Consider the following 57,671-nt stretch of genomic DNA (forward strand, 5'->3'; position numbering starts at 1 on the left):
ACGGCCCCCGGGGCCACGCCCGCGCCCGCACCGGCGCCGCGGGAAGGGGGCGCGGCGGTGGCCGCGCCGAAGAGCACGGCCCCGGTGCCCGCCGGGGACGAGGCACGGCAGAGAGTGGGGGTGGGGCAGGTGGCGGTGCTGTCGGCACTGGTCGCGGGGACTCCGGTGCCCGAGGGCTTCGACGTGCGGCGGATGCGGGTGCAGAGCCGCGCGCTCGCGGGGAAGCGGGCCTCGGTCGTGGCGCGGATCGCGCCCGAGCTCCCGGAGATCCTCGGCGCGGGGTTCCGGCCCGCGTTCCTGGCGTACGCCCGGACCCGGCCCATGCCGGGGAGCTACCGGCGGGACGCGCTGGACTTCGTCGAGTCGCTGCTCCTGGAGGAGCGGCCCGAGCGGCGGGAGCTGACCCGCTGGTGGCGGGAGCGGACCGACAGCCGGCCGGCCGGTCTGGCCGGCCGGGTCGCGCGCGCCGCCCGGCTCGTGTTCGGGGGGCGGTGAACGCCGTGGACCTGCTGCTCCTCGCCTTCTACCTGGCCGGTGCCGCCGCCGTCACCCGGCTGGTGGTGCTCGCCCGCCGCGGTCGCGGCGGGGCCGGCGGTCCGGTCCGGGACGTCTACGAGGCGGCGTTCCTCTGCGGCGGTCCCGGCCGGGTCGCCGACACCGCGCTCGCCGCGATGCACCTGGACGGCCGGATCGTCATCGGCGGTCCCGGCGTGGTCGCCGTCGTCCGCCGGACCGCCCACGACCCGGTGGAGCGGGCGGTGCTCGACCTCCACGCGGCCGCCCCGAGCGGTTCGCTGCGCCTGCTGCGGCTCGGCGTGATGACCCACCCGGCGGTCCAGGAGATCGGCGACGACCTCGCGGCCCGCGGCCTGCTGACCGTGCCGGGGCCGCGTCGCGTCCTGCGGCGCTGGTGCGTCGGCGTGGCGCTGGCGGCGTTCCTGATGATGCCGGTGTCGGCGGTGATCACCGCCGTCGAGTTCTCGTCGCCCGACGGGCCCTCGGTGCCGTTCTTCGTGAAGCTGCTGCCGCTGTTCTTCGTCTGCTTCGTCACGGCGCTGGTCTGCGGCACCACCTCCACCCGCCGGGTGGGTCCGGCGGGGATCGAGGCGCTGGCCGCGTACCGGCGGGCGTACGGACACGGCGGCGTCAACACCGTGGCGCTGGGCGGGATCCGGGCGCTGTCCGACCGGGAGCTGTGGGAGCGGCTGCGGGAGGCGGGCCGCCCGCAGGGGCCCGGGGTGCCGGGCGGCGCCCGTACCTCCTCCTCGTCCTCCTCCGACACGAGCGCGGCCGCGGCCGTGGTGCTGTGGTGCGGGGGCGCGGCGACGGGCGGCGGGGACGGCTGGGGCTCGGACTCCGGGTCCGGGTCCGGGTCGGGGTGCGGTGGGGGCGGGTCTTCCTGCTCGTCCTCGTCGTGCGGCTCGTCGTCGTCCTCGTGCGGTTCCTCGTCGTCCTCGTGCGGCTCGTCGTCGTCCTCCTCCTGCGGCTCCTCCGGCGGTTCGTCCTGCGGGTCCAGCGGCTGAGCCGTTCGGGTGGCGGGGGCGGCGGTCCTGCCGTACAACTCGATCATGGTGTGGATCCCGCTCCTCCTCGTCGCGTGTGCCGTGACCGCCGTCGCCTGCGCCCGGCTCTGCCGGGCGGCGATCGCCGCCGGCGGGCCCGGTGCCGGAGGGGGCGCGGACGCGGAACTGACCCTGGGCGAGGCCGCGTTCCTGGCCGGGGGTCCGGGGCGGGTGACCGATCTGACGCTGGTGTCGATGCACCGGGCGCGGCGGCTGCTGCTCGCGCACACCGGCTGGGCCACCGTCGTGGACGGCTCCGGCGGGGACGAGCTGGAGCGGGCGGTGCTGGGCGCGATCGGGCCGGAGGGCCAGGCGCCGGACGAGGGGCTGCGGGCCGCCGTCGCCGCCGCCGCGTGCGTGCGCAGGATCGAGGAGGGGCTGGTGGCGCGGGGGCTCGCGGTGCCGGCGCCGGGCCGACGGGAGGTCGCGGCGGGGGCGCGGGCGGTGCGGGGGGCGTTCCTGCTGGCGCTGGCGCTGGGGGCGGTCGCGGTACCGCTGGTGCCGACGGCGGAGCGGGCGCAGGTGCTGGCCGGGTTCGCACTGCCGCTGACGGCCTCGGGGCTGTGTCTGCTGCTCGGCCGGGCGGAGTCGTATCCGCGCAGTCCGTGGGCCTCGCACGCCGGTCAGCGGCTGCTCGCGGGGCTGTCGGCGGAGGATCCGCTCACGGCGCTCGCCACCCGGGGGCCGGCGGTGCTGGAGCCGGAGCTGCGGGCCGCGCTGGGGCCGCGCTGAGGAGAAGGACGCCGGTGCGGCGCGCTCGCGCGCGCCGCACCCGGTGCCGGACCCGGTGTCGCTGGAGCGGCGGGCCATGGCGTGGCCGCCGTCTGATCTTCCGGGTCGAGGGGCGAACGCCCCGGCTGGGAGCCGGGGCGCCACCAGGTCGTGGGGCGGCCGTCAGGCCAGGCCCTCCACCAGGTCCGCGACGCTCTTGCGGCGGCCGGTGTAGAAGGGGACCTCCTCGCGGACGTGCATCCGGGCCTCGGAGGCGCGCAGGTGGCGCATGAGGTCGACGATGCGGTGCAGCTCGTCGGCCTCGAAGGCGAGGAGCCACTCGTAGTCGCCGAGCGAGAAGGAGGCGACGGTGTTGGCCCGGACGTCGGGGTAGCCGCGGGCCATCTTGCCGTGGTCGGCGAGCATCCGGCGGCGGTCCTCGTCCGGCAGCAGGTACCAGTCGTAGGAGCGGACGAAGGGGTAGACCGAGACGTAGTCGCGCGGGGTCTCGTCGGCCAGGAAGGCCGGGATGTGCGACTTGTTGAACTCGGCCGGGCGGTGCAGCGCCATGTTCGACCAGACCGGCTCCAGGGCGCGGCCCAGCTTCGTACGGCGGAAGAGGTTGTACGCCGTCTGGAGCTCGTCGCTCGTCTCGGCGTGCCACCAGATCATGACGTCGGCGTCGGCGCGCAGACCGGAGAGGTCGTACGTGCCGCGGACGGTGACGTCCTCCGCCGCCAGCTTGTCGAACAGCTCCTGGACCTCGTCGGCGTAGCCGGTCCGGTCGGCGGGCAGGACGTCGCGCAGCTTGAAGACGGACCACAGGGTGTAGCGGATGACCTCGTTGAGGTCCTTCGCCTTCTTACCGGCGTTCGGGATCTTTTCGGGCGCACTCATACGCCTATTCTCGCCCGTCACGAGGAGTGCCCCGCACCGGGGTGCCCCGTTTCCGACGTGGCGATGATCTCGTCGGCGACGGCGTCGGCCGCGCGGTGGGCCGAGGCGACGCAGGCGGGGATGCCGACGCCGTCGTAGGCGGCGCCCGCGAGGCGCAGTCCGGGCAGGCCGGCGAGGGCGGCGCGGGCCCGGGCGACCCGGTCCAGGTGGCCGACGGGGTACTGCGGCAGGCCGCCGGTCCAGCGGGTGACGGTGGTGGCGACGGGCCGGGCGGCGAGGCCGGTGGCGGCGCCGAGGTCCTTGAGGGAGGCGGCGATCAGGTCCTCGTCGTCGCGGTGGAACTGGGCCTCCTCGCCGTGCCGGCCGACGGAGGTGCGGAGCACGAAGAGCTCGGGGGCGGCCTCGCCGACCCAGCCCCACTTCTGGCTGGAGAAGGTGGACGCCTTGATGGTGTGGCCGTCGACGGGCGGGACGAGGAAGCCGGAGCCGGACAGTTCCGGCAGCTCGGCGCGGCGGAAGGCGAGCGTGACGAGGGCCATGGAGGCGTAGTCGATCCCGCCGAGGAGCGCGGCGGCCTCGGGGGCGTGCCCGCCGAGGAGCCCGGCGGCGACGGGCGCGGGGGTGGCGAGGACGACGGCGTCCGCGTCGAGGGTCCGCTCCCGGGTGACGACCCTCCAGCCGGTGGCGCCGGAGCGGAGCAGCGCGGTGGCGGGGGTGCCGGTGAGGAGGGTGCCGCCGGCGGCGCGGACGGCGTCGGCGACGAGGCCGAGGAGGGTGCCGATGCCGCCGGCGGCGGCGGCGAAGGCGGCTCCGCCGAGGCCGGTGGCGGCTCCCGCGACGTCGGCGGGGACGGCGGCGCCGGAGGCCTGGACGGCGCGGACGGCGGCGGTGAGGCTGGGGTGGCGGCGGGCGGCCTCGAAGAGGGCGGGGACGGCGGCCTTCATCGAGATGCGGTAGGCGTCGCCGGCGTAGACGCCGCCGAGGAGGGGTTCCACGAGCCGGTCGACGACCTCGTGGCCCATCCGGGCGGCGACGTAGGCGCCGATGGCGGTGTCGTCGCCCAGCTCGGTGGGCGGGAGCTCCGGGTCCCGCTCGATCCGGCGCAGGGCCTCCTCGGAGAGGAGTCCGGCGACGGCGTCGGCGGTGCCGGGGACGCCCATGACGTGGCCCTTGGGCATGGGGACGAGCCGGCCGCGGGACCAGACGGAGGCGGTGGTGGTGGCGGGCGACCGGAGCCGGTCGCCGAGGCCGACGCGCTCGGCGAGTGCGACGGCCTCGGGGCGGCGGGCGAGCAGGGACTCGGCGCCGAGGTCCACGGGGGCGCCGGCGATCTCCCCGGCGAGCAGCTTGCCGCCGAACCGGCCGTCGGCCTCCAGGAGGGTGACGCGCGCGCCGGCGGCGAGCAGCCGGAGGGCGGCGGCGAGGCCGGTGATGCCGCCGCCGACGACGACGGCGTGAGGTCCGGCGTGGGGTCCCGTGGTGTCCGCGTTCATGGCACCACTCTCTCAAACCGCCCCCGTCGTCCGTTCCGAGGCCGGAACGTGACCGCATCGCTACCCCGGGAGGCAAACCGGCGGCGGGCGCCGCACGTCCTAGGGACGTCGATTCCTACGGCCCCAGGGGGACGCTGTGCGCAAGACGGTCGGGACGAACGGGCGGAGACGGGCGGGGGCGGCGCTGCTGCTGGCCGCCTCCCTGCTGGCGGCGGGGTGCGCGGGCGGCGCGGACGGGGCCGCCGACTCCAAGGGGGCGGCGGCCGCGGCGGCGACCGCGCCGGACGCCGCCCGGCAGGAGGGGAACACCGGCGGTACGGGCGGTTCCGCGGGCTCGAAGGCGGACGGCCCGCGGCCGGACGCGTCGAAGGCGGACGCCTCGAAGCCGGGCTCGTCGAAGGCGCCGGCCGCGCAGCACCTGATCCGTACGGCCTCGCTCGCGGTGGAGGTCGACCGCGTGGCGCCGGCCGCCGACCGGGTGCGGGCGGTGGTGGCCGCCGCCGGGGGCCGGGTGGAGTCGGAGACGACGGAGCGGGTGGACGACCGGTACGACAGCGCCCACCTGGTGCTGCGGGTGCCGCAGGAGCGGTACGACGGCGTCCTCGCCGGGCTGGCTGGCACCGGGAAGGTGCTGTCCCGCCAGGCGGAGGCGCAGGACGTCACCGACCAGGTCGTCGACGTGGAGAGCCGGATCGCCAGCCAGCGGGCGAGCGTGGCGCGGGTCCGGGCGCTGATGGACCGGGCGGAGCGGCTGGCCGACGTGGTGACCCTGGAGGGGGAGCTGAGCCGGCGGCAGGCGGACCTGGAGGCGCTGCTGGCCCGGCAGGCCTCGCTGGAGGACCGGACCTCGCTGGCGACGATCACCCTGGACCTGCGGGAGAAGGAGCGGGTGACCGTCGAGGACGAGGTGACCGACGACAGCCGTCCGGCCGTCGGCGACGCCTTCGAGGGCGGCTGGGACGCGCTGGTCGCGGTGGTCGCCTGGACCCTGGTGGTTCTCGCGGCGCTCGCGCCGTGGCTGGCGGCGGCGCTGGCCGGGTACGCGGTGTGGCGGTGGGTCCTGCGCCCGCGCCGCGCGGCCCGGCCCGTCACGGCCCCGGTGCCGGCGCCCGTCCCCGCCGCCGTACCGGGGCAGCCGGCGCGGCGGAACGCGGCGGGGCTGCCGCTGCCCGACGGGGAGCCGGACGAGGCGGCCCCGGCGCCGTAGCGTGGGCGCATGAGCGAACGACTGGTGATCATCGGCGGCGACGCGGCGGGCATGTCCGCCGCGTCGCAGGCGCGCAGGCTGAAGGGGGCCGGGGAGCTGGAGATCACGGCCTTCGAGCGGGGCCGGTTCTCCTCCTACTCGGCCTGCGGGATCCCGTACTGGGTCGGCGGCGACGTGGCCGGGCGCGACGAGCTGATCGCCCGCTCCCCCGAGGAGCACCGGGCGCGCGGGATCGGGCTGCGGACGCGGACCGAGGTGACGGAGATCGACCTGGCCGGGCAGCGCGTTCTGGCCAGGGACCTGGCGGCCGGCACGGAGGCGTGGACGGGCTTCGACAAGCTGGTGATCGCGACCGGGGCGCGCCCGGCCCGCCCGGCGGTCCCGGGGATCGACGCGGCGGGCGTGCACGGGGTGCAGACGCTGGAGGACGGACAGGCGCTGCTGGACTCGCTGGCCGGGACGGCGGGGCGGCGGGCGGTGGTGGTCGGCGCCGGGTACATCGGCGTGGAGATGGCCGAGGCGCTGCTGAACCGGGGCTACGAGGTGACGGTCCTCAACCGGAGCGAGCAGCCGATGGCCACGCTCGACCCGGACATGGGCCGGCTGGTGCACGCGGCGATGGACGGGCTGGGGATCCGTACGGTCGGCTCGGCGGCGGTGACGAGGATCCTCACCGACGACGCGGGGCGGGTCCGGGCGGTGGCCACGGACGACGACGAGTACCCGGCGGACGTGGTGGTGCTGGGGACGGGCGTGGTGCCGGAGACCTCGCTGGCGGAGGCGGCGGGGCTGCCGCTCGGGGCGCACGGCGGGCTGCTGACCGACCTGGCGATGCGGGTGCGGGGGCACGGGAACGTGTGGGCCGGCGGCGACTGCGTGGAGGTCCTGGACCTGGTGTCGGGCCGGGAGCGGCACGTGCCGCTGGGCACCCACGCCAACAAGCAGGGCCAGGTCATCGGCTCGAACGTGGGCGGCGACTACGCGACCTTCCCCGGGGTGGTGGGGACGGCGGTGTCGAAGGTCTGCGACCTGGAGATCGCCAGGACCGGGCTGCGCGAGAAGGACGCCCGGGAGGTCGGGCTGCGGTACGTGGCGGTGACCGTGGAGTCGACGAGCCGGGCGGGCTACTACCCGGGGGCGGCGCCGATGACGGTGAAGATGCTGGCCGAGCGGCGGACCGGGCGGCTGCTCGGCGTGCAGATCGTGGGCCGGGAGGGCGCGGCGAAGCGGGTGGACGTCGCGGCGGTGGCGCTGACGGCCCGGATGACGGTCGAGCGGATGACGGCGCTGGACCTGGGCTACGCGCCGCCGTTCTCCCCGGTGTGGGACCCGGTGCTGATCGCGGCCCGGAAGGCGCTGGCGGCGGTACGGGCGGCGGGCTGAGGCCCGCCGCCCGTACCGCGGGGGCGTCAGACCGCCGTGCGCTCGTGCACGTAGGCGACGAGGCGGGTCAGGGCGTCGGGGTCCATGGACGGCATGACGCCGTGGCCCAGGTTGAAGACGTGTCCCTCCAGGTCCTTCGCGGCGGCCAGGACCTCGTCGGCCTTGGCCTCGACGACCTCGGTGGAGGCGAAGAGGACGGCCGGGTCCAGGTTGCCCTGGAGGGCCTTGCCGGGGCCCACGCGGCGGGCGGCCTCGTCGAGCGGGACGCGCCAGTCGACGCCGACGACGTCCGCGCCGGCCTCGCCCATGAGGCCGAGGAGCTCGCCGGTGCCGACGCCGAAGTGGATGCGCGGGACGCCGTAGCCGGCGACCGCGTCGAAGACCTTGGCGGAGGCGGGCAGGATCGAGCGGCGGTAGTCGGCGGGGGCGAGGGCGCCGACCCAGGAGTCGAAGAGCTGGATCGCGGAGGCGCCGGCCTCGATCTGCACCTTGAGGAAGGCGGAGGTGATCTCGGCGAGGCGGTCCAGCAGGTCGGCCCAGAGCTGCGGGTCGCCGTACATGAGCGCCTTGGTGTGCTCGTGGTTGCGGGACGGGCCGCCCTCGACGAGGTAGCTCGCGAGGGTGAAGGGCGCGCCGGCGAAACCGATGAGCGGGGTGTCGCCGAGCTCCTCGGTGAGCATGCCGATGGCCTCGGTGACGTAGTGCACGTCGTCCGGGGTGAGGTCGCGCAGCCGGTCGAGGTCGGCGCGGGTGCGGATCGGGTCGGCGACGACGGGGCCCACGCCGGGCTTGATGTCGAGGTCGACGCCGATGGCCTTGAGGGGGACGACGATGTCGCTGAAGTAGATCGCGGCGTCGACCTGGTGGCGGCGGACGGGCTGGAGCGTGATCTCCTTGACCAGCTCGGGCCGCATGCAGGACTCCAGCATCGGGATGCCCTCGCGGACCTTCAGGTACTCGGGGAGGGAGCGCCCCGCCTGCCGCATGAACCAGACCGGGGTGTGCGGCACGGGCTCGCGCCGGCACGCCTTGAGGAACGCGGAGTCGTACGTCCGCGACTGCTGCTTCGTCTGCTGGCCCGTCGGGCTGTTCATGGCGCTCACGCCCAAATCTTCGCATGTGGCCGGAAGCCGCTCGTGCCGGGCGGGTGTCCCTCCCCGCATGGCGGCCCCGTTCCGCCTACTCTTCCCCGCATGGCTGCGGCTCAGGGACATTTTTCCGATCATTCCGACGGCATTCGAGGGACGGGCGACGAGGCGGACAGTACGGCGGGGACCCCGGTGCCGCCGGCGTTCCGGCGGGCGGTGGACGCCCTGCGGACGGCACGGCTGCGGTCCGAGATGGAGGTCGAGCCGACCCGCCCGCCGCAGCGGCTCGCGCCGTACGCGTACGCGGTGGAGGCGGCGGTCGTCGACGGCGAGGAGGACCTCGCGGACGGGCGGCTCGTGCTGCTGCACGACCCGGCGGGCCACGAGGCCTGGAAGGGCACCTTCCGGCTGGTGACGCTGGTGCGGGCGGAGCTGGAGCCGGAGATGGCGGCGGACCCGCTGCTGCCGGAGGTGTGCTGGTCGTGGCTGACCGGGGCGCTGGAGGCGCGCGGCCTCGCGTACGGGGAGGCGAGCGGGACGGTCACGATGGCGGGCTCGCACTACTTCGGCGGGCTCGCGGAGCGGCGGCCCGCCACCCAGATCGAGATCCGGGCGTCCTGGACGCCCCGGGAGGGCCTGGGCGGGGCGCCGGACACGGCGGCGCACCTGGCGGCCTGGTCCGACCTGCTGTGCCAGATCGCGGGCCTGCCGCCGGCCCCGGCCGACCCGCCGGGCGCGACGGGCCCCGCGGCGGCGACGGACCCGGCGGGGACGCTGTCGGGCGGGGGGGTCGTCTCACTGCCGCAGCGCCGGGGGCCGCAGGGGGCCTGAGCGCGGTGCGGACGGATGTGTGAGAGGGGCCCTCCGGGGCCCCTTCTCGCATTCGTACGGGGTCCCCCGTGGGGGTGAGGGAGCGGGGGCCGCTCGTAGGATGATCGATCGCCCGTCCGAATTGCCCCAATTGTTACTCACTAAATCGTGATCTTTCCCTAAAGGCGGGCGGCCCTGCTGCCGAAGGAGTCAATGACCCCTTCAGAGCACGGGTTCGCCCCCGGCTTCTTCCCCGAGCCGGCTCCGTCCCGCACCTTCCCCCCCAGGAGGCCGAGTGTCCGTTCTGCTCGAGCAGCCCGCAAGCCTGGTCGCCTACCGCCCGAACAAGCCGACGGCCATGGTCGTCGTGGCCGACCCGCGCGTCCGCTCCACCGTCACCCGCCACCTGTGGGCGCTCGGCGTACGGGACGTGATCGAGGCGTCGTCCATCGCGGAGGCCCGTCCCCGCGTCGGCAACCCGCGCGACATCTGCGTGGCCGACGTCCACCTTCCCGACGGCAGCGGCCTCACCCTGCTGTCCGAGACCCGCGCCGCGGGCTGGCCCAACGGCCTCGCCCTCTCGGCCGCCGACGACATCGGCGCGGTGCGCAACGCGCTCGCCGGCGGCGTGAAGGGCTACGTCGTCACCGGCACGCGGACCAATATCGGCCACCCGACGCGCCCCGGCGCCGCGCCCATCGGCGCCGCGGCCGCCCGGCTCGGCCACCGCCGCCCCCCGGGTGCCCCGAGCCACCCGGGCGGCTACCGCGAGCTCTCCGGCCGTGAGGTCGAGGTGCTCCGCCTCGTCGCCGAGGGCCAGTCCAACAAGGCCATCGGCGTCTCCATGGGGCTCTCGGCGCTCACCGTGAAGAGCCACCTCGCCCGGATCGCCCGCAAGCTGGGCACCGGCGACCGGGCCGGCATGGTCGCCGTGGCCCTGCGGACCGGGATCATCCACTGACACCGGCGTGACGCAAGGGCCGCGCCTGCCGACGGAACGTTCCGTCGGCAGGCGCTTGCCGTCGGCGGATACCCTTGACAGGTGACCGACGCCCAAGAGACCGCAGCAGACACCGCACTGCGCACCACCGGGGGCGGCCCCCCGGACGACGACGTCCCTGTAGCTGGGCTTCCGATCCCGTTGCTGGAGCCCAGGGAGGGCATCCCGCCGGTCGTCGCGAGCGACGAGGCCCTGGCGGAGGTGATCGCCGCCTTCGCCGCCGGGCGCGGGCCCGTCGCCGTCGACGCCGAGCGCGCCTCCGGGTACCGCTACGGCCAGCGCGCCTACCTCGTCCAGCTCCGCCGCGAGGGCGCGGGCTCCGCGCTGATCGACCCCGTGGGCTGCCCCGACCTCTCCGGTCTCGGCGAGGCCCTGGACGGCGCCGAGTGGATCCTGCACGCCGCCACCCAGGACCTGCCCTGCCTGCGCGACATAGGCATGCGCCCCTCCTCCCTCTTCGACACCGAGCTGGCCGGCCGGCTCGCCGGCTTCCCGCGCGTCGGCCTCGGCGCGATGGTCGAGTCCGTCCTCGGCTACGCGCTGGAGAAGGGCCACTCGGCGGTCGACTGGTCGACCCGCCCGCTCCCCGACCCGTGGCTGCGCTACGCCGCCCTCGACGTCGAGCTCCTGGTCGACCTGCGCGACGCGCTGGAGGAGGAGCTGGACCGGCAGGGGAAGCTGGGATGGGCCCACGAGGAGTTCGAGGCCATCGCCGCAGCCCCGCCCGCCCCGCCCCGCAAGGACCCCTGGCGCCGCACCTCCGGCATGCACAAGGTGCGCCGCCGCCGGCAGATGGCGGTCGTCCGGGAGCTGTGGACGGCCCGCGACCGGGTCGCGCAGCGGCGTGACGTCTCCCCCGGCAAGGTCCTCAGCGACGCGGCGATCGTCGAGGCCGCGCTCGCCGTGCCGGTGAACGTCGCCGCGCTCACCGCGCTGCCCGGCTTCGGGCACCGGATGGGCCGGCGCCAGCTGGAGCAGTGGCAGGCCGCGATCGACCGGGCCCGGGCGCTGCCCGAGAGCGAGCTGCCGCAGCCGGGCCAGCAGCCGGCCGGGCCTCCCCCGCCGCGCGCCTGGGCCGACAAGGCCCCGGCCGCCGCCGCCCGCCTCGCCGCCGCCCGGACCGGGGTCACCGGCCTCGCGGAGCGGCTGCACCTCCCGCAGGAGAACCTGATCACCCCGGACACCGTCCGGCGCATCTGCTGGGAGCCGCCCGTCCAGGCGGACCCGGACGCCGTCGCCGCCGCCCTCACCGCCCACGGCGCCCGCCGCTGGCAGGTCGGCCTGGTGACCCCGCTCCTGGTGGAGGCCCTGGCGGCGCGGGGCTGAGCCCGTGTCCCGCCCCGTACCGGAAGCCCTCGGCACCCCCTCGGTGCCGGGGGCTTCGGCGTCCCCGGGGATGTGACCTTCGCCGCTTGGCCCCCAGGGGGTGGGCAGCCTGGTTACCCACAAGTAGCATGGAGGAAGCAAGCGCACGCTTAGTGGTGTGCGCCGCAGCAGTGCCGTCCCGCACCTGGAGGAGAGCCATCGTGCCTCGTACCGTCAGGGACGTCGTCTTCGTCGACGGCGTCCGCACCCCGTTCGGCAAGGCGGGCCCGAAGGGCATCTACCACGAGACCCGCGCCGACGACCTCGTCGTGAAGGCCATCCGGGAGCTGCTGCGCCGCAACCCGGCCCTCGACCCGGCGAAGATCGACGAGGTCGCGATCGCCGCGACGACCCAGATCGGCGACCAGGGCCTCACCCTCGGCCGCACCGCCGGCATCCTCGCGGGCCTGCCGCAGTCCGTGCCCGGCTACTCCATCGACCGCATGTGCGCCGGTGCCCTCACCGCCGTCACCTCGGTCGCCGGCTCCATCGCCTTCGGCGCCTACGACGCCGTCATCGCCGGCGGTGTCGAGCACATGGGCCGTCACCCCATGGGCGAGGGCGTGGACCCGAACCCGCGCTTCGTCAGCGAGAAGCTGGTCGACGAGTCCGCCCTCTTCATGGGCATGACCGCCGAGAACCTGCACGACCGCTACCCGAGCATCACCAAGCTGCGCGCCGACGAGTACGCCGTGCGCTCGCAGGAGAAGGCCGCCAAGGCGTACGCCGACGGCAAGATCCAGCAGGACCTGGTGCCGATCTCGGTGCGCCGCACCGACCCGGCGGGCGGCGAGACCGGCTGGGGCCTGGTCACCGCCGACGAGCCGATGCGCCCGGGCACCACCCTGGAGTCGCTGGCGAACCTGAAGACGCCCTTCCGCGTCCACGGCAACGTCACCGCGGGCAACGCGGCCGGCCTGAACGACGGCGCCACCGCCTCGATCATCGCCTCCGAGGACTTCGCCCGCGAGAACAACCTCCCGGTCAAGATGCGCCTCGTCTCGTACGCCTTCGCCGGCGTCGAGCCCGAGGTCATGGGCTACGGCCCGATCCCGGCGACCGAGAAGGCCCTGGCCCAGGCCGGCCTCTCGATCGACGACATCGGCCTCTTCGAGATCAACGAGGCCTTCGCCGTCCAGGTCCTCGCCTTCCTGGAGCACTACGGCATCGCCGACGACGACGCGCGCGTGAACCAGTACGGCGGCGCCATCGCCTACGGTCACCCGCTCGCCTCCTCCGGCGTCCGCCTCATGACGCAGCTGGCCCGCCAGTTCGAGGAGCACCCCGAGGTCCGCTACGGCCTCAACACCATGTGCGTCGGCTTCGGCATGGGCGCGACGGTCATCTGGGAGAACCCCCACTGGGAGGGCAAGTGAGCACCACCGCCGAGCTTCTGAAGGGCGCCGCCGAGCTCTTCCCGGACGAGGTCGTGACCTCGGCCCACGTCCGTCACTTCGACCTGCCCGCGGGTGCGGGCCGGTTCGCGCTGATCACGCTGGACAACGGCTTCGACCACACCAAGCCGACCACCTTCGGCCCGCAGTCGCTGGCCAACCTGAACACGGCGATCGACCAGGTCGAGGCCGAGGCCGCGAGCGGTGAGATCGTCGCCGCCGGCATCACCGGCAAGCCGTTCATCTTCGCGGTCGGCGCCGACCTCAAGGGCGTCGAGCTGCTGAAGAAGCACGACGAGGCGCTCGCCATCGGCAAGGGCGGCCACGACGTCTTCAAGCGCCTCTCCGCGCTCGCCGTGCCGACCTTCGCGTACTACAACGGCGCGGCCATGGGCGGTGGCGTCGAGGTCGGTCTGCACTGCACCTACCGCACCGTGTCGAAGGCCCTGCCGGCCTTCTCGCTCCCCGAGGTCTTCCTCGGCCTGGTGCCCGGCTGGGGCGGCTGCGCGATCCTCCCGAACCTGATCGGCGCCGAGAAGGCCGTCCAGGTCATCATCGAGAACTCGCTGAACCAGAACCGCCAGCTCAAGGGCAAGCAGGTCTTCGAGCTCGGCATCGCCGACGCGCTCTTCGAGGGCGCCGACTTCCTGGAGCAGTCGCTCATCTGGACCGCCGGCGTGCTGAACGGCTCCGTCGCCGTCGAGCGCCCGGAGATCGACCGGGGCGAGGGCTGGGACGCCGCCGTCGCCAAGGGCCGCGCGATCGCCGACTCCAAGGTGCACGGCGCCGCCCCCGCCGCCTACCGCGCCCTCGACATCATCGAGGCCGCCAAGGACGGCGACCTGCAGAAGGGCTTCGACGCCGAGGACCAGGCCCTCGCGGACCTGATCATGGGCGGCGAGCTCCGCTCCGGCATCTACGCCTTCAACCTGGTGCAGAAGCGCGGCAAGCGCCCCGCCGGCGCCCCGGACAAGTCGCTGGCGCGCCCGGTCACCAAGGTCGGCGTCGTCGGCGCCGGTCTGATGGCCTCCCAGCTCGCCCTGCTCTTCCTGCGCCGCCTGGAGGTGCCGGTCGTCCTGACCGACATCGACCAGGAGCGCGTCGACAAGGGCGTGGGCTACGTCCACGGCGAGATCGAGAAGCTGCTCGGCAAGGGCCGCATCAACCAGGACAAGGCCAACCGTCTCAAGGGCCTGGTCTCCGGTGTCCTCGACAAGGCCGCGGGCTTCGCGGACGCGGACTTCATCATCGAGGCCGTGTTCGAGGAGATGTCCGTCAAGCAGAAGGTGTTCGCGGAGGTCGAGGCGGTCGCCCCGGCGCACGCGATCCTCGCCACCAACACCTCCTCGCTGTCGGTCTCCGAGATGGCCTCCAAGCTCCAGCACCCGGAGCGCGTGGTCGGCTTCCACTTCTTCAACCCGGTCGCGATCCTCCCGCTCCTGGAGATCGTCCGCGGCGAGAAGACGGACGACGCCTCGCTGGCCACCGCCTTCGGCGTCGCCAAGAAGCTGAAGAAGACCGCGGTCCTCACCAAGGACGCCCCGGCGTTCGTCGTGAACCGCATCCTGACCCGCTTCATGGGCGAGATCCAGAACGTCATCGACGAGGGCACCTCGGTCGAGACCGCCGAGAAGGCGATCGAGCCGCTGGGCCTGCCGATGTCCCCGCTGGTCCTCCTGGAGCTCGTGGGCCCGGCCATCGGCCTGCACGTCTCCGAGACCCTGAACCGCGCCTTCCCGGAGCGCTTCACCGTCTCCCCCAACCTGAAGGCCGTCGTCGAGGCCGGCAAGCGCGGCTTCTACGTCTACAAGCCGGAGAACGGCTTCAAGCCGGAGCTCGACCCCGAGGTCGCCGCGCTGCTCAAGCAGGGCGACACCGTCCTCACCGAGCAGCAGGTCCGCGACCGAGTCCTCGACGCGGTGGCGCAGGAGATCGGCCTCATGCTGGAGGAGGGTGTCGTCGCCGAGGCGCAGGACATCGACCTCTGCCTGATCACCGGTGCCGGCTGGCCCTTCCACCTGGGCGGCATCACGCCGTACCTGGACCGCGAGGGCGTCTCCGAGCGCGTCAACGGCAAGCGTTTCCTGGCGCAGGGCGTGGCGAGCGTCCCGGCGTAACCGGCGGCGTGCGCGCGAAGGGGCCCGGTGGCTTGTGCCACCGGGCCCCTTCCGTCGTTCCCCGCCGTCACCGGCCCGCGGGGGCTACCAGCGCCCGTCGAAGGGGTAGTGGTCGCACTTGTCGCCGCAGCGGTCGCGGGCGCCCGCGGAGGTGCGCAGGAAGCTGTCCTCCGGGACGCCGAGCACCCGGATGTCCACCGGCGTGGCGGTGGAGTGCAGCGCGCTGAAGATCGACACGAACTCGACGCGGTGCGCGCCGGGCCGCCAGCTGTGCGGGTGGCGCATGCTCCAGGTGCCGTCCTCGGCGACGACGGCCTCGCCGATCAGCCGCTCGCCCTCCAGGGCCATCACCTTGGTGACGCCGGGGGCGGCGGTGCCGTTGAAGCGGGGGCGGGGGTTGACCCAGGCCCCGCTCTTCGGGGCGGCGACCACCGGCGGGGCGACGTGGTCGCGGACCTCGAAGCGCAGCGAGGCGATCGGGGTGACCCCGCCCGAGCGGGCGATGCCGACGGCCTGCACGGTGTGCTCGCCGGCCGGCCAGACCATGGTGCGGCGCCACAGGAAGCGGCCCTGCTCGTTGACGGCGGTGCCGCCGATGTAGGCGCCCTGGGAGAAGAAGAGCAGGTAGCCGGTGTCGGGACCGGCGTTGCCGGTGAACTTCTGGAGGCCGCTGACCGCGCGGTCGGGGCCCGGCGAGGTGAAGACGGGGGCGGTGCCGACCCGGTCGGTGGCGTAGAGCGCGCTCTCCGGGCTGACCACGGTGAACTCGGGGGCGGGCGGCGGGTAGTCGCCGGGGACCAGGGTCGCCTTGTCGACGGTGCCGGCCGGGATGTCCGGGTTGCTCTCCAGGGCGGAGGCGAGGATCCGGGCCACCTCGCGGGCACCGGCGTGGTTGAAGTGGGTGGAGTCGATCATGCCGTCCGGGTGGAGCGGGTGCTCCCCGGCGTCGATCCAGCGGTAGTACTGCTTGGCCCGGGCGGGACCGAGCTCCTGGAGGAGCCGGCCGGTGTGGGCGTTCATGTCGACGAAGACGGCGCCGGTCTCGACGGCCGCCTCCCGGGTGACCTCGGGGTAGCCGTCGCGGGTGTCGGAGACCTGGCCCCGCACGTCGAAGGCGCAGCGCGCGCACGGGGTGAGGAGGACCGGGATCGCCCCCTGGGCGCGGATCCCCTCCACGTACAGCTTGAGGAACTCCTTGAACTCGCGCTTGCCGTGGTAGCGGAGCGGGACGTTGATCCGCTGCTCGACGCCGCCGAAGTCGAGGGCGACGATGTCGCCGGGTTCGAGCAGGTTGAGCAGGGTGGCGAAGCGGTCCGTGAAGTACGTGCGGGCGGTCATCGCGTCGCGCGCGAAGTTCCGCACCTCCCAGCCGGGGGCGAGGAACTCGGACATGTACTGGCCCCATCCGGCGATGGGGCCCTCGGCGGTCTTGCGGGACTTGGCGACGGAGGCGCCGAGGATGCAGAACTTGGGCATGACGGGCCTCCGGTTCACAGAGGCCAGGCGGCGATCCGCCCGGCGTGGAAGTGTTCGTTGCGCGGCGAACCGGTCTCGAACTGGCTGGCGATGGGGAAGTAGCTGGGCAGGAAGGCGGCGAGGGTGGCGTCCTGCTCGTCCTCGGAGACGTCTCCGTCGTGGAAGTCGTTGAGGCAGAAGACGTCGTTGGGGCGGGAGGCGAGCAGCCCGTTGAGCTTCTTGACCTGTTCGCTGAGGCCGACGTTGACGAAGCCGGAGGAGATCCTGCCGGGCACGCTGCGGCCGGTGTGGTAACCGAAGTAGTGGTGGAGCGAGGAGGCCACGGAGACGTCCGAGGGGTCGCGCAGCCGGTTGTGGGCGGTGCGGCGCAGGGCGTCGGGGAAGTGGGTCTCCAGGTCCGCCATCACGCTGCGGCGCAGCGGGTGCGGGGCGTGGATGAAGGAGTTCACCAGGGTCTGGCCGAACATGCCCTGGATCAGGTCGCGGTTGTTCTTGGCGGCGATCCGGCTGAACTCGTCGCCCTCCAGGGCCGGTCCCATGGGGATGGCGTTGGAGGACATGAAGTGCTTGGCGGCGCCGTTGCCCAGGAAGAAGAGCGAGGGCTGGATGGGCCGGGCGGCGAACACGTCGTCGTTGAAGTAGAGGAAGTGCTCGGCCAGGCCGTCGATGTGGTGCAGCCGGCTCTCGATGGCGTGCGAGTTGTACGTGGGCAGGGCGCCCTCGCCGCCGAAGATCTCGGTGTGGTCGACGACCCGGACCCGGGGGTGGCGGGTGTCCAGCCACGGCGGTACCTGCTGGTCGGTGACCAGGTAGATGTTCCGGATCCAGGGGGCGTACATGTCGAGGGAGCGCAGCGAGAAGCGCAGCTCGTCGCGGTTGCGGAAGCGGGCGGCGCTGGTGGCGGCGTCCTCGGTGACGATGCCCATCGAGGCGAGGACCGCGTTCTTGCGCTCCAGCCAGTTCACGTCGGATCCGTCGACCCAGGTGTAGACGGCGTCGATGGGGAAGGGCACGTCGTGGTGGAGGGTGTGGGTGTACGGCTCCACCGTCGGGTAGGTGCGTCCGCCGAGGACGGCCGGCATCCGGCGCATCGAGGCGCGGGGCACCCGCTGGCCGATGAGCGTGCGGCGCGGCGAGTGGAAGAAGTGCGGCTCCTCCTTGTCGTGGTACCAGAAGGAGACCAGGCAGCCGTAGGTGGCGCCGAGGCGGAGGGTGCCGGTGGCGGAGACGACGGGGGCGTAGACGCGGACGCCGGAGCACTCGGTGCCGACGAGGTCGGCGGCGCGCTGCGCGAGGGTGGTGGCGATCGTGGTGTCGGCGTCGTTGAGGAGGCCCACGTAGACCGGGCCGTCGGGGAACCGGTCGGCGAGGGCCTTGAGGACGGCGTCCCGGTAGTCGGCGTGGACGGCGACGCTGTGCCGGATCTTGGTGTCCCGGGCCAGGAAGTAGGGGACGCCGGCGGCCTCCAGGGCGTCTGCGGTCAGCGCCAGGTTGGTCTGGGCGATGTCGAAGGGCGATTCGGCGTCGATGACCCGGCAGACCTGGCCGCCGTCGCGGACGAGGCCGCGGTCGCGCTTGAGCAGCCGCTCCTCGGCCTCCTTGAAGGCGCGGTTGCGGGCGGTGCCCTGGGGGGCCGGGTCGGCGGCCCGGGCGGCTCCGTCGTTGCCGCCGAGGAGGGCGTGGGCGGCGGCGCGGGCCGCCTTGGCCGCGGGGCGGGCGCCGGCGGCGCGGGCGGCGGCGAGGGCGGTGCGCATCTGCTGCCAGCGGGCGGTGGCCTCGGCGGGGGCGTGGCGGACGGCCTCCTCGGCCGCGGCGGAGCCGAGGCCGAGGCGGAGCCGGTCGTCCTGGACGAGCCGGACGAGCCGGTCGGCGAGGAGTTCGGTGTCGTCGACGGGGACGAGCAGGCCGGTGCGGCCGTCGGCGACCACGTCGCGCAGGACGCCCGGGCTGTCGAAGCCGACGACGGGGACGCCGGCGGCCTGGGCCTCCATGAGGGAGTGGCCGACCGCGTCGGTCCGGGTGGTGGTGAGGGCGATCGATGCCTTGGCCCACTCCTCGGCGGGGTGGGTGGACTCGCCGACGAGCTGGACGGTGCCGTGCAGGCCGAGCTGGTCGCGACGGCGGCGCAGGGCGCCGCCGAGCGGGCCGTCGCCGAGGATCCGCAGGGTCCAGGTCGGGTGGAGCGGGGAGACCCGGGCCCAGGCGTCGAGGGCCGCGTCGACGCCGGAGTTCTCCTCCAGGCGGGCGGCGAGGGTGACGATCCGGGTCTGCAGGGTGGAGCGGGGGCGGAAGCCCTCGGGCAGGGCGGGCGGGACCACCTGGAGGCGCGGGGCGGCGGCGCCGAAGGTCTCGGCGTACCACTCGTGGGCGCGGGCGCCGGGCAGGACGACGGCGTCGAAGCCGGCGGTGTGGCGCAGCAGGGGTTCGAGGGCGGTGGCCTCGGCGACCTCGGAGGCGCGCTGTTCGAGGTGGACGAGGAGGGTCTCGGCGGGGGCGAAGCGGGCCGCGAGGACCATCAGTCCGGGGGTGGTGGTGACCAGGACGTCGGTGTCGAGGGTGGTGAGGGCGTACTCGGCCTCGATGTCGGAGAGCCGGTTGTGGCCGTCGTCCCAGCGGCGCTCGACGAGTTCGCTGGGGCGGGCGGCGAGCGCGGCGGCGAGGGCCTCGTCCGGGCCGCCCTCGCGGACCGGGGTCTGCTGGGGGCCGGCGCCCTCGACGAGGAAGGTGACGGGGACCCGTCCGTCGTACGGGGTGAACCTGCGGCGGCGGGCCTTGAAGAGGCTGAGGACGGAGACCTCGTGGTGGGCGGCCAGTTCGGACGCCTGGTGGAGCACCGCGCGCTCGGGGTCCCCGAGGACGTCGACGGCATGGAGCAGGAACGTTACTTTCACGATGTGCGCTTCCTCAGGCCGTCTCTTCGACGCGACGGCAGGTGAACCGGAGGTTCCCGGCGGGGGTGTAGCGGGGCTCGACCGTCATCAGGGTGTCCTTGCGCGCGGCGACCACGACCGACCTCATCGCCAGCACCCGCTGGGGGTCGGTGAGGTCGTGCAGCACCCGGGCCACCCGGTGGGGGCGCCGGTCCGCCGTGTGCAGCAGGACGTCCCAGTGCTCGCGGCGGGGGGAGACCGGGTACATCTCGGGCAGCGGCACCTCGGTCCGCCAGACGCCGGGCTCGATCTCGGTGAGCTCGCAGGGGATCCGCCGCCCGGAGGCGACGAACTCGCACCACGGGTCCTCGGCCGGCATCCCGACCAGGCGGAGGCGCACGTCGATGCGGGCGTGCTCGATGTGCACGTCCACCACCTCGGCGCCCGGACGGGCCGGCGCGTGCCGCAGCCGGGCGCTGCCGGTGACGGAGCGCCCGACGCGGTAGCGGCCGCCGCTGATCGGGGAGGCCGCCATGGGGCGCGTGGTGCCCTTGTAGGTGTGCTGGGCGTCGACCAGGAGCAGCGGATAGGTGCGGGTGCGGTGGCCGGTGCGGACGGCGAGGCGCAGCCGGGTGCCGCCGGTCTCCACCGGGACGCCGCCCGTCTCGGCGCCCAGCAGCACGGCGGCGTCGACGAGCACCCGGCCCGAGCGGTCGGTGTGCACCCGGGCGGCGCTGCGGTGCGGCGAGCGGCCGCGGCCGATCAGCACCTCGGCAAAGTCCGCGGCGCGGGCCGCGCCGGGCAGTTCGGCGTGCAGGTTCATCGTCTGACCGTCGAGCACGGCGGCGTACAGCACGGTGGCGGAGCGGCGGCCGCGCAGCGGGAGGAAGACCCCGCGGAGCAGCCGGCTCCACAGCGGCGCGGCGATCCGGAGCCTGGCGGCACGGCGCGCGCGGCCCAGGCGCCTTCGTATGGAGCCCATCAGTCGGCACGTCCTCGTTCGGTCAGTCGGCGGGTGGGGAGCCCCACGGCGTCCGTGCGCTCGTACGGGCTCGGCACCGGGAAGTAGTCGTCGAGGAAGCGCCGCACCATGCGCTCCTGCGCGGCGGGGTCCTCGGGCACGACGGTGTCGTTGATGCAGAAGGTGTCGAAGTCGCGCCGTGCGACGAGCCGGTCGAGGCGCTGCTGGGCGCCCCGGTCGCCGATGTCGATGTAGACGTAGCGCAGGTCGCCGACGGTGGCGCGGGCCGAGTGGTAGGCGAAGTAGTGGTGCAGCGAGGAGGCGATGGGCACGTCCTGCGGCGAGCGGAAGCGCGCGTGCTGGGTGGTCCAGTGGGCGCGCGGGTAGGTGTGCTCGATCTCGGCGAGGACGGAGCGGCGCAGGGCGTGCGGGGTGTGCTTCATCTTCTGCGAGACGAAGGTGCCGAACTGCTGGGCGATCAGGCCGCGGCTGTTCTTGCCGGCGGCGTTGACCGGGAGGTCGCCGGGGAGGGCGCGGCCGGTCGGGATGAGCGCCTTGGACATGAAGAACTTGCTGAGTCCGTTGGCGTGGAAGAAGTGTCCGAGGCTGGTGGGCCGGGCGAAGAACACGTCGTCGTTGAGGTAGAGGAAGTGCTCCGACAGGTCGTGGATGTGGTGGAGCTGGCTCTCGATGGCGTGCGAGTTGAAGGTGGGCAGCGCCGTGGGGTCGGAGAAGATCTCCTGGTGGTCGACGACCCGGAGGCCGGGGTGGTCGAGGTCGAGCCAGCCGGGCACCTGGCCGGCCGTGACCAGGAAGACGTTGCGCACCCAGGGCGCGTACTGGTGGATCGAGCGCAGCGAGTAGCGCAGCTCGTCGCGGCTGGTGAAGCGGGCGTCGTTGGCGGCCTGCTCGTGCAGGGCGGGGCCGCCGGCGGTCTCCAGGCCGAGGAGGCGGCGGGTGCTGTCCTTGGCGCCGCGCCAGACCGGGTCGTCGGCGTCCACCCAGGTGTAGACGACGTCCACCGGGAAGGCGTGGTCCTCGGGCAGGTGGGCGGTGAACTCGGGCAGGGTGCGGGCCGTGCCGGTGGTGTACTGCGCGGGCACCGGGCTGAAGAGGGCCTGCGGCGCGTCGACGGTGTGCGGCTCGGCGGCGGTCTCGGTGACCACCCGGTTGGGGCGGGGGGCGACCAGCTCGCCGTCCTGCTCGGACCAGAACTCCAGGTCGCAGCCGTGCTTGGCGCCGAAGACGAGGCGACCGCTCGGGTCGCAGACGACCCAGGCGACCCGCAGGACCTTCGCGGAGCGCAGCCGCCGCCAGGTCGCGGCGGTCTCGCCGGGGCGCATGTCGCCGGGGTCGGCGCCGACGTAGCCGGGCTCCTGGTCGAAGGCGTACGCGAGGAGGTCCTCGGTCTCCTCGCGGAGCCGGGCGGGGACGGCGACGGCGGGCAGGCCCTGGGCGGTGCCGCGGACGCAGAAGTACGCGATGCCGGCGTCCTCCAGGAGGCCGACGAGGAGGTGGAGGTTGCGGGCGCGGGCGGCCCAGGCGGTGATGCCCGGGACCTCCAGGGCGCGCAGGTGGCGGCCGCCGTCCTGGATCACGCGCACGACGCCGCGTTCGGTGTCGGAGCCGCTCCTGCGGCCGCCGATGGCGCGGGCGACGACGGCGGAACGGGCGGAGTCGACGCCGGCCAGGGTGCGGGCCACGGACTGGCGGACGGGCTGGGGGATGCCGGCGACGATGCGGCGGCGGGCTCGCGCGGGCACGAGGTTGCGGTAGGCGGATACGAGCGCGCTGGACTCGGGGTTGCGAGAGTTCGCCACCGTGTTCAGCCCACCATTTCCACACCCAACGCATGCGGAGCATGCGCCCGGAACCACGCGCGTGCCCGGATCTGTTTCAGTCCCGGACTCAACGCTGAACTCCGGCCCCCCGAAGTCTCCGGACCTCGACAGGTCCGGAAGAACGTTTCTCTCGATGACATCCGCATCGAAGGCGTTCGCACCGGATCTTCACACCCGGGCCACCCCTCGGACAACTTACGAAAGGCTTATTCGACCAGCTGTTATGCAGCTGAGATGTGAACGGCACTCCCCCCGCGCGACCGTCCGGACGGTACGCCCCCGGCGTCTCCGGGAGTCCCCGCACGGTCACCCCGCGTCGCACACCCGTCCGATCTTCTGCCTATACTCCACGCTCCACCCGCGCGCCGCCGTGCCCGCGTACCGGAGGCGGGGGGCGCCGACGAAGGCGGGGGCGCCGACGAGCGCCCCGAACGGTCACCAGGATTCGAGGAACCGCACACGATGAGCCAGGACACCCGCACGCCCGAGGCCGTCGGCGGACGCCGTGGCGCCACCCCGCGCAAGCGCCGCAGGACCGGCCGGATCGTCCTCCTGACGCTCCTGGTCCTGCTCCTGGCGGCGGGCGGCACGCTGTACTGGATGTACAGCAGCATCGACGGCAACATCAAGGCCGTCGACATCGACAAGGCGCTCGGCGACGACCGCCCGGAGAAGCTGCCCACCAGCGGCCAGAACCTGCTGGTCCTCGGCTCCGACTCGCGCGCGGGCGACAACGGCGACCTGGTCGGCGGCGCGGTCGGCGGCGGCCGCTCCGACACCACCCTCGTGGTGCACATACCCGAGGGCCGCACCCAGGCCGTCGCCGTCAGCATCCCGCGCGACACCCTGGTCACCCGCCCCGAGTGCGCCCGCGCCGACGGCACCGCCGCCCCCTCCGCGCGGCGCGTCATGTTCAACTCGATCTACGCGCAGTACGGCCCCACCTGCGTGGCCAAGACCGTGGAGTCGATCTCCGGCGTCCGCCTCGACCACTTCATGGAGATCGACTTCTCCGGCTTCAAGGACCTGGTCGACACCATCGGCGGCGTCACCGTCGACGTGAAGGAGCCGATCGACGACAAGCAGTCCGGCCTGCACCTCGAAGCCGGCCCGCAGAAGCTCGACGGCACCCAGTCCCTCGCCTTCGTCCGGACCCGCCACGGCGTCGGCGACGGCTCCGACCTGGGCCGCATCTCGCTCCAGCAGCAGTTCCTCACCGCGCTGCTCTCCGAGGTCAAGAAGCAGGACCTGCTCGGCAGCCCCGCCAAGAGCTACAAGATCGCCGACTCGGCGACCAAGGCGCTCACCACCGACTCCGAGCTCGCCTCGCTCACCGCGCTCGGCGACTTCGGCCGCAGCCTCAACGGCGTCGACCCGCAGAACATGGAGACGATCATGCTGCCGGTCGCCTACGACAAGATCGACCCGAACCGCGTCGTCGCCCACGAGCCCAACGCCTCCCAGCTGTGGAAGGCGATCCGCGAGGACGCCGAGATCCCGGCCTCCGCGAAGAAGTCCCCCGCCACCGGCGGCTGACCGCCCCCGTACGGGAAAAGACCGGTGCCCCGGCCCTCCTCGCGAGGGCCGGGGCACCGGTCTTTTCCCGTACGGCTCAGAGCCGCGTCCACGGCTCCAGCGCGAGGCCCTGCTCCGCCGTCTGCCGGCTGACGATCACCCCGCCGTCGGCCGCCAGCGCCGCGACCGCCGCCGCGCCGGCGGCGTCGGCCGTCAGGGTCGGCGGGCCGAGGACCGGCGGTCCGGACGGGGTCCAGTACAGGCCGGTGTCCTCGCGCTCGGTGAGGTAGGCCGCCAGGACGGCGCCGCCCTCGCCGTCGCACTGGGCGAGCAGGGTGCAGTCGTAGCCGTCGATCAGACAGCGCCCGGCCGTCAGCGGGCCCGTGCCGGCCGCGGCGGCGAAGGGCGTGGGCGCCAGGCCGCGACCCGGGGACCAGACGCAGATCTGTCCCGAACCGTCCACGTAGTAGGCCGTGACCTGGCCGGAGGCGCCGGTCACCGCGGTGAGCGTGCCCGGGGTGACCGAGGCCGGCACCAGCGGCTCGACGACCGGGCGGGCGCCCGGCTCGCTCTGCGCGTACCGCAGCAGCCCGCGATCGCTGGCCGTGTACAGCTCGACCAGTCCGGAGCCGTTCACCGTCGCCACCGGGTTCCGGTCGGTGCGGCCGCCCTTCAGGTCCCACCAGGGGTGCCAGCCGCCGGCGTCCTTCTGGACCCGGGCGCTGACGCCGCCGCCGCGGTTGCGCACGAAGACGTGGGCGCGGCCCTGGCCGTCCACGGCGAGGGCCGGGTTGCCGAACCACTCGGCCGTGCCGTTGGAGTGGCCGATCGACTTCCACTCCACGTTGGGCCGGCCGGTCTGGAACTGGACGCTGTGCACCAGCTCGACGTGCGGCTCGCCGGTCTCCGACGCGGTGCCGGTGTGCCGGAAGCCGATCAGGTGCACATAGCGGTCGGGGCCCTGCGCGGCCGCCAGGAAGGGCAGCAGGCCCCGGCCGCCGAGCACGTCCGGGCCGTCGAACCGACGGCCGGGGCCCTCGGTCCAGCGGAGCACCTCGCCGTCCCGGGGGACGTACACGCTGAAACGTCCCTCCGCGCCCCGGGCCAGCCAGCCGCCGTGCATTCTCGGGGCGCGCGGGGAGGCCTGGGAGGGGTCGGCGGGTGCCTGGGGTGGGTTCACCATGGGAGGATCCAGCGCTCCGGGTCGAGTGGGGTCGGTTCGCACCGACTGTATCCGCCCGGCCCGGCCGCTCTCCGCCCGCCCGCTGCTTCCCGGTCAGGAGCGCGTGCTCGCGCCCTGCCGTCCCAACCGGCTGTGTCCGCGTCCGTACGCGAAGTACACGACGATGCCGATCACCATCCACACCGCGAAGCGGAACCAGGTCTCGCCCGGCAGGTTGAGCATCAGCCACAGCGAGGCGGCGATGGAGATGATCGGCAGCACCGGCACCCACGGGGTGCGGAAGGCGCGGTGCAGGTCGGGACGGGTGCGGCGGAGGATGATCACGCCGACGGCGACCATCACGAAGGCGAACAGGGTGCCGATGTTCACCAGCGTCGCCAGCTCGTTGATGCTGGTGAAGCCCGCCACGATCGCGATGATCACGCCGAGCAGGATGGTCGGCCGGTAGGGCGTCCTGAACCGGGGGTGCGTCTTCGAGAAGAAGCGCGGCAGCAGCCCGTCGCGGCTCATCGCGAAGAAGACGCGGGTCTGGCCGAGCAGCAGGATCAGACAGACCGTGGTGAGGCCGACGGCCGCGCCGAAGCTGATCACGCCCGCGTAGAAGGGATGGCCGGCGGCTTTGAAGGCGTCGGCGAGCGGGGCGCTCACGGACAGCTCGGTGTAGTGCTGCATGCCGGTGACGACCAGGGCGACCGCCACGTACAGCACCGTGCAGATGAGCAGCGAGCCCAGGATGCCCCGGGGCATGTCCCGCTGCGGCAGCTTGGTCTCCTCGGCGGCGGTGGCGACCACGTCGAAGCCGATGAAGGCGAAGAAGACGATGGAGGCCGCCGTGAAGATGCCCATGACGCCGAAGTTGGTGGGCTCGTACCCGAAGAGCAGCTGGACGAGCGGGGAGTCCCAGTTGGAGCCGCCGCCCTCCGGGGTCACGGCCGGCGGGATGAACGGCTTGTAGTTGTCGCCGACGATGAAGAACAGGCCCGCGACGATCACGATCATGACGACGGTGACCTTGATCGCCACCACGACGGCGGTGATCCGGGCGGAGAGCTTCATGCCGACGACCAGGATCGCGGTGAGCACCAGGACCAGCAGGAAGGCGAGGATGTCGAAGGTGCCGCCCGGCACGTCCGGACCCTCCAGCGAGGCCGGTAGGTGCCAGCCGATGTTGTCCATCAGCGAGCGGACGTACCCGGACCAGCCGACCGCCACCACCGCCGTGCCCAGCGCGAACTCCAGGACCAGGTCCCAGCCGATGATCCAGGCGGGCAGCTCGCCGATGGAGGCGTACGCGAAGGTGTAGGCCGATCCCGCCACCGGCACCGTCGAGGCGAACTCGGCGTAGCAGAGCGCGGCCAGGGCGCAGACGATGCCGGCCGCGACGAAGGCGAGGGCCGTGGCCGGGCCCGCGTTCTCCTTGGCGACCTTGCCCGTCAGGACGAAGATGCCGGTGCCGATGATGACGCCGACGCCGAAGACCGTGAGGTCCCAGGCGGAGAGGGACTTGCGGAGCCCGTGCTCCGGTTCCTCGGTGTCCCTGATGGACTGCTCGACCGACTTGGTCCGGAAGATTCCGGAGCTTGCCCTGGGGGGGCGCTGGTCCGTGCTCACCGTCGTACCTCCGCGTCGTCCTTGACGTCGGTATCGCGGCCCCCGCGGACGGGGGGTCGAGGGGACGCTGCCCGCATGGAAGCCAGCATGCACGCGAAAGGGCCGGTCGGCACCCGGGAGGGTGAACCGACCGGCCCAATGCTGACGCGCAGTGACCGTCCCGCCGGGGCGGGGATCAGTCGCGGGCGGGCTCCACGGCCTGCCGTGCGGCCTCGAACCGTCCGTCGAGACGCGAGACCAGGCCGGTGACCTGGCGCGCGATGTCGGGGGCGGTCAGCCCGATCTCGGCCAGCACCTCGCCGCGGGAGGCGTGGTCCAGGAAGACCGGCGGGATGCCGAAGTCACGCAGCGGTACGTCGACGCCCGCGTCGCGCAGGGCCTGGGCGACGGCCGAGCCGACGCCGCCGACGCGGCTGTTGTCCTCGACGGTGACGACGACCCGGTGGTCCGCGGCGAGCGGCGCGAGGGCCTCGTCGACCGGCTTGACCCAGCGGGGGTCGACCACGGTGGTGGAGATGCCCTGCCGGTCGAGGAGACCGGCGATCTCCAGGCACATCGGGGCGAGCGCGCCGACCGACACCAGGAGGACGTCCGGCCGCTCGGTGCCGGCCTCGCGGAGCACGTCCATGCCGCCGACCCGGCCCACGGCGGGGACGGCCGGGCCGACCGCGCCCTTGGAGAAGCGGACCACGGTGGGGGCGTCGGTGACCTCGACGGCCTCGCGCAGCTGGGCGCGGACCTGGTCGGCGTCGCGCGGGGCGGCGAGCCGCAGGCCGGGCACGACCTGGAGGATCGACATGTCCCACATGCCGTTGTGGGAGGCGCCGTCGGTGCCGGTGACGCCGGCCCGGTCGAGGACGAAGGTGACGCCGCACCTGTGCAGCGCCACGTCCATCAGGACCTGGTCGAAGGCGCGGTTGAGGAAGGTCGCGTAGACCGCGAAGACCGGGTGCAGACCGCCGGTGGCGAGGCCGGCCGCGGAGACGGCGGCGTGCTGCTCGGCGATGCCGACGTCGAAGACGCGCTCCGGGAACTCCTTGGCGAAGCGGTCCAGGCCGACCGGCTGGAGCATGGCGGCGGTGATCGCCACGATGTCCGCGCGCTCCTTGCCGAGCGCGACCATCTCCTCACCGAAGACGCTGGTCCAGTCGGCGCCGGAGGTGGCGATCGGGAGGCCGGTGTCCGGGTGGATCTTGCCGACCGCGTGGAAGCGGTCGGCCTCGTCCTGGAGGGCGGGCTGGTAGCCGCGGCCCTTCTCGGTGAGGCAGTGGACGATCACCGGGCCGCCGAAGCGCTTGGCGCGCGTCAGGGCGGACTCCAGGGCCTCGATGTCGTGCCCGTCGATGGGGCCGACGTACTTGAGGCCGAGGTCCTCGAACATGCCCTGGGGGGCGATGAAGTCCTTCAGGCCCTTCTTGGCGCCGTGCAGGGTCTCGTAGAGCGGCTTCCCGACGACCGGGGTGCGCTCCAGGATGTCCTTGCCGCGGGCGAGGAAGCGCTCGTAGCCGTCCGTGGTGCGCAGGGTGGCCAGGTGGTTGGCGAGGCCGCCGATGGTGGGCGCGTAGGAGCGCTCGTTGTCGTTGACGACGATGACGAGCGGGCGGTCCTTGGCGGCCGCGATGTTGTTGAGCGCCTCCCAGGCCATGCCGCCGGTGAGGGCCCCGTCGCCGATGACGGCGACGACGTGGTCGTCCTTCTTGAGGACCTGGTTCGCCTTGGCGAGGCCGTCGGCCCAGCCGAGGACGGTCGAGGCGTGCGAGTTCTCGATGACGTCGTGCTCGGACTCGGCCTGCGAGGGGTAGCCGGAGAGGCCGCCCTTCATCTTGAGCTTCGAGAAGTCCTGGCGGCCGGTGAGCAGCTTGTGCACGTAGCTCTGGTGGCCGGTGTCCCAGAGGACCTTGTCCTTCGGGGAGTCGAAGACGCGGTGCAGGGCGATGGTCAGTTCGACCACACCGAGGTTGGGGCCGAGGTGGCCGCCGGTCTTGGAGACGGCGTCGACGAGGAAGGTCCGGACCTCCGCGGCCAGCTGGTCCAGCTGTTCCGGGGAGAGCCGGTCCAGGTCGCGCGGTGTCCTGATACGGGTCAGCAGGGCCACCCGTGCCTCCTTGCGTTCTGAGCTGGTCGAGCTTGCCGATTTTGCCGAGTCTAATGTTCCGTCTTGGATCGTGGGCATCGGGCCAGGCGGAGCGGCATCACCCTCACGGGGGATGTACTGCTCCGGACGCGACGGTGCCCGGCACCGGTTTCCCGGTGCCGGGCGAGTGTGGCGCGTGCCTCAGGGGCCCCGCCGGAGACGGCGTGTCAGGCGCGTCCCGCCGACTTCTGGGTCTTGCGGGAGACGGAGTCGATGATCACGGCGATGAGGAGCACCGCGCCGGTGATCATGTACTGGATGGCGTTGGACTCCAGGTTGAGCTGGTTGAGGCCCTGGACGATCGACTGGAGCACCAGGATGCCCAGGAGCGCCGACCAGACCTTGCCGCGGCCGCCGAAGAGGGACGTGCCGCCGATGACCGCCGCGGCGATGCACATCATGAGCTGGTTGCCGCCGCCGAGGGAGCGGTCCGCGCCGCCGGTGGCGGAGGCCAGGAAGAGGCCGCCGACGGCGCCCAGGGTGCCGGAGATCATGAAGACGGAGGTCCGGATCCAGGCGACGTTGATGCCGGCCCGGCGGGCCGCCTCGATGCCGCCGCCGACCGCGAAGACCTGACGGCCGTAGGTGGTGCGGCGCAGCACGAAGTCGGTGACCAGCAGGATCAGCAGGAAGATCACCAGGGAGAGGGGCAGGCCCTTCTCCTGGTTGAAGCCGTACGCGGCGACCAGCACGAGCACCGCGAGGACGCCGGTGCGCAGCAGGATCTCGCTGTGCGGGCGGTGCGGCAGCTCGGCGGCCTTGCGGCGGCGGGAGTCGCGCAGCTGGGCGAGGTAGAAGGCGGCGAGCACCAGGACGGCGAGGCCGTAGGCGGCGGCGACGTCGGCGAAGTAGTACTTGGTGAGGTCGCCGACGAAGCTGCCGATGGGCGTCGGGATGGTGGACCGCTCGCCCATCACCCAGGTCTGGAGGCCCGCCCAGCCGAGGAAGCCGGCCAGGGTGACGACGAAGGCGGGGACGCCGATCTTGGCGAAGACCAGGCCGTGGAAGGCGCCCAGGAGGGTGCCGGAGAGGATGCCGAGGAGGATCGCGAGGGAATCCGGCATGTCGGTGGCGAGGACGCCCCAGACGGCGCCCGCGAGGCCCGCGACGGAGCCGACGGCGAGGTCGATCTCGCCGAGCAGCAGCACGAAGACGATGCCGACGGCCATGATGCCGGGGCCGGCCGCGTACAGCGTGATCTGGTCGAGGTTGTACGAGGTGATGAAGTTGCCGGTCAGCGCCTGGAAGACGACGCCGATGACGATCAGGCCGATGACGACCGGGAGGGAGCCGATCTCGCCGGAGCGGATCTTGCGCTTGAACTCGTCGACGTAGCCCTTGAAGCCCTGCTCGCGGACGAGGAGGCGGGGGTCGACGGCGGGGATCGCGGCGGCGGCCGGGGTCTCGGCCGCGACGTCCTCGGAGGTGCGGGGCTCGGGCACGGGCGCCTCGTCGGTCGCCTTGGGGGTCGTGCTCACTGGGCTACCTCCGCGGTGCGGGCCTGCCGGCGGGTCACGGCGTTGTCCGTGGCGCCGGTGATCGCCGCGATGATCTCTTCGTGCGTGGTGGTGGCGACCGGGAAGGTGCCGTTGTTGCGGCCGAGGCGCAGCACGGCGACGGTGTCGGCCACGGCCTTCACGTCCGCCATGTTGTGGCTGATGAGGATGACGCCGAGGCCCTGCTCGCGGAGCCGCTCGACCAGGTCGAGGACCTGGGCGGTCTGCTCGACGCCGAGCGCGGCGGTCGGCTCGTCCAGGATCACGATCTTCGGGTCGCCGACCAGGGCGCGGGCGATGGCCACGACCTGCCGCTGGCCGCCGGAGAGGGCGGCGACGGGGATCCGGACGCTGGGGATGCGGATGGAGAGCGTCGAGAGGAGGTCCTTGGCGCGCTTCTCCATGGCCACCTCGTCGAGGACGCCGCCCTTCTTGAGCTCGCGGCCGAGGAAGAGGTTGGCGACGACGTCGAGGTTGTCGCAGAGGGCGAGGTCCTGGTAGACGGTGGCCACGCCGAGGTTCTGGGAGTCCTGCGGGCGGGAGATCTCGACCGGGCGGCCCTCCCACTCGATGACGCCCTCGTCGATCGGGTGGACGCCGGCGATCGTCTTGACCAGGGTGGACTTGCCGGCGCCGTTGTCGCCGACCAGGGCGACGACTTCGCCCGCGTGGACTTCGAGGTCGACACCGGAGAGGACCTGGACCGCTCCGAATCGCTTGAAGATCCCGCGCAACGCCAGGACAGGCGTCTGGGACACGTGAACCAACTCCTTCGCCGCCCGTGGACGGGGGCAGCGGCATGTCGCGCCGTACGGCGCCGAGTTCGAGGGGGGCTGTGCTCGTCCGGCCCCGGACCGACAGCGGGGTCTGGGTCGGCCGGGGCCGGACGGGTCTGGGGGCGGAGCCGCGTCACGGGGACGGGCGCGGTCCGCGTCCTGCCGGGGCTGACGGTCCGGCAGGAGGGGTGCGGGGCCCGGGAGTTCCGGGACCGGCGGGGCCTGTCCGGCGGACAGGCCCCCGAGGGCCTACTTGATGCCCAGCTCGGCGCACTTGGCGGCGAGGTCCGCGGAGCAGATGTCGGCGGCCGCGTAGATGCCGTCCTTGATCACCGTGGACTGGATGTTGGTCTTGTCGACGACCACCGGCGGGAAGAGGGTGGACTTCACGCCGTCCGTCTCGCCCTGGGCGCCGAGGTCCTTGCCCTGGAGCAGGTTGACCGAGAACTTGGCGGCCTCGGGGGCCAGCTGGAGCGGGCTCTTGTAGATGGTGAAGGTCTGGGTGCCGGCGACGATGCGCTGGATGCCCGCGACCTCGGCGTCCTGGCCGCCGACCGGGATGCCCTTGATGCCGGCGTTCTCCAGGGAGGTCACGATGCCGCCCGCCATGCCGTCGTTGGCGGAGTAGACGGCGCCGATCTTGTCCTTGCCGACGGAGGAGATGGCGGCGGCCATCTTCTCGCCCGCGACCTTCGGGTCCCACTCGCCCGAGGCCTCGTAGGCGATCTTGCCGACCTTGCCGTCGAGGGCGGTGTGCGCGCCCTTCTTGAAGAGACCGGCGTTCGGGTCCTTCTCGTCGCCGTTGATCATGACGATCTGGGCGGAGGCGGCCTTGTCGCCGAGGGCGGCGAGGAGCGCCTGGCCCTGGAGCTCGCCGACCTTGTTGTTGTCGTGGCTGACGTAGGCGTCCGCGCCCTCGATCGCGCGGTCGTACGCGACGACCTTGACGCCCTTGTCCTTCGCCTCCTTGACCCAGCCGGCCGCCTTGGCGGAGTCGACCGGGTCGAGCGCGATGACCTTCACGCCGTCGGCGATGAGCTGGTCGAACTGCTGCTTCTGCTTCACGACGTCGGAGACGGCGTTGTTGTACACGACCTCGCAGTCGCCGCAGGCGTCCTTGACGGCCTTCTCGAACTGCGGCTTGTCCAGCGACTCGTACCGCGCGGTCTTGTTCTCCGGGAGGAGCAGACCGATCTTGGTCGAGCTGCCCTTGTCCTCGCTGTCACCGCCGCCGGCCTTGCCGCAGGCGGAGAGGGCGAGGGCCATCGAGACCGCGGCCGTGCCTATGACGACGCGACGGGTCATTGCGTTCATGTGGGGTGCCTCCCTGACGAGGCCGCGACGGTGCGGCCGAGGTGCCACGAAGTCAACTCGGCCGTAACCCCGCCGTCAAGAAGTGAAAACTTAACGAGATGACAACGGTGGTTAGCGTTCTCTAAGTGAAGGCAGGCACGGAGGCCGGACCGGCCGCCGGAAATGCTCCCTCTGTCCCGCTGAGCAGGGTCGAATCGCCCATCTCGCTCAGCACCAGGGCGAGCGCCCCCAGCACCTCCGCCCGGGCCCCGAGGGCCCCCTGCACAAGGGAGAGCTGGCGGGCGGCGCTCGGGATCGCGTACCGGCCGACCGAGTCCCGTATGGGGGCGAGCACCAGCTCCCCCGCCTCCGCGAGGTCGCCGCCGAGCACGACCCGGCTCGGGTTCAAGAGATTGCAAAGGTTGGCGATGCCGCTGCCGATGTGGCGGCCCACGTCGGCGATGACCCGACGGCAGCCCGGGTCGCCCTCGCGGGCCAGCTGCACCACCCGCTCCATGGTGAGGTCCGGCCCGTGGCTCGGCTGGAGCAGCGGCAGCACGTACCGCGCGGCCGTGAAGGTCTCCAGGCAGCCGCGGTTGCCGCAGCGGCAGACCGGGCCCGACTCGTCGAGCGTGATGTGGCCGATCTCGCCGGCCGTGCCGCCCGGCCCCCGGTAGACCCGCCCGTCGATCACCAGACCGGCGCCGACACCGCTCGCCACCTTGATGTACGCCAGGTCCTTGACGCCCCGCCCGCTCCCCCACACCAGCTCGCCGAGCGCGCCCAGATTGGCGTCGTTGTCGACGTGGACGGGGACCCCGAGCCGGGCGGACAGCTCCTCGGCCGGGTTGATGCCGCCCCAGCCCGGCAGGATCGACGTCGAGCCGAGCGTGCCGGAGGAGACGTCGATGGGGCCCGGCACGCCGAGACCCACGCCGATCACCTTGTCCCGGCCGATGCCGGTGGCCTCGATCAGCCGGTTGACCAGCTGCTCCGCCCGGTCGAAGCCCTCCGCGGCGGAGGCGTCCACGTCGAGCGGCTCGGACTCCTCGGCGAGCACCTGGTGGGCGAGGTTGCCCACCGCGACCCGCAGATGGGTGTGGCCGAAGTCCACGCCGATGACGATGCCCGCGTCGCCGGAGAGCGAGACGCTGCGGGCCCGCCGGCCGCCCGCCGAGGTGGGGGTCACCTCGACCGTGCCGCCGTCCTTCAGCTCCCGGACGATGTTGGAGACGGTCGCCGCCGACAGTCCCGTCGCCCGGGCGATCTCCGCCTGGGTCAGCGAACCGGCCATCCGGACGGCGCGCACGACCCGCTCGAGATTGGCCCTGTGCAGAGACGTCTGCGACCCCGGAGTCTCCATCGACTCTCTCACTCCCACCGTTTTCTCCAACATGTGAACTCTAAGGGGACGCTTTCGCCTTCACTCCCGTCAAGACCCGGAACAGCCGAAGGCCCCCCGCACGCGGACGCGTGCGGGGGGCCGTGCGGAGCGTGGGAGCGCTCCAGCCGTCGCGGGGGTTACTTCACGGCGCCGGCGGTGAGTCCGGCCACCACCTGCCGCTGGAAGACGATGTACGCGGCGAGCACCGGCAGCATCGCCATCACCAGGCCGGCGAAGAGCCCGGACCAGTCGCCCTTGTAGCCCTGGCTGACCGCGAGCTGCACCAGGCCCTGCGAGAGCACCTTGTTGTCGGGGTCGGTGTTGAGCACCGTCGGCAGCAGGTACTGGTTCCACTGGCCGAGGAAGTTGAAGATGCCGACGCTGATCAGGCCCGGCCGGGCCATCGGCAGCATCACCTGGAAGAAGGTGCGGGTGTGCGAGGCCCCGTCGATGAAGGCCGCCTCCGCCACCGAGGTCGGCAGGGTCCGGAAGAAGGCGGTCAGGAAGAAGACGGTGAAGGGCAGCGAGTACGCGATGTAGACCAGGATCAGCCCGTGCAGGGTGTTGACCAGGGCCATGTTCTGCATCACGTAGAAGAGCGGCACCAGCGCCAGGATGATCGGGAAGCTCATCCCCCCGATGAAGAGGAAGTAGAGGAAGCGGTTCCCGGGGAACTCGAAGCGGGCCAGCACGTACGCCGCCATCGAGCCCAGCAGCAGGGTGCCCACGAGCGAACCGCCGACCACCACGATCGTGTTCAGGAAGTACTCGCTCATGTGCGCCTGGGTCCAGGCGCGCGACCAGTTGTCGAAGTGCAGCGCGTCCGGCAGCGACCACGGCGAGGTGAAGATCGCCCGGTCGGTCTTGAAGGAGGTCATGACCGCCCAGAGCAGCGGCATCACCACCATGATCGCCCAGATGATCAGCACACCGTGCGAGAAGACGTTGAGGACGCCGCCCTCGCGCTTCTCCTTGACGGGGGCCGCGACCTTGGTCACCGCGGGGCCCTCGGCCGCGCGGGGGGCGGGGATCTGCGCGTCGCCGGTCGGCGGGGTGTCGGTGGTCTTCATCAGAACTCCAGCCGCTCGCGCCGGCCCAGCTTCATCACGACCGCCGCGAAGGCGAGGGTGACGAGGAGGAGCGCGACGCCGATGGTCGTGGCGTAGGCGGCCTGACCGTCCCGGAACGCCTTCTGGTACACGTACAGCGGCATGACGATGGTGGAGTAGTCGGGCCCGCCGCCGTTGGGGCCGACGGTCATGATCTGCACGACCGCGAAGGACTCCGCGCCGAGCGCGAGGATGCCCATGTAGATCCAGCCGGACTGCACGGTGTCCCAGAGCAGCGGCAGGGTGATCCGGAAGAAGGTGGTGAAGCGGTTGGCGCCGTCCAGCAGCGCGGCCTCGTAGAAATCGCGCGGAATGGACGCCATGCCCGCCGAGAAGAGGACCACGAAGAAGCCGACCGTGGACCAGACGAGCACCACCATGACGCAGATCAGGGCGAGGTTCGGATCACCGAGCCAGTCCGGCTGGATGCTGCCGAGCCCGACCGCCTTGAGGAACGAATTGATGGCCCCGCTGTTCGGGTTGTAGGCGAACTGGAAGAGCAGCGCCACGATCACGATCGACAGCACCTGCGGGAAGAAATAGACGATCTTGTAGAAGGACGAACCGCGCACACCCGTGACCGCGGCCCCCTTCCTCCGCCGGCCGCCCACATTCAGCATGAAAGCGAGGAACAGCGCGAATCCGACGGTCACCAGGGGAAGGACGACCGCGAAGGTCAGACTGTGCTGGAGGGACTTCCAGAAGATCTCGTCCTCGAACAGCCTGGTGTAGTTGTCGAATCCGATGAAGCCGAATTCCGGGCTCAGCCCGCTCCAGTCCGTGAGCGAGTAGTAGATGGACTGGACGAACGGCCAGATGACGAAAAGCGTGTAGAGCGCCAGGGGAACCACCAGGAACCCCACGATGAAACGGTACTTGCCGTGCTGCATGCCTAACCGACCCCGATCTCCGGCGAAGGGCGCGCCGCGGCGCCGCGCGCCGAGGGGCCGGGGCCCGCTCCCGGTCGGCGGGAAGGGGCCCCGGCACAGCTCACTGGTGCTTGTAGTGCTTGATGTTCGGGTCCTTCGCCGCCTCGTCGGCGAACTTCTGGATCTTCTTGATGGTCTCGGCCGGGGTGGCGCGGCCCGCCATCATCTCGCCGATGCCGGCGACGCCGATCTTCTCCTTCTGGAGGGCGACGTACCAGTCCTGGAGGCGGGGGTTCACCACGTTCGTGCCGGCCTTCTCCAGCGCCGCCACACCGGACTTGAGGCCCGGGGAGAGCTCGATGCCGTCGGTGCCGCCGTTGAGCGCGCTGAGGGACTTCACGGACTGCGTGAAGCTCTTGGAGGAGGCCTCGCTGAGCATGATGCGCAGCTGCTCCATGGCGCCCTCGGGGTTCTTCGCCTTCGCCGGGACGATGAAGGGCTCGCCGCCGGCCGCCCAGATGGTGCCGAAGGGCATCTTGTCGGAGGAGTCGAGGCCGGTCGGGGCGGAGACGGCGAGGCCGAAGTCGGCCGGCATCGTCTTCGCGGCCTCGTTCTCGACCCAGGAGCCGTTCGGGATGAAGAGGGCCTTGCCCTCGGTCCAGGCGGTCTGCGACTGGATGTGGTCGAGGCCGGGGGTGCCCTGGAGGATGTAGCCCTTGCGCTGGAGCTCGTAGTACGCCTCGAAACACGCCTTGACGGCCGGGTGCTCCCAGGCCTTCGGCTCCAGGTTGTCGATCGCGTCGAGGACCTCGCGGCCGCCGACCTTGCCGATCATCGGGTAGAGCGAGAAGGGGAGGTAGTACGGGTGCTTGCCCGCGTACGTCCAGGGCGCGATGTCCTTCTTCTTGGCCTTCTCGCAGACGGCCAGCATCTCGTCCCAGGTCTCGGGGTACTTGGCGTCGAGCGAGTCGAGCAGCTTCTGCGAGTACCACACGCCGTAGACGGTGTAGGCGTAGTTGAGCATCCAGCACGGCTGGCCGTCGAACTGGCCCATCTCGATGATGCCGGGGCGCAGGGTGTCGCGGACCTTCTTGCTCGGGTCGTCCACGGAGGGCGCGTCGAGGAGCGGGGTGAGGTCGGTGAGCTGCTTCTGCCCGACGAGGACGCCCATGTCCATCTGCTCGGCGCCGGAGTTGTCGATCAGGTCCGGCGGGTTGCCGCCGTTGAAGCGCGGCTGGAGCTCGGTGGTGATCTTCTGGGTCGGGGTGAACTTGACCTTGGCCTTGGGGTAGCTCGTCTCGTAGAGCTTGATCGCGTCCTTGGCGTACTGCTGGCCGAAACCGCCGTCGAAGAGGAAGAAATCGAGCTCTGCCGACTCATTCACCCCGAGCGGGTTCTTCTCGGACTTGACGCCCTTCTCGACCTTGTCGTTGGTCTCGCCGCCGCCGCTGGCGCAGGCGGAGAGGAAGCCCATGGCCGGGACGGAGATCAGACCGACAGCGGCGGAACGCTTGATCAGATCGCGACGGCCGAGGCCGCCCTCGTTCGAGTGGGCGGAGGTGGATCCCATGCTCAAGTCCTCGCCTTCATTCAGGACTCAGGCGGTGTACCGGTCGCCCGTACTTCGTCTCGCCACCGGCGAAGGGCCCCGCCACCGCGGTCATTTGCAGCTGGGTCGTGCAGGCGTCGGGCCTGCGCCGGAAGAATCCGACGGGCTGGACGCCGACAGGTATAGTCCACTTCCCTCGGCGGGAGCAAGATCGAAAGCAGCATTCCTCGGGCATCTTTCCCGAGTTGAGACCTCGGGCATTTCCCCGGAGCCCCCGCCGGGAGACTGCCCCGCCCGACCGGAACACACCCCTCCGTGATGCGTTCACAAGCTGAATGGTCCATTCGCAATCCGGCGAAACGGACGGGCCCCGAAGGAAGTTGCGGGATGGCTGGAACCGCAGGGGCTCCCCCACCGTCTTCCTGTCATGTACGGAGTCGCTGCCGGGCGGGCGGAAACGGGGGAAAACCCGCCGAACCGGGCCGAGTTCGGTGGCGTTTCGTGCAGTTCTGTTCTCGATTCTGATCTGGAGATCACGTGGCCAAGACTTCTGGCCTGAACCGCACGGGCGTGCTCGCCCGCGTCACGGTCGCCGCGGTGACCGCCGCCCTGGTGGCCACCACGACGGCCGCGGTGGCGGCCGAGCCGGGTCCGACCTTCAAGCCCGCGCCCACGCAGCAGTCGGACCGCGTGTCGGCCTTCGCGGCGACCGCGACCACCGGGGCCCCGCTCAACCCCCTGTACGGCGTGAACAGCGCCGGTGACATCTGGGGGTACATCCCCGTCAGCGGCGGCGGCATCCAGCGGCTCGCCGACAAGTCCGGCGACGGCTGGACCTCGTACAAGCACTTCAACCAGTCCGACGTGGACGCGCAGCTCAACCAGTACGGCTACAAGCAGTCTGACGGCTGGTACGCGGTCCGCAGCGACGGCCGGCTGAACTACACGGACGGCGGCCCGCTCCGTGACCTCGGCGGCGGCTGGAACATCTACAACAAGGTCATCTCGGCCGGCAACACGGGCGGCGGCGCGTCGGAGGACATCCTGGCCCGCGACAGCGCGGGCGTCCTGTGGCACTACCTGGCCTACAGCAACGCGGCACTGACCCAGCGCACCCGCATCGGCGGCGGCTGGAACGCCTACACCCAGATCGCCGGCAAGGGCGACGTGAGCGGCGACGGCAAGGCCGACATCGTCGCCCGCGACCGCGACGGCGTCCTGTGGCTGTACAAGGGCACCGGCAGCCGCACCTCGCCGTTCACCGGACGCACCCGGATCGGCTCGGGCTGGAACACGTACAACCTGCTGGTCTCGTCCGGCGACCTGACCGGTGACGGCCGGGCCGACCTGGTGGCCCGCGACGGCTCCGGCGCGCTGTACCTGTACAAGGGCAAGGGCAGCTCGACCTCGCCGTACTCCGGCCGCGTCAAGATCGGCACCTCGGGCTGGAACGGCTTCCGCGCGATGTTCTGATCGTCCCGGTACGACGGAAGGGCCCCGCTCCTCGCGAAGAGGAGCGGGGCCCTTCCCGCTTGCTACCGGATCAGCGGGGTGTTCAGCCGCGGATCAGGTTGCGGAGCACGTACTGCATGATGCCGCCGTTGCGGTAGTAGTCCGCCTCACCGGGGGTGTCGATGCGGACGACCGCGTCGAACTCGACACCGGTGTCGGTGGTGACCTTCACCGTGCTGGGGGTGGTGCCCTCGTTCAGCTCGGTGATGCCGGCGATGGAGAAGGTCTCCTCGCCGGTCAGGCCCAGCGAGTCGGCCGACTGGCCGGCCGGGAACTGGAGCGGGAGGACGCCCATGCCGATGAGGTTCGAGCGGTGGATGCGCTCGTACGACTCGGTGATGACGGCCTTGACGCCGAGGAGCGCGGTGCCCTTGGCGGCCCAGTCGCGGGACGAGCCGGAGCCGTACTCCTTGCCGCCCAGGATGACCAGCGGGGTGCCGGCGGCCTGGTAGTTCTGCGAGGCGTCGTAGATGAACGACACCGGGCCGTCCGCCTGGGTGAAGTCGCGGGTGTAGCCGCCCTCGGTGCCCGGCGCGATCTGGTTGCGCAGGCGGATGTTGGCGAAGGTGCCGCGGATCATGACCTCGTGGTTGCCTCGGCGCGAGCCGTAGGAGTTGAAGTCACGACGCTCCACACCGTGCTCGGTGAGGTACTTGCCGGCCGGGGTGTCGGCCTTGATGGCGCCGGCCGGGGAGATGTGGTCGGTGGTGACCGAGTCGCCGAGCTTCGCGAGCACGCGGGCGCCCGTGATGTCGGTGACCGGGGTGGTCTCCATCGTCATGCCCTCGAAGTACGGGGGCTTGCGGACGTAGGTGGACTCGGTGTCCCACTCGAAGGTGTTGCCGGTCGGGATCGACAGCGCCTGCCACTGGGCGTCGCCGGCGAAGACGTCCTGGTAGGACTTGGCGAACATGTCCTCGCCGATCGCGTGCGCGACGACGTCGTTCACCTCGGCCTCGGAGGGCCAGATGTCCTTGAGGAAGACCGGGTTGCCCTCGGTGTCGGTGCCGAGCGCCTCCGTGGTGATGTCCACCTTCATGGAGCCCGCGAGGGCGTACGCGACGACCAGCGGCGGGGACGCCAGGTAGTTCATCTTGACGTCGGGGTTGATGCGGCCCTCGAAGTTGCGGTTGCCCGAGAGGACCGAGGTCACGGCGAGGTCGTGGTCGTTGACCGCCTTGGAGACCTCCTCCGGCAGCGGGCCGGAGTTGCCGATGCAGGTGGTGCAGCCGTAGCCGACGAGGTTGAAGCCGACCTTGTCGAGGTACGGGGTGAGGCCCGCCTTGTCGAAGTAGTCGGTGACGACCTTCGAGCCCGGGGCGAGGGTGGTCTTGACCCACGGCTTGCGGGTCAGGCCCTTCTCCACGGCCTTCTTCGCGACGAGCGCGGCGGCGACCATGACGTACGGGTTCGACGTGTTGGTGCAGGAGGTGATGGCCGCGACCGTCACCGCACCGTGGTCGAGCGTGTAGGTCGAGCCGTCGGGGGCGGTCACCTCGACCGGGTTCGACGGGATCGTGCTGGAGACGGCCGGGGCGTCGGAGGCCGGGAAGGACTCCTGGCCCGCCTCGTCGACCGAGTCGACGTAGTTGCGCACGTCCTGGGCGAACTGCTCGGCGGCGTTCGCGAGGATGATGCGGTCCTGCGGGCGCTTCGGGCCGGCGATGGACGGGACGACCGTGGAGAGGTCGAGCTCCAGCTTCTCGGAGAAGTCGGGCTCGGCCTTCGGGTCCAGCCAGAGGCCCTGCTCCTTGGCGTACGCCTCGACGAGCGCGACCTGCTGCGCGGAGCGGCCGGTGAGCTTGAGGTAGTTCAGGGTCTCGTCGTCGATCGGGAAGACCGCGGCGGTGGAGCCGAACTCGGGCGACATGTTGCCGATGGTGGCGCGGTTCGCGAGGGAGGTGGCGGCGACGCCCTCACCGTAGAACTCGACGAACTTGCCGACGACGCCGTGCTTGCGCAGCATCTCGGTGATGGTCAGCACCAGGTCGGTGGCGGTGGTGCCGGTGGGCAGCTCGCCGGTCAGCTTGAAGCCGACGACGCGCGGGATCAGCATGGAGACCGGCTGGCCGAGCATGGCGGCCTCGGCCTCGATGCCGCCGACGCCCCAGCCGAGCACACCGAGGCCGTTGACCATGGTGGTGTGGGAGTCGGTGCCGACGAGGGTGTCGGGGTACGCCTGGCCGTTGCGGACCATGACCGTGCGGGCCAGGTGCTCGATGTTCACCTGGTGGACGATGCCGGTGCCCGGGGGGACGACCTTGAAGTCGTCGAAGGCGGTCTGGCCCCAGCGCAGGAACTGGTAGCGCTCCTTGTTGCGGCCGTACTCCAGCTCGACGTTCTGCGCGAAGGCGTCGTTGGTGCCGAACTTGTCGGCGATGACGGAGTGGTCGATGACCATCTCGGCCGGGGAGAGCGGGTTGATCTTCGCCGGGTCGCCGCCGAGCGCGGCGACGGCCTCGCGCATGGTGGCGAGGTCGACGACGCAGGGGACACCGGTGAAGTCCTGCATGATCACGCGCGCCGGCGTGAACTGGATCTCCTGGCTCGGCTGGGCCTGCGAGTCCCAGTTGCCCAGGGCCCGGATGTGGTCGGCGGTGATGTTCGCGCCGTCCTCGGTGCGGAGCAGGTTCTCCAGGAGGACCTTCAGGCTGTAAGGGAGGCGCGCGGAGCCCTCGACCTTGTCCAGCTTGAAGATCTCGTACGACTCGTCGCCCACGCGCAGCGTGCTGCGGGCGTCGAAGCTGTTCGCCGACACGACAGTCTCCTTCATCAATGTGCGCGTACTACCGTCATGCTGCCGCCACGGCTTCTCGCCGATCCGCTAAGGTAAGGCTAAGTTAGGTAACCCTTACCGGGGAGGCGGCCGCAGTGCGCCGTCAGCAGTTATCTCGATGTCGAGATAACTCTAGTGCATCCCCGGCCGTCGGTCATGCCCGGCCGCCCCGCGATCTCACGTGGCGGGCCGGACGGACGCGTACGCGCACGGCCACGGGCGACGGGGCGGCGGGGGCGATCCGGGGGCTGCTCCGCGCACGCGGGGGGCGAGGACCCGGACCCGGAGAAGGCGACACGCGCGGCCCGGCGCGGGTCGACACCGACGGTCTCGTGCGGGTCGACACCGACGGTCTCGCGCTGATCCCCACCCGGCCGGACGCGCCGGCGGCGCCGGCGGTCCACCTCGACCGGGCGGACGGCTCCCGGGTCGGGCCGACCGAACCACCCGCCGACGGGCCGGACCGCCAGTCGCTCGCCCACGACTCCGCGCCGACGCGGGCGGTCGCGCCGGTCCCGCCCGGCGGCGGGGAGGCCGTCCGTCTCCAGCCGCACACCCGCAAGGGGGGCAGGTCCGGCCGCACCCGCCGGAGGAGGTCCCGCCGCTGGACGGCGAGCTCGCGTCGACGGGTTCGTACGTCCTGCGCCGCTCCGGCGGGCGGGAGCCGCTGCGGGTGACCCGGCACGCCGGATCCGCCTTCGCCCTCCACGCCCTGCGGCCGGACCACCACCCCGGGGAGCGGCTGTGCGGGGGGGGCGGGCGCGTTCGCGGCCGGGGCCGTCCCGCCGGGGAGGCCGGGGCTGCCGTACGTGCGCTCGCGCGACCCCTGGACGCCGGCGCCCACCGGGGAGCCGAAGCGGACCCGAGCCGGGATCCTTCCGCGCCTCCGTTCGGACGCGCGCGCGTTGCCGCGCGGGTGGGGCGGGGCGACGATCGGTCCATGTTCAGCGGCGCGCACATCACCCTCTACAGCCGGGACGCGGAGGCCGACCGGGCCTTCCTCAAGGACGTCGCCGGGTTCCCGCACGTGGACGCCGGGCGGGGGTGGCTGGTGTTCCGGCTGCCGCCCGCCGAGCTCGCGGTCCACCCGGTCGGGGAGGGCGGCTCGCGGCCCGAGGTCTATCTGATGTGCGAGGACATCGCCCGCACCCTCACCACGCTGGAGGACAAGGGCGCGGAGATCTCACGGGCCATCACCGACCAGGGGTGGGGGCTGCTCGCGGCGGTACGGCTGCCGAGCGGCACGGAGGTTCCGCTGTACGAGCCGCGACACCCCACGGCCATCGACCTCCCCACGTAGACCAAACCGGTCATATAACCTCATACGTAACGACACGTCACTCGAATGCCGCACCCCAATGATCGTTGCATCTCATATCTGAGATAACGTGACGGCATGGCAGACGACTACCTCGTACGCATCGGCAAGCTCATCCGTGACGCACGGCAGCACCGCGGCTGGACCCAGACGCAGCTCGCCGAGGCTCTGGCCACCAGTCAGAGCGCGGTCAACCGGATCGAACGCGGCAACCAGAACATCAGCCTTGAGATGATCGCCCGCATCGGCGAGGCGCTCGACAGCGAGATCGTCTCCCTCGGCTACGCCGGCCCCATGCACCTCCGCGTCGTCGGCCGCCGCCGCCTCTCCGGCTCCATCGACGTCAAGACCAGCAAGAACGCCTGCGTCGCGCTGCTCTGCGCCACCCTCCTCAACAAGGGCCGCACGGTGCTGCGCCGGGTCGCCCGCATCGAGGAGGTCTTCCGCCTCCTCGAAGTGCTCAACTCCATCGGCGTCCGGACCCGCTGGATCAACGACGGCGTGGACCTGGAGATCGTGCCGCCGGCCGAGCTGGACATGGAGTCCATCGACGCCGAGGCCGCCATCCGCACCCGCTCCATCATCATGTTCCTCGGCCCGCTGCTGCACCGCCTGGACCGCTTCAAGCTGCCGTACGCCGGCGGCTGCGACCTCGGTACGCGCACGATCGAGCCGCACATGATCGCGCTGCGCCGCTTCGGCCTGGACATCACCGCCACCGAGGGCCTCTACCACGCGCAGGTGGAACAGGGCGTGGCGCCGGTCCGCCCGATCGTGCTGACCGAGCGCGGCGACACCGTGACCGAGAACGCGCTCCTGGCGGCCGCCCGCCACGACGGCGTCACCGTCATCCGCAACGCCTCCTCCAACTACATGGTCCAGGACCTGTGCTTCTTCCTGGAGGCGCTGGGCGTCCGCGTCGACGGCGTCGGCACCACCACACTGACCGTGCACGGCGTCCCGGAGATCGACGTCGACGTCGACTACTCCCCCTCCGAGGACCCGGTCGAAGCGATGAGCCTGCTCGCCGCCGCCGTCGTCACCGAGTCCGAGCTGACGATCCGCCGGGTGCCGATCGAGTTCCTGGAGATCGAGCTCGCGGTCCTGGAGGAGATGGGCCTCGACCACGACCGCTCCGCCGAGTACGCCGCCGACAACGGCCGCACCCGGCTCGTCGACCTGACGGTCCGCCCCTCCAAGCTGGAGGCGCCGATCGACAAGATCCACCCGATGCCCTTCCCGGGCCTCAACATCGACAACGTCCCCTTCTTCGCGGCCATCGCGGCCACCGCCCAGGGCCAGACCCTCATCCACGACTGGGTCTACGACAACCGCGCCATCTACCTGACCGACCTCAACCGCCTCGGCGGCCGCCTCCAGCTCCTGGACCCCCACCGCGTCCTGGTCGAGGGCCCCACCCGCTGGCGCGCCGCCGAGATGATGTGCCCGCCCGCCCTCCGCCCCGCCGTCGTCGTCCTCCTCGCGATGATGGCCGCCGAAGGCACCTCCGTCCTCCGCAACGTCTACGTCATCAACCGCGGCTACGAGGACCTGGCCGAGCGCCTGAACTCGGTGGGCGCGCAGATCGAGATCTTCCGCGACATCTGAGCCCGCCGCCCCCCGCACGACGGAAGGCCCCGCCGTCCCGGCGGGGCCTTCCGTCGTGCGGGGGGCGTCAGCCGCCCGGCATCATGCCGCCGCCCTTGAGGCGTTCGATGTCGGAGGGGCGGACCTTGATGGCGAAGACGGCTATCAGGAAGGAGACGATGGCGAAGGCCGCGGCGACGATGAAGCCGGCGGAGACGCCGGAGGTGAGGACCTCGTCGCCCCAGGGGGGCGGCAGCTGACCGGTCTCGGCGAAGCGGGCCTTCTCCAGGGGGCCCGCCTGGGCCAGGAAGGCGGGGACCTGCTCGTCGGCCTCGTTGCGGCTGGCGGTGCCGAAGACCGTCACCAGGATGGACAGGCCCAGCGAACCGCCCACCTGCTGCGTCGCGTTGAGGAGACCGGAGGCGGCGCCGGACTCGGCGGGCTGGACGTTGGAGAGCGCCATCAGGGTCAGCGAGACGAACATCAGGCCCATGCCGGCGCTGAAGACCAGCATCGGTCCCAGGATCGAGCCCGCGTAGGTGGAGTGGACGTCCGTCAGGGTCAGCCAGGACAGGCCCACGGCCAGGCAGAGCGAGCCCAGCACCATGAAGGGTTTCGGGCCGAACTTCGGCAGCAGCTGGGAGGTGATGCCGGCCACGACCGCGATCACCGCGCTGACCGGCAGGAAGGCGAGGCCCGCCTCCAGCGGGCTGAAGCCCAGGACCTGCTGCACGAAGAGGGTCAGGAAGAAGAACATCCCGAAGATCGCCGCCGCCAGGCAGAGCATCATGCCGTACGTGCCCGCCCTGTTGCGGTCGGCGAACATGTGCAGCGGGGTGATCGGCTGCCGGCTCCTGCGCTCCACCAGGATGAAGGTCACGAGGAGCACGACCGCCGCGCAGAACGAGGCGATCGTCCAGGGATCGCTCCAGCCCTCCTGCGCCGCGCGGATGAAGCCGTACACCAGCGCCACCATGCCGAGGGTCGACGTGAGCGCGCCCGCCAGGTCGAAGTGGCCCGGATGGCGTTCGGACTCCCTGACGTGACGGGGGGTCAGGATCGCGATCATCACGGCGATCGGCACGTTCACGAAGAAGATCCAGCGCCAGTCGAGCCATTCGACGAGCACGCCGCCCGCGAGCAGTCCGATCGCGCCACCGGCCGCCGACACGCCCGCGAACACGCCGAAGGCCCGGTTGCGTTCGGGCCCCTCCTCGAAGGTGGTCGTGATCAGGGAGAGCGAGGTCGGCGAGGCGATCGCGCCACCGACGCCCTGGAGGGCCCGGGCCGCGAGGAGTTGCCACCCCTCCTGCGCGAACCCGCCCAGCAGGGAGGCGAATCCGAAGAGCAGCACGCCGAAGATGAAGACGCGGCGCCTGCCGAGGATGTCGCCGGCCCGCCCGCCGAGCAGGAGGAGACCGCCGAAGGTCAGCGTGTAGGCGTTGACCACCCAGGAGAGGCTGGTGGTCGAGAAGTCGAGATCGCTCTGGATGTGCGGCAGTGCGATGTTGACGATGGTGATGTCGAGAACGACCATCAGCTGGCAGGAGGCGATGACGAACAGGGCGATGCCCTTGCCGTCGCCCTTGCCGGTGGGCGTGGAGTCCACCGCCGGGGTCGTCGGCTTCGGTGTACTGCTCATGATTCGTTCATGGCGCGTCGCGCCCTCACCACAGGAGCCGTGGACCGGTCGATCCACCATTCGACCCTAAGCCCGCCCCTCCGGGGCGACCAGTCGATCAAGCACCGCCCGGTTCCTCCAGCACGGCGATGCCGTCGAGTTCGACGAGCGCCCCCTCCTCCCGGAGCCGTGCGACCTCCACGACCGTCATCGCCGGATAGTCGCGGCCCGCCATCCGGCGCCAGATCCGGCCCAGTTCGGCCGAGTCCGCGCCGTGGGCCGCCACGTCGGTCGTGTACACCGTGACGCGGGTCAGGTCGGCGGGGCCTCCGCCCGCGTGCCGCAGCGCGGTGAGGAGGTTGCCGAGCGCCGTGGCGAACTGCTCGGTCAGCGTCGTGCCGACGACGGCGCCGGCGCTGTCGAGCGCCCGCTGCCCGGAGAGGAAGACCAGCCGGCTGCCGTTGGCGGTGACCGCGTGCGAGAAGCCGGCCGGCGGGGGGAGTTCCGCGGGGTTGTGGCGGTGCAGGCTCATCGGGGCGGCTCCTCACGGGTCGGGAGTCCCCACCGGTCAGGACTCCGCGCCGGGGTCGGGAGTCCTCACGGCGGGGAGGGACGGCCGTGCCGTCTCCCTCGCGCTCCCGTCGTCTGTGCTTCCCACCGTGCTGCCTGACCGCCCGGGGCGCACGCCGGAGAGCCGCGGCTCGGAACCCGCGACCGGCGTACGGCTCCGGGGCTTCGCGCTCGGAGCCGTAAGCCGGTCGCCGGGGCTTCGCGCCCGGGGCCGCACGCCGGTCGCCGGGCCTTCGCGCCCGGAGCCGTACGCCAGCCACGGGGGCTTCGCGCTCAGGGCTGTACGCCAGCCACGGGGGCTTCGCGCTCGGAGCCGTACGCCGGCCGCCGGGGCCTCGCGCCCGGAGCCGCACGCCGGTCGGCGGGTCGCGGCGGACGGATCGGGTGAGAATGCGGGCATGTGGGCCCTCTTCGACGCCCCCGGGCGTCCCGGTCGCCGTCGGCGGACCGGACCAGGCGGCGCGGCGGCCCGGTCGCGTCGCGGTTCCATGACGTCCGTCAATGTCACGATACGCCTCCGGGGCGAGGGGCCGGAACCGTGGAGCTGACGCCTTCCGGGCACGTCGACGGCTTCGCCCGCGAGCGCCTGCCGCCGGCCGCGCAGTGGCCGCGGCTGGTCTTCGAGCTGCCCGGGCTCGACTACCCCGAACGGCTCAACTGCGCCGCCGAACTCCTCGACCGGACGGCGGAACGGTTCGGCGCCGGGCGGCCCGCCTTCCACGACGGGGAGGGCGGCAGCTGGAGCTACGGTGAGCTGCGCGAGCGCGTGGACCGCGTCGCCCGGGTGCTCACCGGCGAGCTGGGACTGCGGCCCGGCCATCGCGTCCTGCTGCGCGGGCCCACCACACCGTGGCTCGCCGCCTGCTGGCTCGCCGTCGTGAAGGCCGGCGGGATCGCCGTCACCGTCCCGGCCCAGCAGCGGGCCGCCGAGCTGGCCGTCGTCGCCGGGACGGCCGCCTGCTCCCTCGCCCTGTGCGACGCCGGGGCGCTCGACGAACTGCGCGCCGCCCGCGTCCCGGGCCTGACGGTCGTCCCGTACGGCGGCGGCGGGCCCGGCGACCTCCTCGCCCGCGCCGGGCGCGGGCCCGCCCGCCCCTACCGCGCGGCGGACACGGCCGCCGACGACGTCGCCCTGATCGCCTTCACCTCCGGCACCACCGGCCGCCCCAAGGGCTGCGTCCACTTCCACCGGGACGTCCTGGCCGCCGCCGACACCTTCTCCGCCGAGGTCCTGCGGCCCCGCCCGGACGACGTCTTCGCCGGCTCCCCGCAGCTCGCCTTCACCTTCGGCCTCGGCGGCCTGCTGGTCTTCCCGCTCCGCGCGGGCGCCAGCGCCGTGCTGCTCGACCGGGCCGGGCCCCAGCAGCTGCTCGCGGCGATCGGCCGGCACCGGGTCTCGGTGCTCTTCACCGCGCCCACCGCCTACCGGGTGATGCTCGGCCTCCTCGACGGCGGCTCCCCCGCCGACCTGTCCTCGCTGCGCCGCTGCGTCTCGGCCGGCGAGGACCTCCCGGAGGCCGTCTGGACCGGCTGGTACGCCCGCACCGGGCTGCGGCTCATCAACGGCCTCGGCGCCACCGAACTGCTCCACATCTTCGTCGCCGCCGCCGACGCCGACAGCCGCCCCGGCACCACCGGCCGCCCCGTGCCGGGCTGGCAGGCCGCCGTCCTCGGCCCGGACGGCCGGCCCGTCCCCGACGGCCGGGAGGGGCTGCTCGCCGTGCGCGGCCCCGTGGGCTGCCGCTATCTGGCCGACCCCCACCCGACCGGGCACCGCTCGGCGGCCGGCCCGCGCCCGGCCGACCCCCGTCAGACGGAGTACGTGCGGAACGGCTGGAACGTCACCGGCGACCGGTACGTCCGGGAGCCCGACGGCCGGTTCCGGTACGTCTCCCGCGCCGACGACATGATCATCTCGGCCGGGTACACGATCGCCGGGCCCCAGGTGGAGGAGGTGCTCCTCGGCCATCCGGACGTCGTCGAGGCGGCGGTCGTGGGCCGCCCCGACCCGCTGCGCGGCCAGATCGTCGTCGCCTACGCGGTGGTGCGGGACGGGGTCGCGCGGGACCCGGCCACCGCCGCCGCGCTGCGCTCCTTCGTGCGCGCCCGCCTCGCCCCGTACAAGTCGCCCCGCGCCGTCGTCTTCGTGGACGCGCTCCCCCGCACCGCCACGGGCAAAATCCAGCGCCGCCGACTGCGCGGCTGATCCGGAACGGCCCCGCGACCTCGGATCCCGCCGCCGCCGGACCCGACCGCGCCGCGGACCGGACCGCCGGGGCGGCCCGGAACGGCCTAAAGTGATCACGTGGCCGAGCAGCACACCCCCCGTTCCCTCATCGTCTCGCTCTACGGCGCCTACGGCCGACCGTCGGAGGAGACGCCGATGCCGGTGGCCGCGCTCATCCGGCTGCTCGCCGCGGTCGGCGTGGACGCCCCCTCGGTGCGCTCCTCCGTCTCGCGGCTCAAGCGGCGCGGGCTGCTGCTGCCCCGCCGGACCCCGGACGGCTCGGCGGGTTACGCACTCTCCGACGACGCGCGCCGGCTCCTGGAGGACGGCGACCGGCGGATCTACGCCAGGACGGAGCCGTCCCTGGCGGACGGCTGGGTCCTCGCCGTCTTCTCCGTCCCCGAGCAGGAGCGGCACAAGCGGCACCTGCTGCGCTCCCGGCTCGCCCGGCTGGGCTTCGGGACGGCGGCGCCGGGCGTCTGGATCGCGCCGGCCCGGCTGTACGAGGAGACCCGCCACGCCCTGGAGCGGCTGGAGCTCTCGTCGTACGTGGACTTCTTCCGGGGCGACCACCTCGGCTACACGGCGACGGCGGAGGCGGTGGCCCGCTGGTGGGACCTGCCCGCGATCGCGCGGCTGCACGAGGAGTTCCTGGCCGGTCACGAGCCGGTCCTCGCGGCCTGGCGGGCGGCCCCGGGCACGGTGGAGGACGCCTACCGCGACTACCTCCTCACTCTCGACGCCTGGCGCCGGCTGCCGTACGCGGACCCGGTCCTGCCGCCCGAGCTGCTGCCCCCCGACTGGCCGGGACAGCGCTCGGCGGAGGTCTTCGCCGCGTTGCACGCGCTGCTGTGGGAGCGGGGCGCGGAGTACGTCCGGGCGGTGGAGAAGGACCTGTAGGGGGAGGCCGGGACGACAGCGCCCGCACGCCCCTGCCCGCCGAAAGCCCTCCCGCTCGGCGGCTCGTCCAAGGTCCCGGGCCGGGAGGACCTGGGTCCCTCCGGGCCGGGCGGGGGGCCTCTGTGGCTGGATCTTGCCCCCCTATAGGGTTGAAACCCGGACGTCTCGGCTTCCGCTCCCCCGCCATCCGGACGCCCGCCCGCCACCACCCGGCGAAGGGATCCGCCCCCATGCCCGAACTCACCGGCCCCGCACCCGGCCCTCCGGCCGCCGAGCCCGGGGCCACCTGGCGCGTCCACCTCCCCCGTACCACCGCCGCCGTCCCGATGGCCCGCGCCCTGATCCGCACCGCGCTCGGAGAGATCGACCCCGACGGGCCGGGCGCCGCCGACGGGCACGGCGGGCCGGACCGGTCCGGCCGGCCCGACCGCGACACGGCGGAGCTGCTCACCGCCGAGCTGGTGGCCAACGCGGTCGAGCACACCTCGGGCGAGGGAGCGATCGAGCTGGTCGTGGAGCTGTTCGCGGCGCCGGGCGGCTGTCAGATCGAGGTGCACGACCCGGATCCGGCCCGCCCCGGGCAGCTGGTCTGTCCGGATCCGGACGCCGAGGTCGACCCCTGGCAGGAGCACGGCCGCGGGCTGCTGCTGATCCGGGCGCTCAGCAGCGACTGCGGCCACCGCCCGACCGCGCACGGCAAGGCCGTGTGGTTCACGCTCCCCCGGCTGCCCGCCCAGCGGCGTCCGCCGCGGGCGTGAGCGCGAGACGGGAGTGGCGGCGCCCGTAGACGGCGTACAGGACGGCGCCGACGACGAGGAAGCAGGCGAAGACCAGCCAGGTCCGCCAGCCGGTGCCCCAGATCAGGTAGAGGCAGAAGCCGATGCCGAGGACCGGGCTCAGCGGGTAGAGCGGCACCTTGAAGGAGCGGCCGAGGCCGGGCTCGCGGCGGCGCAGCACCATCACCGCGAGGTTCACCACGGCCATGATCGCGAGGGTGCCGATGGTGGTGAGGTCCACGACGACGTCGAGCGGGGCGAAGGCGGCCGGGACGGCGAAGACGGCGGCGACGATCCAGGTGTTGGCGACGGGGGTGGAGGTCCTCGGGGAGACCCGTTCGAGGATCCGGGGCATCAGGCCGTCGCGGGACATCGCCATGAGGATGCGGGTCTGGCCGTACATCACGGCGAGCACCACGGAGGCGATGGCGACGACCGCGCCGAAGGCGATGACGCCGCCGCCGACGGACGAGCCGGTGACCTGGTCGACGACCAGCGAGAGCGCGGCGGGCTTGCCGGCGACCTCGTCGGCGCCGAGCGCGCCGATGGCGGCGAGGGCGACCGCGCAGTAGAGCACGGTGACGAGGCCGATGCAGATGAGGATCGCCAGCGGGATGTTCCGGCGCGGGTTCTTCACCTCCTCGCCGGCGGTGGTGATGGCGTCGAAGCCGATGTACGAGAAGAAGGCGACCGAGGCGCCGGCCGTGATGCCGGCCATGCCCTCGGTGGCGAACGGCGAGAGGTGCCCGGCCTCGAAGGCGGAGAAGCCGATCGCGCAGAAGACGATCAGGATGCCGATCTTCAGGACCGCCATGGCGGCGGTGGCGCGGGCGCTCTCGCGGACGCCGCGGACCAGCAGCGTCGCGGCCATCAGGATGACGACCACGGCGGGCAGGTTGATCACCCCGCCCTCGGCGGGACCGGCGGCGAGGGCCTCGGGCAGCCGCAGGCCGGTGAGGCTGTGGAGGAGTTCGTCGAGGTACTGGCTCCAGCCGACGGCGACGGCCGAGACGGAGACGCCGTACTCCAGGAGCAGGCACCAGCCGACGAGGAAGGCGGCGCGCTCGCCGAGGCTCGCGTAGGCGAAGGAGTAGGACGATCCGGAGACCGGGATCGCTCCGCCGAGCTCGGCGAAGGAGAACGCGGTGAAGACGCAGGTGATCGCGGCCAGGACGAAGGAGACGACCACGGCGGGGCCCGCCTCGGCGACGCTGTCGGCGAGGCCGACGAAGATGCCGGTGCCGACGATCGCGCCGACGCCGAAGCACACGAGCTGGAAGAGGCCCATGGTGCGCTTGAGGCCGTGTCCCTCCAGGTCGGCGCCGGATTCGGCGATCAGCTGCTGGGGGGACTTGATCCGCGAGAACATGCGGCGCTTCTTCTCTCTGGTCTTGCATCCGGCGGGCCGACCGGCCGTACATCGGGTCTCTCACGCCCGGCCGTACGTCCGGTCACGCGGCCGGGCGCGCATGCGTGAGGGGGGTCCGGGCATGTATGCCCGGACCCCCCTGAACGATGCGATGGTAGACCGTACGCCGCATATTCACCCAATCAGCCGCAAAGCCATGCCCTGGTGGGCGTGGCACTACGACCGGCGGGTGCGGCGCTACGACCCGGCGGGCGTCGGCGCGGGGCCGGCCAGGGTGGCGACGAGGACGGCCTTGATGGTGTGGAGCCGGTTCTCGGCCTCGTCGAAGACGACCGAGTGGGCCGACTCGAAGACCTCGTCGGAGACCTCCAGCTCGGTCAGCCCGTGCCGGTCGTGGACCTCGCGCGCGACCTTCGTGCCGAGGTCGTGGTAGGCGGGCAGGCAGTGCAGGAACTTGACGTCCGGGTTCCCGGTGGCGCGCAGCACGTCCATGGTGACGGAGTACGGGGAGAGGGCGGCGATCCGCTCGTCCCACACCTCCTTGGGCTCGCCCATGGAGACCCACACGTCGGTGACGACGAAGTCGGCGCCCAGGACGCCCTCGGCGACGGACTCGGTCAGGGTGAGCCGGGCGCCGCTCGCCTCGGCCAGCTCACGGGCGGCGGCGACGACCTCCTCGGCCGGCCAGTACGCCTCGGGCGCGACGATCCGGACGTCCATGCCGAGCAGGGCACCGGTGACGAGGTAGGAGTTGCCCATGTTGAAGCGGGCGTCGCCGAGGTAGGCGAAGGTGATCGACTCCAGCGGCTTGGCGCTGTGCTCGGTCATGGTGAGCACGTCGGCGAGCATCTGGGTGGGGTGCCAGTCGTCGGTCAGGCCGTTGAAGACGGGGACGCCGGCGAACTCGGCCAGCTCGTCCACGGTGGCCTGGCTGTCGCCCCGGTACTCGATGCCGTCGAACATCCGGCCGAGGACGCGGGCGGTGTCCTTCACCGACTCCTTGTGCCCCATCTGGGAGCCGGAGGGGTCGAGGTAGGTGGTGGAGGCGCCCTGGTCGGCGGCGGCGACCTCGAAGGCGCAGCGGGTGCGGGTCGAGGTCTTCTCGAAGATCAGGGCGATGTTCTTGCCGGACAGCCGGCGCACCTCGGTGCCGGCCTTCTTGGCGGCCTTGAGCGCGGCGGCGAGGTCGATCAGGCCGCGGAACTCCTCGGCGGTGAAGTCCAGCTCCTTGAGGAAGTGGCGGCCGGAGAGGTCAGGGGCCATGGTGGGCGCTCCTCGGGTGGGTGCGGACGGGGACGGGCCGCACGGGGAACGGGCCGCGCGGCGGGGCGCCGCACGGCGAGGAGCCGCACGAACGCTGGAAGTGTATACGCACTTTAGTATGCCTATACAGTCTGGTGTCCTTACCGCCCGCTCACACCGCGTCCCGCACCACCGGGCAGCTCATGCACCGCGGGCCGCCCCGGCCGCGCCCCAGCTCGCTCCCCGGGATCTCGATCACCTCGATGCCCCGTTTCCGCAGGTGCGTGTTGGTCGTGACGTTCCGCTCGTACGCCACCACCACCCCCGGCTCCACCGCCAGGACGTTGCAGCCGTCGTCCCACTGCTCCCGCTCCGCCGCGTGCACGTCCTGCGTGGCCGTCAGCACCCGCACGTCCTGGAGCCCCAGCGCGGCGGCGATCGCGCTGTGCATCTGCTCCGGCGGATGGTCCGTCACCCGCAGCGCCTGCCCCTCGTCACCCGGCTCGATCGTGTACGAGCGCAGCATCCCGAGCCCCGCGTACTGGGTGAAGGTGTCCCCGTCCACCATCGTCATCACCGTGTCCAGGTGCATGAACGCCCGCCGCTTCGGCATGTCGAGCGCCACGATCGTCCGCGCCGAACCCGCCGCGAACAGCCCCCGCGCCAGCATCTCCACGGCCTGCGGGGTCGTCCGCTCGCTCATCCCGATGAGCACCGCGCCGTTGCCGATGACGAGCACGTCGCCGCCCTCGATCGTCGAGGGGTAGTCCGCCTGCCCCTCCGACCAGTGGTGGAACGGCCCCGCCCCCGCGCCCGTGAAGAGCGGATGGTGCTTGTAGATCGCCTCGAAGTGCACCGTCTCGCGCTGCCGCGCCGGCCACTTCATCGCGTTGATCGACACCCCGTCGTAGATCCACGCCGAGGTGTCCCGGGTGAAGAGGTGGTTCGGCAGCGGGCCGAGCACGAAGTCGTCCAGCTCCAGCGCGTGGAAACGGACCGACGTCGGCTCCCGGTGCGCCGCCAGGAACTCCCGCTTGGTCATCCCGCCCACCAGCGCCTCCACCAGCGCCCCGGTCTCCAGCGAGTCGAAGGCGGCCCGCAGGTGGTCCGCGGCGAGCGGCCCGTACTCCTTCTCGTCGAAGACCCGGTCCAGGACCAGCGCCCGCGCCGCCGGCACCTCCAGCGCCTCCCCCAGCAGATCGCCGAAGAGATGCACCTCCACACCCCGGTCGCGCAGCACGTCCGCGAAGCCGTCGTGCTCCTGGCGGGCCCGCCGCACCCACAGCACGTCGTCGAAGAGCAGGGCGTCCTTGTTGGACGGGGTCAACCGCTTCAGCTCCAGATCCGGGCGGTGGAGGATCACGCGGCGGAGCCGGCCGGTCTCGGAGTCGACATGGAATCCCATGCGCCCATCCTGACGGAGCGAACGCCCGCGCGCGTGGGACGCGCACGGCCGAATTCCGCACCACGGGCGGGGCGGTGGGGCTGGGGGGCGCCGGACTGTGGGGCGGGGGACCGGGTCCCGTACGGGGCGGGGCGTGGGTACGGGGGCGGTCGCAGAGTCGCGGGAACGGGGGCGGACGCGGAGCCGCGTACGGGCTCGGCCGGCTCCGCTCCGCGCACCGGCCAGGGGCCGGGTCCCCGTACAGGACCCGGCCCCTGGCCCGGGCCTGGGCCCGCCGCCCCTCCCGCGCCCTCCCCGCTACAGCCGCGGGTCCACCGGTTCCGACTCCAGTGCCAGGACCGCGAAGACCGCCTCGTGCACCCGCCACAGGGGCTCGCCGGACGCGAGGCGCGCCAGGGCCTCCAGGCCGAGCGCGTACTCGCGCAGGGCGAGGGAGCGCTTGTGGCCGAGGGAGCGCTGCCGCAGCCGCGCCAGGTTCTCGGGACGGGTGTACTCGGGGCCGTACACGATCCGCAGGTACTCCCGGCCGCGCACCTTGACACCGGGCTGCACGGGACGGCCGGAACCGTCCTCGACCAGCGCGGCCAGCGGCTTCACGACCATGCCCTCGCCGCCCGCGCCGGTCAGTTCCAGCCACCAGTCGGTGCCCGCGCGGACGGACTCCTCGTCGCCGGTGTCGACGACGAGCCGCCGCGTCACCTGGAGCAGCCCGGTCGGGTCGTGCTCGACGAGCCGGTCGAGCAGGCCCAGCTGCGTGTCGTGCGGCACGTCCGCGAGCGACCGCCCGCGCACGGCGAGCAGCTGGAAGGGCGCGAACCGCACCCCGTCCAGGCCGTCCGTCGGCCAGCAGTACCGCCGGTACGCCTCGGTGAACGCGTCCGCGTCCGCCGCCCGCTCCCGCTGCGCCGCGAGCAGCCCGTCGAGCCCCTCGACACCGCGCGCGACGGCCGACTCCAGCGCCCTTACGGCCTCCGGGAGGACCGCTCCCGAGGCCGCGCCGACCGCGGCGTACTGGTGGCGCAGCAGCCCGCCGGACTTCAGCGACCACGGCATCAGCTCGCCGTCCAGCAGCAGCCAGTCGGTGTCCAGCTCCTCCCAGAGCCCGGCCGCGCCGATCGCCGTCCGCAGCCGCCCGAGGACCTCCTCGGTGGCGGCGGCGTCGTCGAAGAACGGCCGGCCGGTCCGGGTGTGCAGCGCGCCGGTCGGCCCGTCCACGCCGAACCGCTCCCGGGCCGCGTCCGCGTCCCGGCAGACCAGCGCCACCGCCCGCGAGCCCATGTGCTTCTCCTCGCACACGACCCGCTCGACGCCGTCCGCCCGGTACTGCGCGAACGCCTCCGCGGGGTGCTCCAGATAGCCCTCGGCCCGGGCGGTCGGCGTCGGCGCCATCGTCGGCGGGAGGTAGGCGAGCAGCCGGGGGTCGACCGCGAAGCGGCTCATGACCTCCAGGGCCGCCGCCGCGTTCTCCTCGCGCACCGCCACGTTGCCCAGGTGCCGGGTCTCCACCGTCCGCCGGCCGTGCACGTCGGCGAGGTCGAGCGGCCGGCCCTCGTGCCCGCCGGGCGCCTCGGACGACAGCGGCCGGGCCGGCTCGTACCAGACCCGCTCGGCCGGTACGTCGACGAGCTCGCGCTCGGGCCAGCGCAGCGCGGTCATCCGCCCGCCGAACACCGCTCCGGTGTCCAGGCAGATGGTGTTGTTGATCCAGGACGTGGTCGGCACCGGCGTGTGCCCGTACACGACCGTCGCCCGGCCCCGGTAGTCCTCCGCCCACGGATAGCGCACCGGCAGCCCGAACGCGTCGGTCTCGCCGGTCGTGTCGCCGTACAGCGCGTGCGAGCGGACCCGGCCCGAGGTGCGGCCGTGGTACTTCTCCGGCAGACCGGCGTGGCACACCACCAGGTCGCCGCCGTCGAGGACGTAGTGGCTGACGAGTCCGTCGATGAACTTCCGCACCTCCTCCCGGAACTCGACGGGCTCGCGCTCCAGCTGCTCGATCGTCTCGGCGAGGCCGTGGGTCGGCTGGACCTTCCGGCCCTTCAGCCAGCGCCCCAGCTTGTTCTCGTGGTTGCCCGGCACGCATAGCGCGTTCCCGGCCGCCACCATGCCCATCACCCGGCGCAGCACGCCCGGCGAGTCCGGGCCCCGGTCGACGAGGTCGCCGACGAAGACGGCCGTACGGCCCTCCGGGTGCGCGCCGTCCACGTAACCGAGCCGCGAGAGCAGCGTCTCCAGCTCGCTCCGGCAGCCGTGGATGTCGCCGATGATGTCGAACGGGCCGGTGAGGTGCCGCAGGTCGTTGAACCGGCGCTCCCGCACCACCTCGGCGGCGTCCGTCTCCACGACCGACCGCAGGACGTGGACCTTGCGGAAGCCCTCCCGCTCCAGCCCCTTCAGCCCCCGGTGCAGCTCGCGCCGGTGGCGGGGGATCACATGGTCGGGCATGCCGGCCCGGTCGGCCCGCCGGGCGTTGCGCTCCCGGCACACCGACTCCGGCAGGTCGAGCACGATCGCGATCGGCAGCACGTCGTGCTCGCGGGCCAGCGCCACCAGCTGACGGCGCGCCTCGCGCTGCACGTTGGTGGCGTCGACGACGGTCAGCCGGCCGGCCGCGAGCCGCTTGCCCACGATGTAGTGGAGGACGTCGAAGGCGTCCTTCGACGCCGACTGGTCGTTCTCGTCGTCGGCGACGAGCCCCCGGCAGAAGTCCGAGGACACCACCTCGGTCGGCTTGAAGTGCCGCCGCGCGAACGACGACTTGCCCGAACCGGTCGCGCCGACGAGCACGACGAGGGACAGGTCGGTGACGGGCAGCGGCCGCTTCTCGGCGGCGTCCGTCGTGGTGGTGGTGGTGGTGTCGGTCGTGTCGGCGCTCATGCCCGGCCCTCCTTCTCCTTCTCGTCGTTCCCGGCCTCCGCGCCGGTCCAGGTGAACACACCCATCTGCGTGGGCGCCCCCACCTCGGGGTCGTCCGCCCCGACCGGCGCGAACTCCACGCCGTATCCGTACCGTTCGGCCACCGCGGCCGCCCACGCGCGGAACTCCGCCCGGGTCCACTCGAAGCGGTGGTCGCCGTGCCGGACGTGTCCGGCGGGCAGCGACTCCCAGCGCACGTTGTACTCGACGTTCGGCGTGGTCACGACGACCGTACGGGGCCGTGCCGCGCCGAACACCGCGTACTCCAGGGCCGGCAGCCGCGGCAGGTCCAGGTGCTCGATCACCTCGCTCAGCACGGCCGCGTCGTAGCCGCCGAGCCGCTTGTCGGTGTACGCGA

42 protein-coding genes (1 of these 42 running past the window's edge) are annotated in these 57,671 nt (G+C 72.7%); 17 read left to right on the forward strand and 25 right to left on the reverse strand.

Annotated features, from left to right (window positions below; all coding sequences use genetic code 11):
- The 3 genes from IE321_RS15580 to IE321_RS15590 form a co-directional block, all read left to right on the forward strand.
- Positions 1 to 495 (forward strand): SCO6045 C-terminal-like domain-containing protein (locus IE321_RS15580; RefSeq protein WP_506417408.1); only part of this gene is annotated, 495 nt, incomplete at its 5' end.
- On the forward strand, positions 492 to 1,523 hold the full coding sequence (locus IE321_RS15585; RefSeq protein WP_226651423.1) for a TIGR04222 domain-containing membrane protein: 1,032 nt from the start codon (positions 492 to 494) through the stop codon (positions 1,521 to 1,523). The genes IE321_RS15580 and IE321_RS15585, both read left to right, overlap by 4 nt.
- Before the next feature lie 45 nt (positions 1,524 to 1,568).
- A complete protein-coding gene (locus IE321_RS15590) occupies positions 1,569 to 2,294 on the forward strand; it encodes a TIGR04222 domain-containing membrane protein (protein ID WP_190223333.1) in 726 nt (241 codons plus the stop codon).
- Between the two features lie 162 nt (positions 2,295 to 2,456).
- Here IE321_RS15590 and hemQ read toward each other — a convergent pair whose 3' ends face one another.
- Both hemQ and hemG read right to left on the reverse strand, forming a co-directional pair.
- Positions 2,457 to 3,170 carry a hydrogen peroxide-dependent heme synthase gene (gene hemQ, locus IE321_RS15595; protein ID WP_043224486.1) on the reverse strand — a complete coding sequence of 238 codons (714 nt, stop codon included), beginning with the start codon at positions 3,168 to 3,170 and terminating at the stop codon, positions 2,457 to 2,459.
- Between the two features lie 17 nt (positions 3,171 to 3,187).
- Positions 3,188 to 4,663, reverse strand: coding sequence for a protoporphyrinogen oxidase (hemG, locus tag IE321_RS15600; protein WP_190223334.1), 1,476 nt, complete (start codon positions 4,661 to 4,663; stop codon positions 3,188 to 3,190).
- A gap of 136 nt (positions 4,664 to 4,799) precedes the next feature.
- Here hemG and IE321_RS15605 point away from each other — a divergent pair, with 136 nt between their 5' ends.
- Both IE321_RS15605 and IE321_RS15610 read left to right on the forward strand, forming a co-directional pair.
- The gene (locus IE321_RS15605; RefSeq protein WP_229916415.1) at positions 4,800 to 5,870 is read left to right on the forward strand and encodes a DUF4349 domain-containing protein; all 1,071 of its coding nucleotides are present in this window, start codon (positions 4,800 to 4,802) and stop codon (positions 5,868 to 5,870) included.
- Positions 5,871 to 5,879: 9 nt separating this feature from the next.
- Complete coding sequence (locus tag IE321_RS15610) at positions 5,880 to 7,253, forward strand: FAD-dependent oxidoreductase (RefSeq protein ID WP_190223335.1); 1,374 nt, start codon at positions 5,880 to 5,882, stop codon at positions 7,251 to 7,253.
- Positions 7,254 to 7,279: 26 nt separating this feature from the next.
- On the opposite strand, the gene hemE is transcribed toward IE321_RS15610, so the two are convergent.
- Positions 7,280 to 8,356, reverse strand: coding sequence for a uroporphyrinogen decarboxylase (hemE, locus tag IE321_RS15615; protein WP_043224489.1), 1,077 nt, complete (start codon positions 8,354 to 8,356; stop codon positions 7,280 to 7,282).
- 90 nt (positions 8,357 to 8,446) lie between these two features.
- Here hemE and IE321_RS15620 point away from each other — a divergent pair, with 90 nt between their 5' ends.
- The 5 genes from IE321_RS15620 (at position 8,447) to IE321_RS15640 (ending at position 15,027) form a co-directional block, all read left to right on the forward strand.
- Complete coding sequence (locus IE321_RS15620; protein WP_190223336.1) at positions 8,447 to 9,172, forward strand: DUF3000 domain-containing protein; 726 nt, start codon at positions 8,447 to 8,449, stop codon at positions 9,170 to 9,172.
- Between the two features lie 274 nt (positions 9,173 to 9,446).
- Complete coding sequence (locus IE321_RS15625; RefSeq protein WP_015037008.1) at positions 9,447 to 10,112, forward strand: response regulator transcription factor; 666 nt, start codon at positions 9,447 to 9,449, stop codon at positions 10,110 to 10,112.
- Positions 10,113 to 10,193: 81 nt separating this feature from the next.
- Positions 10,194 to 11,477 (forward strand): HRDC domain-containing protein, encoded by a 1,284-nt coding sequence (locus tag IE321_RS15630; RefSeq protein WP_190223337.1) that lies wholly within the window; start codon positions 10,194 to 10,196, stop codon positions 11,475 to 11,477.
- A gap of 200 nt (positions 11,478 to 11,677) precedes the next feature.
- Complete coding sequence (locus IE321_RS15635) at positions 11,678 to 12,892, forward strand: thiolase family protein (RefSeq protein WP_043224493.1); 1,215 nt, start codon at positions 11,678 to 11,680, stop codon at positions 12,890 to 12,892.
- The gene (locus tag IE321_RS15640; RefSeq protein WP_190223338.1) at positions 12,889 to 15,027 is read left to right on the forward strand and encodes a 3-hydroxyacyl-CoA dehydrogenase NAD-binding domain-containing protein; all 2,139 of its coding nucleotides are present in this window, start codon (positions 12,889 to 12,891) and stop codon (positions 15,025 to 15,027) included. Before IE321_RS15635 ends, IE321_RS15640 begins: the two co-directional genes overlap by 4 nt.
- A gap of 84 nt (positions 15,028 to 15,111) precedes the next feature.
- Here the strand turns inward: IE321_RS15640 and IE321_RS15645 are convergent, their stop codons facing one another.
- Genes IE321_RS15645 through IE321_RS15660 form a run of 4 tightly spaced genes read right to left on the reverse strand, consistent with a single transcriptional unit; the run spans position 15,112 to position 22,154 of the window.
- Positions 15,112 to 16,503, reverse strand: coding sequence for an SGNH/GDSL hydrolase family protein (locus IE321_RS15645; RefSeq protein ID WP_190223339.1), 1,392 nt, complete (start codon positions 16,501 to 16,503; stop codon positions 15,112 to 15,114).
- Positions 16,504 to 16,517: 14 nt separating this feature from the next.
- Positions 16,518 to 19,394, reverse strand: a complete 2,877-nt coding sequence (locus IE321_RS15650) for a stealth family protein (RefSeq protein ID WP_190223340.1) — start codon at positions 19,392 to 19,394, stop codon at positions 16,518 to 16,520.
- A 13-nt stretch (positions 19,395 to 19,407) separates the two neighbouring features.
- Positions 19,408 to 20,355, reverse strand: a complete 948-nt coding sequence (locus IE321_RS15655; RefSeq protein WP_190223341.1) for a hypothetical protein — start codon at positions 20,353 to 20,355, stop codon at positions 19,408 to 19,410.
- Positions 20,355 to 22,154: a stealth family protein gene (locus tag IE321_RS15660; RefSeq protein ID WP_190223342.1), complete on the reverse strand. Its 1,800-nt coding sequence runs from the start codon at positions 22,152 to 22,154 to the stop codon at positions 20,355 to 20,357. Before IE321_RS15660 ends, IE321_RS15655 begins: the two co-directional genes overlap by 1 nt.
- Before the next feature lie 483 nt (positions 22,155 to 22,637).
- Here IE321_RS15660 and IE321_RS15665 point away from each other — a divergent pair, with 483 nt between their 5' ends.
- Complete coding sequence (locus IE321_RS15665) at positions 22,638 to 23,711, forward strand: LCP family protein (protein WP_190223343.1); 1,074 nt, start codon at positions 22,638 to 22,640, stop codon at positions 23,709 to 23,711.
- A gap of 76 nt (positions 23,712 to 23,787) precedes the next feature.
- Here IE321_RS15665 and IE321_RS15670 read toward each other — a convergent pair whose 3' ends face one another.
- The 10 genes from IE321_RS15670 to ngcE all read right to left on the reverse strand — a co-directional run bounded on the left by IE321_RS15670 (position 23,788) and on the right by ngcE (position 37,115).
- On the reverse strand, positions 23,788 to 24,873 hold the full coding sequence (locus IE321_RS15670) for a PLL family lectin (RefSeq protein ID WP_190223344.1): 1,086 nt from the start codon (positions 24,871 to 24,873) through the stop codon (positions 23,788 to 23,790).
- Positions 24,874 to 24,966: 93 nt separating this feature from the next.
- Positions 24,967 to 26,484 (reverse strand): amino acid permease, encoded by a 1,518-nt coding sequence (locus tag IE321_RS15675; protein ID WP_190223345.1) that lies wholly within the window; start codon positions 26,482 to 26,484, stop codon positions 24,967 to 24,969.
- A 175-nt stretch (positions 26,485 to 26,659) separates the two neighbouring features.
- The gene (gene dxs / locus IE321_RS15680) at positions 26,660 to 28,579 is read right to left on the reverse strand and encodes a 1-deoxy-D-xylulose-5-phosphate synthase (RefSeq protein ID WP_043224507.1); all 1,920 of its coding nucleotides are present in this window, start codon (positions 28,577 to 28,579) and stop codon (positions 26,660 to 26,662) included.
- A gap of 206 nt (positions 28,580 to 28,785) precedes the next feature.
- Positions 28,786 to 30,060 carry a sugar ABC transporter permease gene (locus IE321_RS15685; protein ID WP_226651496.1) on the reverse strand — a complete coding sequence of 425 codons (1,275 nt, stop codon included), beginning with the start codon at positions 30,058 to 30,060 and terminating at the stop codon, positions 28,786 to 28,788.
- Between the two features lie 32 nt (positions 30,061 to 30,092).
- The gene (locus IE321_RS15690) at positions 30,093 to 30,872 is read right to left on the reverse strand and encodes an ATP-binding cassette domain-containing protein (protein ID WP_043224510.1); all 780 of its coding nucleotides are present in this window, start codon (positions 30,870 to 30,872) and stop codon (positions 30,093 to 30,095) included.
- 267 nt (positions 30,873 to 31,139) lie between these two features.
- On the reverse strand, positions 31,140 to 32,204 hold the full coding sequence (locus tag IE321_RS15695) for a sugar ABC transporter substrate-binding protein (protein WP_043224511.1): 1,065 nt from the start codon (positions 32,202 to 32,204) through the stop codon (positions 31,140 to 31,142).
- 121 nt (positions 32,205 to 32,325) lie between these two features.
- Positions 32,326 to 33,546, reverse strand: coding sequence for an ROK family transcriptional regulator (locus IE321_RS15700; RefSeq protein WP_043224512.1), 1,221 nt, complete (start codon positions 33,544 to 33,546; stop codon positions 32,326 to 32,328).
- Positions 33,547 to 33,704: 158 nt separating this feature from the next.
- Positions 33,705 to 34,637, reverse strand: coding sequence for a carbohydrate ABC transporter permease (locus tag IE321_RS15705; protein ID WP_190223347.1), 933 nt, complete (start codon positions 34,635 to 34,637; stop codon positions 33,705 to 33,707).
- Positions 34,637 to 35,566 carry a carbohydrate ABC transporter permease gene (locus IE321_RS15710; protein ID WP_043224514.1) on the reverse strand — a complete coding sequence of 310 codons (930 nt, stop codon included), beginning with the start codon at positions 35,564 to 35,566 and terminating at the stop codon, positions 34,637 to 34,639. Before IE321_RS15710 ends, IE321_RS15705 begins: the two co-directional genes overlap by 1 nt.
- Before the next feature lie 100 nt (positions 35,567 to 35,666).
- Complete coding sequence (ngcE, locus tag IE321_RS15715; protein ID WP_043224515.1) at positions 35,667 to 37,115, reverse strand: N-acetylglucosamine/diacetylchitobiose ABC transporter substrate-binding protein; 1,449 nt, start codon at positions 37,113 to 37,115, stop codon at positions 35,667 to 35,669.
- A gap of 516 nt (positions 37,116 to 37,631) precedes the next feature.
- On the opposite strand from ngcE, the gene IE321_RS15720 reads away from it, so the two are divergent.
- Complete coding sequence (locus tag IE321_RS15720) at positions 37,632 to 38,567, forward strand: FG-GAP repeat domain-containing protein (protein WP_190223348.1); 936 nt, start codon at positions 37,632 to 37,634, stop codon at positions 38,565 to 38,567.
- Positions 38,568 to 38,649: 82 nt separating this feature from the next.
- Here IE321_RS15720 and acnA read toward each other — a convergent pair whose 3' ends face one another.
- Entirely contained in the window at positions 38,650 to 41,364 is a 2,715-nt protein-coding gene (gene acnA, locus IE321_RS15725) for an aconitate hydratase AcnA (RefSeq protein WP_043224516.1), read from the reverse strand.
- Between the two features lie 958 nt (positions 41,365 to 42,322).
- Here acnA and IE321_RS15730 point away from each other — a divergent pair.
- Both IE321_RS15730 and IE321_RS15735 read left to right on the forward strand, forming a co-directional pair.
- A complete protein-coding gene (locus IE321_RS15730) occupies positions 42,323 to 42,682 on the forward strand; it encodes a VOC family protein (RefSeq protein WP_043224517.1) in 360 nt (119 codons plus the stop codon).
- Between the two features lie 96 nt (positions 42,683 to 42,778).
- Positions 42,779 to 44,308: a helix-turn-helix domain-containing protein gene (locus tag IE321_RS15735; RefSeq protein WP_043224518.1), complete on the forward strand. Its 1,530-nt coding sequence runs from the start codon at positions 42,779 to 42,781 to the stop codon at positions 44,306 to 44,308.
- Between the two features lie 67 nt (positions 44,309 to 44,375).
- On the opposite strand, the gene IE321_RS15740 is transcribed toward IE321_RS15735, so the two are convergent.
- Together IE321_RS15740 and IE321_RS15745 are read right to left on the reverse strand one after the other, a co-directional pair.
- The gene (locus IE321_RS15740) at positions 44,376 to 45,929 is read right to left on the reverse strand and encodes an MFS transporter (protein ID WP_079022046.1); all 1,554 of its coding nucleotides are present in this window, start codon (positions 45,927 to 45,929) and stop codon (positions 44,376 to 44,378) included.
- Between the two features lie 97 nt (positions 45,930 to 46,026).
- Positions 46,027 to 46,440, reverse strand: coding sequence for a RidA family protein (locus tag IE321_RS15745; protein WP_043224628.1), 414 nt, complete (start codon positions 46,438 to 46,440; stop codon positions 46,027 to 46,029).
- Between the two features lie 576 nt (positions 46,441 to 47,016).
- Between IE321_RS15745 and IE321_RS15750 the strand changes: the two genes are divergently transcribed.
- From IE321_RS15750 to IE321_RS15760, 3 genes are all read left to right on the forward strand, one after another.
- On the forward strand, positions 47,017 to 48,684 hold the full coding sequence (locus IE321_RS15750; RefSeq protein WP_190223350.1) for an AMP-binding protein: 1,668 nt from the start codon (positions 47,017 to 47,019) through the stop codon (positions 48,682 to 48,684).
- 99 nt (positions 48,685 to 48,783) lie between these two features.
- Positions 48,784 to 49,605 carry a PaaX family transcriptional regulator gene (locus IE321_RS15755; protein WP_190223351.1) on the forward strand — a complete coding sequence of 274 codons (822 nt, stop codon included), beginning with the start codon at positions 48,784 to 48,786 and terminating at the stop codon, positions 49,603 to 49,605.
- A 230-nt stretch (positions 49,606 to 49,835) separates the two neighbouring features.
- Complete coding sequence (locus tag IE321_RS15760) at positions 49,836 to 50,363, forward strand: ATP-binding protein (RefSeq protein WP_190223352.1); 528 nt, start codon at positions 49,836 to 49,838, stop codon at positions 50,361 to 50,363.
- Here the strand turns inward: IE321_RS15760 and IE321_RS15765 are convergent.
- From IE321_RS15765 to IE321_RS15785, 5 genes are all read right to left on the reverse strand, one after another.
- Positions 50,317 to 51,750 carry an amino acid permease gene (locus IE321_RS15765; RefSeq protein ID WP_190223353.1) on the reverse strand — a complete coding sequence of 478 codons (1,434 nt, stop codon included), beginning with the start codon at positions 51,748 to 51,750 and terminating at the stop codon, positions 50,317 to 50,319. The genes IE321_RS15760 and IE321_RS15765 overlap by 47 nt on opposite strands.
- Before the next feature lie 237 nt (positions 51,751 to 51,987).
- Positions 51,988 to 53,013, reverse strand: coding sequence for an ornithine carbamoyltransferase (gene argF, locus IE321_RS15770; RefSeq protein WP_043224632.1), 1,026 nt, complete (start codon positions 53,011 to 53,013; stop codon positions 51,988 to 51,990).
- Between the two features lie 151 nt (positions 53,014 to 53,164).
- Entirely contained in the window at positions 53,165 to 54,397 is a 1,233-nt protein-coding gene (locus IE321_RS15775) for an arginine deiminase (protein WP_043224633.1), read from the reverse strand.
- 297 nt (positions 54,398 to 54,694) lie between these two features.
- Entirely contained in the window at positions 54,695 to 57,274 is a 2,580-nt protein-coding gene (locus tag IE321_RS15780) for a polynucleotide kinase-phosphatase (protein ID WP_190223354.1), read from the reverse strand.
- A protein-coding gene (locus IE321_RS15785) for a 3' terminal RNA ribose 2'-O-methyltransferase Hen1 (RefSeq protein ID WP_190223355.1) crosses the window boundary here: on the reverse strand, positions 57,271 to 57,671 show its end. Its footprint extends 1,087 nt past the window's final position; only the last 401 of its 1,488 coding nucleotides appear in the window; the start codon falls outside the window, past its right edge; it ends in the stop codon at positions 57,271 to 57,273. Before IE321_RS15785 ends, IE321_RS15780 begins: the two co-directional genes overlap by 4 nt.

The sequence above is a fragment of the Streptomyces hydrogenans genome (assembly GCF_014656075.1).
GTDB classification, from domain to species: Bacteria; Actinomycetota; Actinomycetes; order Streptomycetales; family Streptomycetaceae; genus Streptomyces; species Streptomyces hydrogenans.

Excerpts from the sequence above, each read along its gene's own strand:
- IE321_RS15710 (WP_043224514.1), bottom strand. The coding sequence starts at position 35,566 with ATGCAGCACGGCAAGTACCGTTTCATCGTGGGGTTCCTGGTGGTTCCC.
- IE321_RS15780 (WP_190223354.1), bottom strand. The coding sequence starts at position 57,274 with ATGAGCGCCGACACGACCGACACCACCACCACCACCACGACGGACGCC.
- IE321_RS15610 (WP_190223335.1), top strand. The coding sequence starts at position 5,880 with ATGAGCGAACGACTGGTGATCATCGGCGGCGACGCGGCGGGCATGTCC.
- IE321_RS15760 (WP_190223352.1), top strand. The coding sequence starts at position 49,836 with ATGCCCGAACTCACCGGCCCCGCACCCGGCCCTCCGGCCGCCGAGCCC.
- IE321_RS15730 (WP_043224517.1), top strand. The coding sequence starts at position 42,323 with ATGTTCAGCGGCGCGCACATCACCCTCTACAGCCGGGACGCGGAGGCC.
- IE321_RS15620 (WP_190223336.1), top strand. The coding sequence starts at position 8,447 with ATGGCTGCGGCTCAGGGACATTTTTCCGATCATTCCGACGGCATTCGA.
- IE321_RS15590 (WP_190223333.1), top strand. The coding sequence starts at position 1,569 with ATGGTGTGGATCCCGCTCCTCCTCGTCGCGTGTGCCGTGACCGCCGTC.
- IE321_RS15670 (WP_190223344.1), bottom strand. The coding sequence starts at position 24,873 with ATGGTGAACCCACCCCAGGCACCCGCCGACCCCTCCCAGGCCTCCCCG.
- IE321_RS15655 (WP_190223341.1), bottom strand. The coding sequence starts at position 20,355 with ATGGGCTCCATACGAAGGCGCCTGGGCCGCGCGCGCCGTGCCGCCAGG.
- IE321_RS15705 (WP_190223347.1), bottom strand. The coding sequence starts at position 34,637 with ATGAAGACCACCGACACCCCGCCGACCGGCGACGCGCAGATCCCCGCC.
- IE321_RS15765 (WP_190223353.1), bottom strand. The coding sequence starts at position 51,750 with ATGTTCTCGCGGATCAAGTCCCCCCAGCAGCTGATCGCCGAATCCGGC.
- IE321_RS15775 (WP_043224633.1), bottom strand. The coding sequence starts at position 54,397 with ATGGGATTCCATGTCGACTCCGAGACCGGCCGGCTCCGCCGCGTGATC.
- IE321_RS15745 (WP_043224628.1), bottom strand. The coding sequence starts at position 46,440 with ATGAGCCTGCACCGCCACAACCCCGCGGAACTCCCCCCGCCGGCCGGC.
- IE321_RS15665 (WP_190223343.1), top strand. The coding sequence starts at position 22,638 with ATGAGCCAGGACACCCGCACGCCCGAGGCCGTCGGCGGACGCCGTGGC.
- IE321_RS15740 (WP_079022046.1), bottom strand. The coding sequence starts at position 45,929 with ATGAGCAGTACACCGAAGCCGACGACCCCGGCGGTGGACTCCACGCCC.
- hemQ (WP_043224486.1), bottom strand. The coding sequence starts at position 3,170 with ATGAGTGCGCCCGAAAAGATCCCGAACGCCGGTAAGAAGGCGAAGGAC.
- IE321_RS15645 (WP_190223339.1), bottom strand. The coding sequence starts at position 16,503 with ATGCCCAAGTTCTGCATCCTCGGCGCCTCCGTCGCCAAGTCCCGCAAG.
- argF (WP_043224632.1), bottom strand. The coding sequence starts at position 53,013 with ATGGCCCCTGACCTCTCCGGCCGCCACTTCCTCAAGGAGCTGGACTTC.
- IE321_RS15700 (WP_043224512.1), bottom strand. The coding sequence starts at position 33,546 with ATGGAGACTCCGGGGTCGCAGACGTCTCTGCACAGGGCCAATCTCGAG.
- IE321_RS15735 (WP_043224518.1), top strand. The coding sequence starts at position 42,779 with ATGGCAGACGACTACCTCGTACGCATCGGCAAGCTCATCCGTGACGCA.
- ngcE (WP_043224515.1), bottom strand. The coding sequence starts at position 37,115 with ATGGGATCCACCTCCGCCCACTCGAACGAGGGCGGCCTCGGCCGTCGC.
- hemG (WP_190223334.1), bottom strand. The coding sequence starts at position 4,663 with ATGAACGCGGACACCACGGGACCCCACGCCGGACCTCACGCCGTCGTC.
- IE321_RS15695 (WP_043224511.1), bottom strand. The coding sequence starts at position 32,204 with ATGAACGCAATGACCCGTCGCGTCGTCATAGGCACGGCCGCGGTCTCG.